65 protein-coding genes, 1 pseudogene and 1 other annotated feature are annotated in these 54525 nt (G+C 52.8%); of the genes and pseudogenes, 45 read left to right on the plus strand and 21 right to left on the minus strand.

The annotated features are described in order from the left end of the window. Positions 1-225: 225 nt before the first annotated feature. The 3 genes from clpB to rluD form a co-directional block, all read right to left on the minus strand. Positions 226-2799: an ATP-dependent chaperone ClpB gene (gene clpB / locus ACH1XZ_RS21920; RefSeq protein WP_395597158.1), complete on the minus strand. Its 2574-nt coding sequence runs from the start codon at positions 2797-2799 to the stop codon at positions 226-228. A 129-nt stretch (positions 2800-2928) separates the two neighbouring features. After that, complete coding sequence (yfiH, locus tag ACH1XZ_RS21925) at positions 2929-3660, minus strand: purine nucleoside phosphorylase YfiH (protein ID WP_395597159.1); 732 nt, start codon at positions 3658-3660, stop codon at positions 2929-2931. Beyond that, complete coding sequence (gene rluD / locus ACH1XZ_RS21930; RefSeq protein WP_035894959.1) at positions 3657-4637, minus strand: 23S rRNA pseudouridine(1911/1915/1917) synthase RluD; 981 nt, start codon at positions 4635-4637, stop codon at positions 3657-3659. The genes yfiH and rluD overlap by 4 nt, the downstream gene beginning before the upstream one ends. 132 nt (positions 4638-4769) lie before the next feature. Here rluD and bamD point away from each other — a divergent pair, with 132 nt between their 5' ends. The 4 genes from bamD to pheA all read left to right on the plus strand — a co-directional run bounded on the left by bamD (position 4770) and on the right by pheA (position 7554). Continuing rightward, positions 4770-5513 carry an outer membrane protein assembly factor BamD gene (gene bamD / locus ACH1XZ_RS21935; RefSeq protein ID WP_062779280.1) on the plus strand — a complete coding sequence of 248 codons (744 nt, stop codon included), beginning with the start codon at positions 4770-4772 and terminating at the stop codon, positions 5511-5513. Between the two features lie 274 nt (positions 5514-5787). Next, entirely contained in the window at positions 5788-6129 is a 342-nt protein-coding gene (gene raiA, locus ACH1XZ_RS21940) for a ribosome-associated translation inhibitor RaiA (protein WP_035894958.1), read from the plus strand. 116 nt (positions 6130-6245) lie between these two features. After that, positions 6246-6370, plus strand: a sequence feature (Phe leader region). Further along, on the plus strand, positions 6247-6294 hold the full coding sequence (pheL, locus tag ACH1XZ_RS21945) for a pheA operon leader peptide PheL (protein WP_369709598.1): 48 nt from the start codon (positions 6247-6249) through the stop codon (positions 6292-6294). (Overlaps the previous feature by 48 nt.) A gap of 23 nt (positions 6371-6393) precedes the next feature. Then, on the plus strand, positions 6394-7554 hold the full coding sequence (gene pheA, locus ACH1XZ_RS21950; protein ID WP_395597204.1) for a bifunctional chorismate mutase/prephenate dehydratase: 1161 nt from the start codon (positions 6394-6396) through the stop codon (positions 7552-7554). Here pheA and ACH1XZ_RS21955 read toward each other — a convergent pair. The 8 genes and pseudogenes from ACH1XZ_RS21955 to ACH1XZ_RS21990 form a co-directional block, all read right to left on the minus strand. Beyond that, the gene (locus ACH1XZ_RS21955; protein WP_395597160.1) at positions 7551-8423 is read right to left on the minus strand and encodes an SMP-30/gluconolactonase/LRE family protein; all 873 of its coding nucleotides are present in this window, start codon (positions 8421-8423) and stop codon (positions 7551-7553) included. The genes pheA and ACH1XZ_RS21955 overlap by 4 nt on opposite strands. A 62-nt stretch (positions 8424-8485) precedes the next feature. After that, positions 8486-9607, minus strand: coding sequence for a bifunctional chorismate mutase/prephenate dehydrogenase (tyrA, locus tag ACH1XZ_RS21960; protein WP_035894955.1), 1122 nt, complete (start codon positions 9605-9607; stop codon positions 8486-8488). Positions 9608-9616: 9 nt separating this feature from the next. Then, the gene (gene aroF, locus ACH1XZ_RS21965) at positions 9617-10687 is read right to left on the minus strand and encodes a 3-deoxy-7-phosphoheptulonate synthase AroF (RefSeq protein ID WP_395597161.1); all 1071 of its coding nucleotides are present in this window, start codon (positions 10685-10687) and stop codon (positions 9617-9619) included. A 226-nt stretch (positions 10688-10913) separates the two neighbouring features. Beyond that, the gene (locus tag ACH1XZ_RS21970; RefSeq protein ID WP_395597162.1) at positions 10914-12284 is read right to left on the minus strand and encodes a PepSY-associated TM helix domain-containing protein; all 1371 of its coding nucleotides are present in this window, start codon (positions 12282-12284) and stop codon (positions 10914-10916) included. 55 nt (positions 12285-12339) lie between these two features. Next, positions 12340-12690: a DUF2946 domain-containing protein gene (locus ACH1XZ_RS21975; RefSeq protein WP_395597205.1), complete on the minus strand. Its 351-nt coding sequence runs from the start codon at positions 12688-12690 to the stop codon at positions 12340-12342. A 316-nt stretch (positions 12691-13006) separates the two neighbouring features. Then, entirely contained in the window at positions 13007-14077 is a 1071-nt protein-coding gene (locus ACH1XZ_RS21980) for a site-specific integrase (protein WP_395597206.1), read from the minus strand. 2 nt (positions 14078-14079) lie between these two features. Further along, positions 14080-14676 carry a phage repressor protein CI gene (locus ACH1XZ_RS21985; protein WP_395597207.1) on the minus strand — a complete coding sequence of 199 codons (597 nt, stop codon included), beginning with the start codon at positions 14674-14676 and terminating at the stop codon, positions 14080-14082. A 78-nt stretch (positions 14677-14754) separates the two neighbouring features. Then, positions 14755-14952: pseudogene (locus ACH1XZ_RS21990) on the minus strand (helix-turn-helix domain-containing protein); the annotation flags it as partial. A 221-nt stretch (positions 14953-15173) separates the two neighbouring features. On the opposite strand from ACH1XZ_RS21990, the gene ACH1XZ_RS21995 reads away from it, so the two are divergent. The 11 genes from ACH1XZ_RS21995 to ACH1XZ_RS22045 all read left to right on the plus strand — a co-directional run bounded on the left by ACH1XZ_RS21995 (position 15174) and on the right by ACH1XZ_RS22045 (position 21950). Then, positions 15174-15305: a hypothetical protein gene (locus tag ACH1XZ_RS21995; protein ID WP_181396400.1), complete on the plus strand. Its 132-nt coding sequence runs from the start codon at positions 15174-15176 to the stop codon at positions 15303-15305. Positions 15306-15336: 31 nt separating this feature from the next. Further along, on the plus strand, positions 15337-15846 hold the full coding sequence (locus ACH1XZ_RS22000) for a phage regulatory CII family protein (protein ID WP_368894485.1): 510 nt from the start codon (positions 15337-15339) through the stop codon (positions 15844-15846). 7 nt (positions 15847-15853) lie between these two features. Further along, the gene (locus tag ACH1XZ_RS22005) at positions 15854-16054 is read left to right on the plus strand and encodes a phage filamentation protein Fil family protein (RefSeq protein WP_368894484.1); all 201 of its coding nucleotides are present in this window, start codon (positions 15854-15856) and stop codon (positions 16052-16054) included. Continuing rightward, positions 16018-16356, plus strand: coding sequence for a DUF5347 domain-containing protein (locus ACH1XZ_RS22010; RefSeq protein ID WP_185656656.1), 339 nt, complete (start codon positions 16018-16020; stop codon positions 16354-16356). The genes ACH1XZ_RS22005 and ACH1XZ_RS22010 overlap by 37 nt, the downstream gene beginning before the upstream one ends. Positions 16357-16420: 64 nt before the next feature. Then, the gene (locus ACH1XZ_RS22015; protein WP_395597163.1) at positions 16421-16654 is read left to right on the plus strand and encodes a DUF2732 family protein; all 234 of its coding nucleotides are present in this window, start codon (positions 16421-16423) and stop codon (positions 16652-16654) included. Next, positions 16654-16968: a hypothetical protein gene (locus ACH1XZ_RS22020; RefSeq protein WP_395597164.1), complete on the plus strand. Its 315-nt coding sequence runs from the start codon at positions 16654-16656 to the stop codon at positions 16966-16968. The genes ACH1XZ_RS22015 and ACH1XZ_RS22020 overlap by 1 nt, the downstream gene beginning before the upstream one ends. Further along, positions 16965-17243 (plus strand): DUF5405 family protein, encoded by a 279-nt coding sequence (locus ACH1XZ_RS22025; RefSeq protein WP_395597165.1) that lies wholly within the window; start codon positions 16965-16967, stop codon positions 17241-17243. The genes ACH1XZ_RS22020 and ACH1XZ_RS22025 overlap by 4 nt, the downstream gene beginning before the upstream one ends. A gap of 2 nt (positions 17244-17245) precedes the next feature. Beyond that, entirely contained in the window at positions 17246-18076 is an 831-nt protein-coding gene (locus ACH1XZ_RS22030; RefSeq protein WP_395597166.1) for a hypothetical protein, read from the plus strand. Further along, complete coding sequence (locus ACH1XZ_RS22035) at positions 18073-20319, plus strand: replication endonuclease (RefSeq protein WP_395597167.1); 2247 nt, start codon at positions 18073-18075, stop codon at positions 20317-20319. Before ACH1XZ_RS22030 ends, ACH1XZ_RS22035 begins: the two co-directional genes overlap by 4 nt. A 111-nt stretch (positions 20320-20430) precedes the next feature. Then, entirely contained in the window at positions 20431-20613 is a 183-nt protein-coding gene (locus ACH1XZ_RS22040) for a hypothetical protein (protein WP_395597168.1), read from the plus strand. 185 nt (positions 20614-20798) lie between these two features. Then, positions 20799-21950, plus strand: coding sequence for a DNA cytosine methyltransferase (locus ACH1XZ_RS22045; RefSeq protein WP_395597169.1), 1152 nt, complete (start codon positions 20799-20801; stop codon positions 21948-21950). Here the strand turns inward: ACH1XZ_RS22045 and ACH1XZ_RS22050 are convergent. The 4 genes from ACH1XZ_RS22050 to ACH1XZ_RS22065 form a co-directional block, all read right to left on the minus strand. Next, a complete protein-coding gene (locus tag ACH1XZ_RS22050; protein WP_395597170.1) occupies positions 21901-22893 on the minus strand; it encodes an O-methyltransferase in 993 nt (330 codons plus the stop codon). The genes ACH1XZ_RS22045 and ACH1XZ_RS22050 overlap by 50 nt on opposite strands. Continuing rightward, positions 22890-24314: an ATP-binding protein gene (locus ACH1XZ_RS22055; protein ID WP_395597171.1), complete on the minus strand. Its 1425-nt coding sequence runs from the start codon at positions 24312-24314 to the stop codon at positions 22890-22892. The genes ACH1XZ_RS22050 and ACH1XZ_RS22055 overlap by 4 nt, the downstream gene beginning before the upstream one ends. A 405-nt stretch (positions 24315-24719) precedes the next feature. Next, the gene (locus tag ACH1XZ_RS22060) at positions 24720-25757 is read right to left on the minus strand and encodes a phage portal protein (protein ID WP_395597172.1); all 1038 of its coding nucleotides are present in this window, start codon (positions 25755-25757) and stop codon (positions 24720-24722) included. Next, positions 25757-27526 carry a terminase ATPase subunit family protein gene (locus tag ACH1XZ_RS22065; RefSeq protein ID WP_395597173.1) on the minus strand — a complete coding sequence of 590 codons (1770 nt, stop codon included), beginning with the start codon at positions 27524-27526 and terminating at the stop codon, positions 25757-25759. The genes ACH1XZ_RS22060 and ACH1XZ_RS22065 overlap by 1 nt, the downstream gene beginning before the upstream one ends. A gap of 164 nt (positions 27527-27690) precedes the next feature. Between ACH1XZ_RS22065 and ACH1XZ_RS22070 the strand changes: the two genes are divergently transcribed. From ACH1XZ_RS22070 to ACH1XZ_RS22190, 25 genes are all read left to right on the plus strand, one after another. After that, positions 27691-28554 (plus strand): GPO family capsid scaffolding protein, encoded by an 864-nt coding sequence (locus ACH1XZ_RS22070; RefSeq protein ID WP_395597174.1) that lies wholly within the window; start codon positions 27691-27693, stop codon positions 28552-28554. Between the two features lie 31 nt (positions 28555-28585). Next, complete coding sequence (locus ACH1XZ_RS22075; RefSeq protein WP_395597175.1) at positions 28586-29785, plus strand: phage major capsid protein, P2 family; 1200 nt, start codon at positions 28586-28588, stop codon at positions 29783-29785. A 3-nt stretch (positions 29786-29788) separates the two neighbouring features. Further along, complete coding sequence (locus ACH1XZ_RS22080; protein WP_395597176.1) at positions 29789-30550, plus strand: phage terminase small subunit; 762 nt, start codon at positions 29789-29791, stop codon at positions 30548-30550. A gap of 97 nt (positions 30551-30647) precedes the next feature. Continuing rightward, positions 30648-31148, plus strand: a complete 501-nt coding sequence (locus tag ACH1XZ_RS22085) for a head completion/stabilization protein (protein WP_266027225.1) — start codon at positions 30648-30650, stop codon at positions 31146-31148. After that, positions 31148-31351, plus strand: coding sequence for a tail protein X (locus ACH1XZ_RS22090; protein WP_266027226.1), 204 nt, complete (start codon positions 31148-31150; stop codon positions 31349-31351). Before ACH1XZ_RS22085 ends, ACH1XZ_RS22090 begins: the two co-directional genes overlap by 1 nt. After that, positions 31342-31563, plus strand: coding sequence for a phage holin family protein (locus ACH1XZ_RS22095; RefSeq protein WP_266027227.1), 222 nt, complete (start codon positions 31342-31344; stop codon positions 31561-31563). The genes ACH1XZ_RS22090 and ACH1XZ_RS22095 overlap by 10 nt, the downstream gene beginning before the upstream one ends. Next, positions 31547-32056 carry a lysozyme gene (locus ACH1XZ_RS22100; protein WP_395597177.1) on the plus strand — a complete coding sequence of 170 codons (510 nt, stop codon included), beginning with the start codon at positions 31547-31549 and terminating at the stop codon, positions 32054-32056. The genes ACH1XZ_RS22095 and ACH1XZ_RS22100 overlap by 17 nt, the downstream gene beginning before the upstream one ends. Beyond that, positions 32053-32466 (plus strand): Rz-like lysis system protein LysB, encoded by a 414-nt coding sequence (gene lysB, locus ACH1XZ_RS22105; RefSeq protein ID WP_395597178.1) that lies wholly within the window; start codon positions 32053-32055, stop codon positions 32464-32466. The genes ACH1XZ_RS22100 and lysB overlap by 4 nt, the downstream gene beginning before the upstream one ends. Next, positions 32366-32611, plus strand: coding sequence for an Rz1-like lysis system protein LysC (gene lysC / locus ACH1XZ_RS22110; protein ID WP_395597179.1), 246 nt, complete (start codon positions 32366-32368; stop codon positions 32609-32611). The genes lysB and lysC overlap by 101 nt, the downstream gene beginning before the upstream one ends. Continuing rightward, positions 32574-32990 carry a phage tail protein gene (locus tag ACH1XZ_RS22115; protein ID WP_395597180.1) on the plus strand — a complete coding sequence of 139 codons (417 nt, stop codon included), beginning with the start codon at positions 32574-32576 and terminating at the stop codon, positions 32988-32990. Before lysC ends, ACH1XZ_RS22115 begins: the two co-directional genes overlap by 38 nt. Then, the gene (locus ACH1XZ_RS22120) at positions 32987-33436 is read left to right on the plus strand and encodes a phage virion morphogenesis protein (protein ID WP_395597181.1); all 450 of its coding nucleotides are present in this window, start codon (positions 32987-32989) and stop codon (positions 33434-33436) included. Before ACH1XZ_RS22115 ends, ACH1XZ_RS22120 begins: the two co-directional genes overlap by 4 nt. 68 nt (positions 33437-33504) lie before the next feature. Further along, the gene (locus tag ACH1XZ_RS22125) at positions 33505-34146 is read left to right on the plus strand and encodes a phage baseplate assembly protein V (RefSeq protein WP_395597182.1); all 642 of its coding nucleotides are present in this window, start codon (positions 33505-33507) and stop codon (positions 34144-34146) included. Then, positions 34143-34490 carry a GPW/gp25 family protein gene (locus ACH1XZ_RS22130; RefSeq protein ID WP_395597183.1) on the plus strand — a complete coding sequence of 116 codons (348 nt, stop codon included), beginning with the start codon at positions 34143-34145 and terminating at the stop codon, positions 34488-34490. The genes ACH1XZ_RS22125 and ACH1XZ_RS22130 overlap by 4 nt, the downstream gene beginning before the upstream one ends. Before the next feature lie 4 nt (positions 34491-34494). Further along, positions 34495-35403: a baseplate assembly protein gene (locus tag ACH1XZ_RS22135; protein ID WP_395597184.1), complete on the plus strand. Its 909-nt coding sequence runs from the start codon at positions 34495-34497 to the stop codon at positions 35401-35403. Continuing rightward, positions 35396-36007: a phage tail protein I gene (locus ACH1XZ_RS22140; protein ID WP_395597185.1), complete on the plus strand. Its 612-nt coding sequence runs from the start codon at positions 35396-35398 to the stop codon at positions 36005-36007. The genes ACH1XZ_RS22135 and ACH1XZ_RS22140 overlap by 8 nt, the downstream gene beginning before the upstream one ends. Beyond that, the gene (locus tag ACH1XZ_RS22145) at positions 36004-37119 is read left to right on the plus strand and encodes a phage tail protein (protein ID WP_395597186.1); all 1116 of its coding nucleotides are present in this window, start codon (positions 36004-36006) and stop codon (positions 37117-37119) included. The genes ACH1XZ_RS22140 and ACH1XZ_RS22145 overlap by 4 nt, the downstream gene beginning before the upstream one ends. Then, on the plus strand, positions 37116-37703 hold the full coding sequence (locus ACH1XZ_RS22150; protein WP_395597187.1) for a tail fiber assembly protein: 588 nt from the start codon (positions 37116-37118) through the stop codon (positions 37701-37703). The genes ACH1XZ_RS22145 and ACH1XZ_RS22150 overlap by 4 nt, the downstream gene beginning before the upstream one ends. A 143-nt stretch (positions 37704-37846) precedes the next feature. Then, positions 37847-39034, plus strand: coding sequence for a phage tail sheath protein (locus ACH1XZ_RS22155; protein ID WP_395597188.1), 1188 nt, complete (start codon positions 37847-37849; stop codon positions 39032-39034). A 12-nt stretch (positions 39035-39046) separates the two neighbouring features. Beyond that, positions 39047-39565, plus strand: a complete 519-nt coding sequence (locus tag ACH1XZ_RS22160; RefSeq protein WP_333498469.1) for a phage major tail tube protein — start codon at positions 39047-39049, stop codon at positions 39563-39565. 62 nt (positions 39566-39627) lie between these two features. Then, a complete protein-coding gene (locus tag ACH1XZ_RS22165) occupies positions 39628-39909 on the plus strand; it encodes a phage tail assembly protein (protein ID WP_395597189.1) in 282 nt (93 codons plus the stop codon). 32 nt (positions 39910-39941) lie between these two features. Next, positions 39942-40061 carry a GpE family phage tail protein gene (locus ACH1XZ_RS22170; RefSeq protein WP_000763326.1) on the plus strand — a complete coding sequence of 40 codons (120 nt, stop codon included), beginning with the start codon at positions 39942-39944 and terminating at the stop codon, positions 40059-40061. After that, positions 40054-42483 carry a phage tail tape measure protein gene (locus ACH1XZ_RS22175; protein WP_395597190.1) on the plus strand — a complete coding sequence of 810 codons (2430 nt, stop codon included), beginning with the start codon at positions 40054-40056 and terminating at the stop codon, positions 42481-42483. Before ACH1XZ_RS22170 ends, ACH1XZ_RS22175 begins: the two co-directional genes overlap by 8 nt. A gap of 11 nt (positions 42484-42494) precedes the next feature. Next, positions 42495-42959: a phage tail protein gene (locus ACH1XZ_RS22180; protein ID WP_395597191.1), complete on the plus strand. Its 465-nt coding sequence runs from the start codon at positions 42495-42497 to the stop codon at positions 42957-42959. 2 nt (positions 42960-42961) lie between these two features. After that, the gene (locus tag ACH1XZ_RS22185; protein WP_395597192.1) at positions 42962-44140 is read left to right on the plus strand and encodes a phage late control D family protein; all 1179 of its coding nucleotides are present in this window, start codon (positions 42962-42964) and stop codon (positions 44138-44140) included. A gap of 111 nt (positions 44141-44251) precedes the next feature. Further along, the gene (locus tag ACH1XZ_RS22190) at positions 44252-44470 is read left to right on the plus strand and encodes a DNA-binding transcriptional regulator (RefSeq protein WP_112933321.1); all 219 of its coding nucleotides are present in this window, start codon (positions 44252-44254) and stop codon (positions 44468-44470) included. A gap of 162 nt (positions 44471-44632) precedes the next feature. On the opposite strand, the gene rplS is transcribed toward ACH1XZ_RS22190, so the two are convergent. The 5 genes from rplS to ffh form a co-directional block, all read right to left on the minus strand. Further along, entirely contained in the window at positions 44633-44980 is a 348-nt protein-coding gene (rplS, locus tag ACH1XZ_RS22195; protein WP_006687325.1) for a 50S ribosomal protein L19, read from the minus strand. Positions 44981-45021: 41 nt separating this feature from the next. After that, entirely contained in the window at positions 45022-45789 is a 768-nt protein-coding gene (trmD, locus tag ACH1XZ_RS22200) for a tRNA (guanosine(37)-N1)-methyltransferase TrmD (RefSeq protein WP_035894947.1), read from the minus strand. A 30-nt stretch (positions 45790-45819) separates the two neighbouring features. Next, positions 45820-46368: a ribosome maturation factor RimM gene (gene rimM, locus ACH1XZ_RS22205; RefSeq protein WP_123652292.1), complete on the minus strand. Its 549-nt coding sequence runs from the start codon at positions 46366-46368 to the stop codon at positions 45820-45822. A gap of 18 nt (positions 46369-46386) precedes the next feature. Then, positions 46387-46635 (minus strand): 30S ribosomal protein S16, encoded by a 249-nt coding sequence (gene rpsP, locus ACH1XZ_RS22210; RefSeq protein WP_185064520.1) that lies wholly within the window; start codon positions 46633-46635, stop codon positions 46387-46389. 223 nt (positions 46636-46858) lie between these two features. Then, positions 46859-48223: a signal recognition particle protein gene (ffh, locus tag ACH1XZ_RS22215; protein ID WP_115073781.1), complete on the minus strand. Its 1365-nt coding sequence runs from the start codon at positions 48221-48223 to the stop codon at positions 46859-46861. 224 nt (positions 48224-48447) lie between these two features. Between ffh and ACH1XZ_RS22220 the strand changes: the two genes are divergently transcribed. Together ACH1XZ_RS22220 and ACH1XZ_RS22225 are read left to right on the plus strand one after the other, a co-directional pair. Continuing rightward, the gene (locus ACH1XZ_RS22220; protein WP_395597193.1) at positions 48448-49239 is read left to right on the plus strand and encodes a cytochrome C assembly family protein; all 792 of its coding nucleotides are present in this window, start codon (positions 48448-48450) and stop codon (positions 49237-49239) included. A 16-nt stretch (positions 49240-49255) separates the two neighbouring features. Next, positions 49256-50542 carry an HlyC/CorC family transporter gene (locus tag ACH1XZ_RS22225; protein ID WP_395597194.1) on the plus strand — a complete coding sequence of 429 codons (1287 nt, stop codon included), beginning with the start codon at positions 49256-49258 and terminating at the stop codon, positions 50540-50542. Positions 50543-50584: 42 nt separating this feature from the next. Here ACH1XZ_RS22225 and grpE read toward each other — a convergent pair whose 3' ends face one another. Beyond that, positions 50585-51178: a nucleotide exchange factor GrpE gene (gene grpE, locus ACH1XZ_RS22230; RefSeq protein WP_395597195.1), complete on the minus strand. Its 594-nt coding sequence runs from the start codon at positions 51176-51178 to the stop codon at positions 50585-50587. A gap of 121 nt (positions 51179-51299) precedes the next feature. Here grpE and nadK point away from each other — a divergent pair, with 121 nt between their 5' ends. From nadK to bamE, 3 genes are all read left to right on the plus strand, one after another. Continuing rightward, a complete protein-coding gene (gene nadK, locus ACH1XZ_RS22235) occupies positions 51300-52178 on the plus strand; it encodes an NAD(+) kinase (RefSeq protein ID WP_185668761.1) in 879 nt (292 codons plus the stop codon). An 84-nt stretch (positions 52179-52262) separates the two neighbouring features. After that, the gene (gene recN, locus ACH1XZ_RS22240; RefSeq protein ID WP_395597196.1) at positions 52263-53924 is read left to right on the plus strand and encodes a DNA repair protein RecN; all 1662 of its coding nucleotides are present in this window, start codon (positions 52263-52265) and stop codon (positions 53922-53924) included. A gap of 148 nt (positions 53925-54072) precedes the next feature. Continuing rightward, the gene (gene bamE, locus ACH1XZ_RS22245; protein ID WP_035894936.1) at positions 54073-54411 is read left to right on the plus strand and encodes an outer membrane protein assembly factor BamE; all 339 of its coding nucleotides are present in this window, start codon (positions 54073-54075) and stop codon (positions 54409-54411) included. Positions 54412-54525: the final 114 nt, after the last annotated feature.

Raw genomic sequence — 54525 nt, forward strand, 5'->3', positions numbered from 1 at the left:
TTTCGCTTTTCTCTGTTGAGATTCTCAGGAGAACCTCGCTGACCCGGCGGCTTGTTTGCCGTTGTTCCGTGTCAGTGGAGGCGCATTATAGGGAGATACTGAGAAGTCGCAAGCATAAATTCGAAAAAACTTATCGTTCGCTTACTTTTCATTCAACACTCTTATTCTTGCCTAGTTTTTAAACAAAAACGAGCCCAAAAGGGCTCGTTTTCTTCTTTTTGTGACTTACTGCACTGCCACAATCTGGTCGTCTTTGACTTCCAGGCGGATAACTTTGCCTGGAATCAGCTCGCCGGACAGAATCTGCTGGGCCAGCGGGTTTTCAATCTGCTGCTGGATTGCACGTTTCAACGGACGTGCACCATACACCGGATCGTAACCGTTCTGACTCAGCAACTGCAGCGCTTCATCAGACATCTGCGTTTCATAACCACGCTCTTCCAGACGCTGGTACAGACGCTGCAACTGAATCTGAGCAATCGAAGCGATATGTTTTTCACCCAACGGATGGAAGACCACCACTTCATCGATACGGTTAATGAATTCTGGACGGAAACTGTGGCTGACCACACCCAGTACCAGATCTTTCATATGCCCGTAGTCCAGTTCACCGAAGCGTTCCTGAATCAGGTCGGAACCGAGGTTAGAGGTCATGATGACCACCGTGTTACGGAAGTCGACCGTTCTCCCCTGCCCGTCGGTCAGACGCCCGTCGTCCAGAACCTGCAGCAGAATGTTAAACACATCCGGATGCGCTTTCTCGACTTCATCCAGCAGGATGACAGAATAAGGACGACGACGCACCGCTTCCGTCAGGTAACCGCCCTCTTCATAACCGACATATCCCGGAGGCGCACCGACCAGACGAGACACGGAGTGTTTCTCCATAAACTCAGACATGTCGATACGCACCATGGCGTCATCGCTGTCGAACATGAAGTTAGCCAGCGCTTTACACAGTTCGGTTTTACCTACCCCGGTTGGCCCCAGGAACAGGAATGAACCAATCGGACGGTTCGGGTCGGACAGCCCAGCACGGCTACGACGGATCGCGTTCGAAACCGCTTCAACCGCCTCGTTCTGACCAATCACGCGGCTGTGCAGATCCTGCTCCATACGCAGCAGTTTCTCACGCTCGCCTTCCAGCATGCGGGCAACCGGAATACCGGTCCAGCGCGCCAGCACTTCAGCAATCTCTGCATCCGTCACTTTATTACGTAACAGGCGCATGGTTTTGCCTTCAGACTGCGTGGCTGCTTCGAGCTGTTTTTCCAGCTCTGGAATTTTGCCGTACTGCAGTTCAGACATGCGAGCCAGGTCGCCGACGCGACGCGCCTGCTCAATGGCGATTTTCGCCTGCTCCAGTTCAGCTTTGATCGTCTGCGTGCCGGAGAGGGACGCTTTTTCTGCTTTCCACTCTTCTTCTAACTCAGAGTACTGACGCTCTTTATCGCTCAGCTCATCGTTCAACATGTCGAGACGTTTCTTGCTCGCCTCGTCAGACTCTTTCATTAACGCCTGCTGTTCCAGCTTCAGCTGAATGATACGACGGTCGAGTCGATCGAGTTCTTCCGGCTTCGAGTCAATCTGCATACGAATGCTGGACGCCGCTTCATCAATAAGGTCGATGGCTTTATCCGGCAACTGACGATCGGCAATGTAGCGGTGAGACAGCGTTGCTGCCGCCACGATTGCGGGGTCGGTAATCTGCACGTGGTGGTGCAGCTCATAACGTTCTTTCAAACCACGCAGAATCGCGATGGTGTCTTCCACCGAAGGTTCAGCCACGAACACTTTCTGGAATCGACGTTCCAGCGCCGCATCTTTTTCGATGTACTGGCGGTATTCATCCAGCGTTGTTGCCCCCACGCAGTGAAGTTCACCACGCGCCAGCGCCGGTTTCAGCATGTTACCGGCATCCATCGCACCGTCGGCTTTACCCGCGCCAACCATGGTATGCAACTCATCGATAAACAGGATGACGTTGCCTTCCTGTTTCGCCAGGTCGTTCAGCACGCCTTTCAGACGCTCTTCAAACTCACCGCGGTATTTCGCCCCGGCCACCAGCGCGCCCATATCCAGCGCCAGTACGCGGCGGCCTTTTAAGCCTTCCGGGACTTCACCGTTAATAATGCGCTGTGCCAGCCCTTCAACGATGGCGGTTTTACCGACACCAGGCTCACCAATCAATACCGGGTTGTTTTTGGTACGACGCTGCAGTACCTGAATGGTACGGCGAATCTCTTCATCACGGCCGATAACCGGGTCAAGCTTGCCCTGTTCGGCGCGCTCGGTCAGATCGACCGTATACTTCTTCAATGCCTGACGTTGGTCTTCGGCACCCTGGTCATTCACGCTTTCACCTCCGCGCATCTGTTCAATGGCTTGAGTGATATTGGCGGTAGTTGCGCCCGCTGTTTTCAGCAGGTCGGTCAAAGTGCCACGAGACTCAAGCGCCGCCAGAACGAACAGTTCTGACGAAATAAAATTGTCGTTGCGTTTTTGCGCCAGCTTGTCGCAAAGATTCAGTACGCGCATCAGATCCTGAGACGGCTGCACGTCACCACCGGTGCCTTCCACCTGAGGTAAACGGCTCAACGCCTGATCGATAGCAGTACGCAACTGGCCAGCATTAATGCCAGCGGATGTTAATAATGGACGTACCGAGCCCCCTTCCTGATTCAGCAAGGCGCTCATTAAATGAAGAGGTTCGATAAATTGGTTGTCGTGCCCGAGTGCGAGCGACTGGGCATCGGCAAGAGCAAGCTGGAATTTATTGGTAAGACGATCCAGACGCATGACTCCTCCCATACTAGGTCAAATTTGCTACAGGAGATTAAATGAGGTCATCCCTCAATTATTCAAGGTTAAATGACCTGGTCAATGAGAAAAAAATGTCTGCCTTCTGGATCGTCTTGATTCTATAGGTTATATCAGCCAGATGAAACTTGCCATACGACCTGTAGTACGGTCACGGCGATAAGAGAAAAAATCATCCTTTTCGCTGAAGGTACAGCGGTCACCGCCAAAGACAGCGGTCACACCGATATTTCCCAGACGCTGACGCGCCAGCTGGTAGATATCAGCATAGTATTTTTCGCCTGCTGGACGGAATGCGCTAACCGCGTTGGCGTCTTTCGCCATAAACGCATCGCGTACTTCAGGGCCGACTTCAAAGGCCTGCGGCCCAATCGCCGGGCCAAACCATGCCTGAATATTTTCAGGACTGTCTTTGAAGCAAGCCACGGTCTCTTCCAGCACGCCGTCGCACAAGCCACGCCAGCCAGCATGCGCTGCGGCCACTTCCGTTCCCGCTTTATTGCAAAAGAGAACAGGAAGACAATCGGCTGTCATCACCGCACACACGGTCCCGGGCGTATTGCTATAGGAGGCATCGGCACGCTTAGAAGCATACGGCTCACCGGTCAGATGCAAAACGGCGGTACCGTGCACCTGCTCAAGCCACACCGGTTTCGACGGCAGTTTACCTGCCGTGAACATGCGCTTACGGTTCTCTTCCACATGCTCAAGGTTATCGCCGCAATGAGCACCGAGATTCAAAGAATCCCAAGCCCCTTCGCTGACGCCACCCACGCGCGTTGAACTGCAGGCCGCTACGCTTTCTGGCAGCGGCCACTCCGGGACAATGATTTTGGTCATAGCCAGTCTACGTCATCCTTATGTTCTTCAAAGTCGTCGCGCATCACCGCAATCAGATCAACCATATCCTGCGGGATTGGCGCATGCCATTCCATTTCAATCCCCGAGATCGGGTGATAGAGACGCAGCATGGTCGCGTGAAGCGCCTGACGGTCAAACTTACGCAGTACGGAAATGAACTCATCCGATGCGCCTTTCGGCGGACGCGGACGGCCACCGTAGACCTGATCGCCCACCAGCGGATGAGTGATATGCGCCATGTGCACGCGGATCTGGTGCGTACGTCCGGTTTCCAGACGCAGTCGCAGACGCGTGTGCACACGGAAGTGCTCCATGATGCGATAGTGCGTGACCGCCGGTTTACCCATCGGGTGTACCGCCATGTGGGTACGCTTGGTTGGGTGACGGCTGATCGGTTCTTCAACGCTACCGCCTGCCGTCATATGACCAATCGCTACCGCTTCGTACTCACGGGTGATTTCACGCAGCTGCAGCGATTCCACCAGACGCGTTTGCGCCGGAACGGTCTTCGCCACCACCATCAGACCGGTCGTGTCTTTATCCAGACGGTGCACGATGCCCGCACGCGGCACATCAGCAATCGGTGGATAATAATGCAGCAGCGCGTTCAGCACCGTGCCGTCCGGGTTACCGGCGCCAGGGTGTACCACGAGGTCACGCGGTTTGTTGATGACCATGATGTCATCATCCTCATAAACGATATCGAGTGGGATATCCTGCGCTTCAAAGCGGATCTCTTCGTCGATTTCGGCGTCAATAGATACGGTCTCGCCGCCCATGACTTTCTCTTTTGGCTTGTCTGAAACTTTGCCATTTACCTGTACGCGTTGGTCGAGGATCCATTCTTTTATGCGCGAACGCGAATAATCAGGGAACATTTCGGCCAAAGCCTGATCTAAGCGTTGTCCAAGTTGTGACTCGGACACCGTTGCGGTGAGTTGTACTCGTTGTGCCATATACAGCTTCTTCGTTAACGTTGGGTTTTTACGGCTTCGCCGTTTAATATAGTGTGCTATTGTAGCTGGTCTTAATCGGGAACAGGAACTGTGAATATCCCGTATAAACATTTTGAGGAAAGTCAAAACGTCATGACGCGCATGAAATATCTGGTGGCAGCGGCCACGTTGAGCCTGGCTTTGGCGGGGTGCTCTGGTTCAAAGGACGAAGTTCCTGATAATCCGCCTAATGAAATCTACGCAACTGCTCAGCAAAAGCTGCAGGACGGTAACTGGAAACAGGCAATAACGCAACTGGAAGCGTTGGATAACCGCTATCCGTTCGGGCCATATTCTCAGCAGGTTCAGTTGGATCTGATCTACGCATACTATAAAAATGCCGATCTGCCGCTGGCCCAGGCCGCAATTGACCGTTTCATTCGTCTTAACCCGACTCATCCAAACATCGACTACGTGATGTACATGCGTGGCCTGACAAACATGGCGCTGGACGATAGCGCGCTGCAGGGCTTCTTCGGCGTAGACCGTTCCGACCGCGATCCGCAGCACGCGCGTGACGCATTCAATGACTTCTCGAAGCTGGTGCGCGGCTACCCGAACAGTCAATACGTCACCGATGCCAACAAGCGTCTGGTCTTCCTGAAAGACCGTCTGGCGAAGTATGAACTTTCCGTTGTTGATTACTACACTGCACGTGGTGCATGGGTAGCCGTGGTTAACCGCACCGAAAACATGATGCGTAACTATCCGGACACCCAGGCAACTCGCGACGCGCTTCCGAAGATGGAAAACGCCTATCGCGAAATGCAGATGACCGCGCAGGCTGACAAAGTCGCTAAAATCATCGCGGCCAACAGCAAAAACACCCAGTCCTGATTCGGACCATCCTATCAAGCAAAACGGCAGCCCTGTGGCTGCCGTTTTTTTATTCGTATCAGGTCATAGCTGAAGCGGTTTAGCTCCAAGTCATCCTATCAAATATGGCTGTATTTTCCCAAACCGACAAGTAAAAAATCACTTCTTCCTGTCCTGACTCACAAAATGAATGCACTGACAAAAAGTGACAAAATAATGTGATCTTTATCACACATTTTAGCCAAATCCGAGGTATGCTGGAATCACCAAGACGGAAAGACAAGAGGTAAAATTTATGACAATGAACATTACCAGTAAACAAATGGAAATTACTCCGGCTATTCGCCAGCATGTCGCAGACCGTCTCTCAAAATTGGAAAAATGGCAAACCCACTTAATCAACCCGCATATCATCCTGTCCAAAGAGCCACAGGGATTTGTAGCGGACGCCACGATGAATACCCCGAACGGGCATCTGGTCGCCAGCGCTAAACACGAAGATATGTACACCGCCATTAACGAATTGATCAACAAGCTGGAACGGCAGCTCAATAAGGTGCAACACAAAGGGGAAGCCCGTCGCGCCGCAACGTCGGTGAAAGACGCAAGCTTCGTAGAAGAAGTTGAAGAAGAGTAAACTGAACTTTGTACTTTAATGTGTATCACCAACGCGCCTTCGGGCGCGTTTTTTATTGACAGAACGAAAACAGAGCAGGTACTGTAAAACCTCACCACACTAAGGATTTAACCTGTTGTGATACGACTACCGTTTTTCTTCGCATTCTTTTTTACCTTCCCCTGATTGGGAGGCGTTTCGTCGTGTGATAAAGAATGCGAAGACGAACAATAAGGCCTCCCACCTGGGAGGCCTTTTTTATTGATAACAAGAAAGGCAAACATGATGACTTCGGAAAACCCGTTACTGGCAATACGCGATAAGATAAGTGCCCTCGATGAGAAGCTGGTCAGCCTGCTGGCAGAACGCCGCGGCCTTGCCGTAGAAGTGGGTAAGGCAAAGTTGGCCTCTCATCGCCCGGTGCGCGATATCGACCGTGAGCGTGACCTGCTGGAGCGTCTTATCACCATCGGCAAAACCCATCAGCTCGATGCCCACTACATCACGCGTCTGTTCCAGCTTATCATTGAAGATTCCGTCCTCACCCAGCAGACGCTATTGCAGCAGCACCTGAACAAGATTAACCCGCACTCCGCACGCGTTGCGTTTCTGGGGCCAAAAGGGTCGTACTCGCATCTGGCCGCGCGCCAGTATGCCGCCCGTCACTTTGAGCAGTTTATCGAAAGCGGCTGCGTGAAGTTCGCCGATATCTTTAATCAGGTCGAGACCGGCCAGGCCGACTATGCCGTCGTGCCTATCGAAAACACCAGCTCCGGTGGGATTAACGATGTCTACGACCTGCTGCAGCACACCAGCCTGTCGATTGTCGGTGAGATGACGGTGCCTATTGACCACTGCGTGCTGGTGAACGGCAGCACAACGCTTGAAACCATCCAGACGGTCTACAGCCATCCGCAACCGTTCCAGCAGTGCAGCCAGTTCCTGAGCCATTATCCGCAGTGGAAAATTGAGTACACCGAGAGCACCTCGGCGGCGATGGAAAAAGTCGCGCAGGCTAACTCCCCTACCGTCGCCGCATTAGGCAGCGAAGCTGGCGGGAAGCTGTATGGCCTGCAGGTACTGGAGCATTGCCAGGCCAACCAGACGCAGAACATCACCCGCTTCCTGGTGCTGGCACGTAAATCGGTGAACGTCTCCGATCAGGTTCCGGCAAAAACGACTCTGCTTATCGCTACCGGGCAACAGGCCGGTGCACTGGTTGAAGCGCTGCTGGTACTGCGCAACCATAACCTGATTATGACCAAGCTCGAATCGCGCCCTATTCACGGCAACCCATGGGAAGAGATGTTTTATCTCGACATCCAGGCCAACCTGGAATCTCTGCCGATGCAAAAGGCGCTAAAAGAGCTCTCTGGTATTACCCGTTCCATGAAAGTGCTGGGCTGTTACCCAAGCGAGAACGTAGTACCGGTCGACCCGGTTTAACGTTCGATAAACGGCAGCTTCTTCATCCCTGCTACCTCTACCGGCAGGGTGAAGACGGCACCGGAAAGCGGATACTGCGCCACCTCCTCCGCTGACATGTTCTCGCGGGTGGTGGTGATAAAGAGCGTGCGCATATCCGCACCACCAAAGCACACCATCGTCGGGCAACGCACCGGCAAACGATACTCGGCAAGCTGTTCACCCGTCGGCGAGAAGCGTGCCACCCGCCAGCCATCAAACATCGCACTCCAGTAGCATCCTTCTTCGTCGACAGCCGCCCCGTCGGGAATACCTTCCCCCGCGTTAAACCGGCGGAACACCTCACGCCTTTGCGGCTCACCGTACTCATCCAGCGGCGTACGGTAAATCACACCATTTGGCGTATCTGAGGTAAACATCCAGTTTTTATCTTCGCTAAACGCCAGCCCGTTAGCGCCCTGAATATCGCACTGCACCACTTTCGGTCTCAGTTGATTGTCAATCCGCACCAGCAGCGCGCCGTTATAGTCACCCGGTCCCCAGAAGGTTCCGGCATAAAAACGTCCGTCGCGGTCAGTGCCGCCATCGTTAAAGCGCGCCAGCTGCGGGTTACTCGGGTTATCGCACACTTTATGCTGGAGCAGGCCACGGCTGTCGGCAAGCCAGATAGCGCTGCGTAAGGCGACGATAAAGCCGCCGTTTTCCCGCAGCGCAAAGCAGCCCACCTCTTCCGGGAACTGTAAAACCCGGTGCTCTCCGGTCGCTAACTCATAGCGGTGAATTTCACACTCCATGATATCCGCCCAGTAGAGCGCCTGTTCCGCCTCGCTCCAGGTCGGGCATTCCGGCAGGTGCCCGGTATAATCAAACAGCAGGTTTGCGTCAGCCATTCTGTTCATCCCATAAAAAAAGCCAGAGGATTTCCCCTGGCTTTCAAGTATATACAGTTTCGTTATTGCCGACTGTCGTTCGCCTGTCGTAACAGGACGCGGCTCTCACTCTGGAAGCGCTGCGCGTAGTCACCGAACCAGTGTTCAACTTTGCGGAAGCTGTCGATAAACGCCTGCTTGTTCCCTTGCTCCAGCAGGCCAATAGCCTCGCCAAAGCGCTGGTAGTAGCGTTTAATCAGCGCCAGGTTATTGCCAGACGACATAATGATGTCTGCATAAAGCTGCGGGTCCTGTGCGAACAATCGCCCGACCATCGCCAGCTCCAGACGGTAAATCGGCGACGAGAGCGCCAGTAACTGCTCCAGCTGGACGTTCTCTTCCGCCAGGTGCAGACCATAAGCGAAGGTCGCAAAGTGACGCAGCGCCTGGATAAAGGCCATGTTCTGGTCGTGCTCCACCGCGCTGATGCGATGCAGACGCGCCCCCCAGACCTGAATCTGCTCAAGGAACCACTGGTACGCTTCCGGCTGACGGCCATCGCAGTACACCACAACCTGTTTCGCCAGGCTGCCGCTGTCCGGGCCGAACATCGGGTGCAGCCCTAAAACGGGCCCCTGGTGCGCGGAAAGCATGGCCTGTAACGGACCCGCTTTCACCGACGCCAAATCGACAAGAATACAATCCGCGGGCAGCGGCGGCAGCTTCTCGATAATTTGCTCGGTCACGTGGATAGGTACGCTGACAATCACCATGCCAGCATCAGCAACCAGCTCAGGCGCACGCGCCCAGTCATCTTTCTCCAGCGTCCGCACCTGGTAGCCAGAGAGTGTCAGCATTTTTTCAAATAGCCGCCCCATCTGGCCGCCGCCGCCCACAATCACTACCGGGCGCAGCGACGGACACAGCGTTTTAAAGCCTTTATCGTTTTCGCTGGAGTAAGACTCCCGCATGACACGGCGCAGCACATCTTCAATCAAATCGGGCGGCACACCCAGCGCGGCCGCTTCTTTTCGGCGTGAAGCCAACATCGACGCTTCACGCTCCGGGACATAAATCGGCAAGCCATATTTACTTTTGACTTCCCCGACTTCCGCCACCAGTTCCAGACGCTTAGCCAGCAGGCTCAGCAGCGCTTTATCCACTTCATCAATTTGATCGCGCAGTGCGGTCAGTTCAGCAACCATACAATCCTCTTACGCCAGACGAGCCGCCAGATGGCCGCGTAAATCCTTGTCGAGCTCACGCAACAGCGCATCCGTCGCTTCCCAACTGATGCAGGCATCCGTGACCGATACGCCGTATTTCATCTCACAGCGCGGCTGCTCGGAAGACTGGTTACCTTCGTGAATGTTGCTCTCAATCATCAGACCAATAATGGAACGGTTACCGTCCTTGATCTGTGCGACAACGGATTCCGCCACCGCAGGCTGACGGCGGTAGTCTTTATTAGAATTACCATGACTGCAATCTACCATCAGCGATGCGCGCAGTCCTGCTTGTTCCATCTCTTTTTCACACTGCGCCACATCTTCCGGACCGTAGTTCGGCTTTTTACCACCGCGCAGGATCACATGACCATCCGGGTTACCCTGGGTGCGCAGCAGGCAGACTTGACCGGCCTGGTTGATACCGACAAAGCGGTGTGGCATGGCCGCTGCACGCATGGCGTTGATAGCGGTGGCCAGTGAACCATCGGTGCCGTTTTTGAAACCAACCGGCATCGACAGACCAGACGCCATTTCACGGTGGGTTTGAGATTCGGTAGTACGCGCACCAATCGCAGACCAGCTAAACAGGTCGCCCAGGTACTGCGGGCTGTTCGGATCCAGCGCTTCGGTCGCCAGCGGCAGCCCCATGCTGACCAACTCAACCAGCAGACGACGCGCAATTTTCAGACCACCTTCAACATCAAACGAGCCATCCATGTGCGGATCGTTGATAAGCCCTTTCCAGCCAACGGTAGTACGAGGCTTTTCAAAATAGACGCGCATAACCAGGTAGAGGCTATCGCTGACCTCTTCCGCAAGGGTTTTAAATCGACGCGCGTATTCGATGGCAGCTTCAGGATCGTGAATAGAGCAAGGCCCACACACTACCAGCAGGCGCGGATCGCGACCGGCGATAATGTCAGAAATCGTTTTACGTGATTGGGCGATTTGCGCTTCCTGCTCAACGGTGAGCGGGAATTCAGCTTTCAGCTGATCCGGGGTGATCAGAATCTGTTCATCGGCGATATTTACGTTATTCAGCGCGTCTTTTTGCATGATGGCATTACCTGTTATGGCTCGTTTGCGATAGTGGTTTCCTCAATGAGGTGAAGCCACAATATCATAACGAGTAAAGATTTCAATCCAAAATACGTAAATCATTATTTACACCAGCCTGTTTTTAGCAAATAAATTGCCTAATTAATGTAAATATAAAATTACACATACAAAAAAGGCGAACACCTCCGTGTTCGCCCTAAGATAAAATTCACGCCGTAAGACGCTATTCCACCGCTTGTGGTACCCGTTGCGCTAACGCATTTCGCCAGCGCAACCAGTCAATCATGATGAACATCAGCAAACTGGCTCCCATTACCGGTAGCGCCAGGGCGAGCGCAACCGCCAGCAACAGCATGAACGCTCTGGCTGGAAGGGTCAGCGCCAGCCAACTTTGCACTAACGTCTGGACTGGGCTCGCCTGCGATTGTGCTGGACGCTTGATCCACCAAAGGCGATACCCCATAACGATAGCGACGCAAAGCGCGAGGCCAAAGGCGATCAACAGCAGTTGATTAGGTAAGCCGAACAGAATACCCATATGAAAATCCACGCCCCAGCGGGTGAGCTTCGCCATCAACGGAAAATCCGCAAATTGCGTGTAGTCAACGATCGCAAGCGAAGTAGGATCGATAGCCACCGCATCAACCTGCGTCGGCCAACGCCTATCGATCTCCGTTACCGTCCAGGCACGATCGGCGCTGCGCGGCGGTCTGATCTCCAGATGTGTGGCAGCAATCCCCCCTCGCTGCGCCGCCTGCAGGATCGCATCAATCCTGTCTACGGCGATCGGCGGCTCGTTCATGATCATGCCTTGATGGTGACCATGATGCTCAGCATGCGGGTCCATCGCCATGACTTCGCCGCCGTGCAGTTGTGTATTCACCTGCGGCGTTAGCCAACCAAACTCAGCGCGCAGCTTATCCACATTACCGCCAGCCCATTGCGACCAGGTAAGGCCAGTTGCAGAAAACAGCAGCATACCTGCCAGCAGACACCAGCCTAGCGTGACGTGCACTCGCCGGGTATTCTGCAATCGGTTCTTAATACGCCGTTTTGGCCGGGTAACGGCCCACAATAAAATCCCGCCCAGTGCCGCGACCCACATCCACGATGCGGCAAGCTCGCTATAAAGTCGCCCTGTATCCCCTAAAAGCAAAGAGCGATGTGCGTAATCAATCCACTGACGCAGCGGTAAAATGCCGCTGGTTCCATAGACCGTCATATCACCTTTCACCGCGAGTGTGACAGGATCAATAAAAACGGCACGATTTTCTGAGGGCTGTAGTGAAGGGTCAGCAAACATGACTCTTGTTGTCTCCCCTCTTTCCAGAGCCGGACGCACCGCGCTCAGTCGCAGTGGCGCTTCAAGCGAACGTTCCGCAACGGCAATCTGTTCGGCGAGAGAATGTCGCTCGCCGCTCATCTCACTATGAAGTGCCTGACGGTAAATCAGATTCTCCAGTTGAGGCGTGGCGACATACAGCGTGCCGGTAAAGGCCGCAACGAAAATAAAGGGTCCAACGAACAGACCGATAAAAAAGTGCAAACGGCGCAGCAGGTGCACCCATGCCGCCCGCGAGGTGCAGGTTGTCATACTCTTCCTTTATGCAAATAAGAGCGATGTAACGCTAAAGCGCGAGTTATCGTTATTAAGCAGGTAAAGCAGACGGTTCCGGCGGCGCGCGGGTTTCGGGGAATAGCCAGAGGGAGTCACACCGGTGGAAAACCAGCGGCGGGAAAGACGCGGTCGCCACGCGAAGCATCAGTGCGCTTAGCAAAACGCACAGGGCCAGAATCAAGCCAGGAACATGGGTGAGAAGCACGCAGTAGCCGCAGGCCTCGCCGTGATCGATGGGCATACTGTCCGGCGCGGAGTGATGTTCAGACATCGGCGTAGGCATGCTCATTTCATGATGCATACCCGGCATGGCGCTCATCGGCGATTGCTGCAACGAAACTGAGATGAGCGGAGCCACAATAATCAGCGCCATAGCAAACATCGCAAGCCAGGCGGCTCGCTGTTTTAGGGCTGAAATGTTGAAGGCTTTTGTGCTCACTCGACTCTCCTGATACGAGCGGGCATTGTAAATGATTTAGCTAATAACTGTTAACGAGAGGTGCCATTTTTTATGGGGGATTTTTAAATCCGTTAGCGTTACACCGTGCCATAACTGACCACATATATAAAAAAAGGGCCAGCCTTTCGGCCAGCCCTTTTTAACAGGATGTCGCTTGCGCGAATCTTAGTTAAGACGCTTCTAAAGAACGCCTTTAAAAAACAATGATTTATAAAAATAACAATAAGTTACGCACATCCTAGGTATGTTCTGACCCATCCTCGCACATGCTCGGTGGACATTCGGTGGACATAACCAAGCTCAGAGGATTTAGCTCAACTGCTTGTTCAAGATGGTCAGGGGCAAAGTGTGCATACTTCATTGTTTCGCGAATATTTGCATGCCCGAGTATCTTCTGTAGTACCAAAATATTCCCGCCGTTCATCATAAAATGCGCACCGAAGGTGTGGCGAAGTACATGTGTCTTCTGCCCTTCTGTCAGCTCAATATCGGTAAGCAACAGCATTTTTTTGAACTCTTGATAGCAAGGCTTAAACATACGCCCCTGACGTTTGGATAATTTCTCATAAAGCCATAACGGGATCGGAACTGTGCGGTTTTTTTTGCCTTTGGTTTTTGTGAATGTCAGCTTGTGTGGTGAAAGCTGTGGCCGGGTTAACCGTTGAGCCTCACCCCACCGCGCACCGGTTGCCAGGCATATTTCGGCTATCTGGGTCAGGTCATCATGTCCATATTGGTGGCATGCATTTAAAAGCTGTGGGATTTGCTCGAGTGTCAACCATGACATCTCTTTCTCAGCTTCTTTAAAGACGCGAATACCATCAAGAGGATTTGGTAAGCTCCATTCCCCTAACCGCTTCAACTCATTGAAAACCGCTTCGAGATATTGTTGCTCACGATTGACGGTGATTGGTTTTGCTACCCATTTCGCGGGGTCTTTGTGATAGCCGTTATCAATTTTCCCGCTGAGCCGTTGGTCGCGATAATGTGCCCAATCTTTAGCAGTCAGTTGTGAGGCGACCGGGTCACCTAAGCCGTTACAAACAATCTGTAGTTTTGCAAAACGGGATTTGCTCGCGACTAATGCCTGACCGTGAAGATTGTGCCAAAGCTGAATAATTTCACTGAGCTTGCGGCGGTCTTCTTTCTCTGACATCCACGGCTTATTTTTTGCCTCGTCACGATAATATTGCTCGTAAGATACCGCCTCACCTTTAGTGGGAAAGCGTTTACGAACACGGCGGCTCTCGCGCCCATCAACGCGAAAATCACATAGCCACTCGCCTGACGAAAGCTTTTTAACAGTCATGATTAAATACTTTTGCTCAATGTCAGAAAGACCATGCCGACGCATTTGATTTCATCGACAAGACACTCAAACTGAGAGGCTCCATTTTTGACAGTCAGACGATTACCGGGGAGTCGAGCCACATCGTACACATCACAGGTGCCATCAACATCAATAAGCCATCGTCCATTAGCAATATTTTTAGCGTCCAGATCCACAAGCCAGCGCTGGCCTGTTTTTTCGACCAGAACAGGATTATTCACCCCTGCTTCAATCAACGTCTCATCGCAAAACCAAGCGCCGCTCTCCGAAAGCTGCCCCGTCTGGATACTGTATTTCGTAATTTGTTTGAGACCCGCGGGTAAAGAAGTAATTGGCTCTCGTTGTGATTGAGCCTGTTGCTCATTCATGGAACCAACACCAGTCGCCAACCAGTACAGAGATACGCCAGTATCGAGAGCACAGACTATAACCACATCGCCGGGGAAATGGTCACGCCTTACCCATGCGCTCATAGTGCCTGACGGTATATCAAGATGGTCGCCCAGCTCCTTTTGCATGGTAAATCCGTAAGCTTGCATGATGCGCTGCAAAATCTCTTTCCCGCCTGAATTTTGCATAGCCGCCATCAGTCTGATTCCCTTCATGGGGTAGTTGCCCGGCTCAAATCTTACATTTGTAAGTTCAACCCCTTCCATAAGCCACTTAATGTCTGCACCTGTATCTAAAACGCATTGCACGACGTAATCACCAGGTACATTACCGCGCGCAACCCAATTACTGATAGTTGATAGAGGAACTTTAGTTATTTCTGAGTACGCTTGACGAGTCCTAACACCATATGAAATTAGAATTCTTTCAATAACTTGCTTAACATCGCCAACATCATTACCCATATGAGACACCTTTAAATACTCGTTGGGGTATTTACATAAAACCCAAACGGGATTAACCTTTGCCTCAACACACCGCAAATGTGCGAGAACATACCAAAAACAAACATAACCGGAGATATTCACCTATGAATATTCAAATTGCAATCCCTCAAGGCCCGGACTTCATGTCATATGAAGAATTTGCTGAGCAATACGGGTGCAGTCTGAACACCGTAAAAGACATGATTAAGCGCGGTGAGCTGCTGCTTGTACCCCGTACTCGCGAAGGCTGTGCCGGTCGTATCAACATGATCGCATTCCGTACGCGTTTGCTCGCTCAGGCTCTAAATTCTCGTTACGCCGTGTTCCAGTAACTTAATTTTGCAAGTTAGAGGGAGTTTCAGCATGTTAGATTTTCGCGTTTCCTCACATGAACACTTCGAAGATGCGTGTCGAAAATTCGCGGCTACGCACAACGTGAAAGAGCTGGCAATTAAAGCCGGTATAAAGCCGCATACGCTTTACAACAAACTCAACCCGGAACAACCGCACCAGCTCACTCCTCGTGAAATCTGGACACTGACAGACCTGACCGAAGACTCGACTTTAGTCGATGGTTTTCTGGCTCAGATCCATTGTCTGCCTTGCGTACCGGTTAATGAGCTTGCGAAAGATAAATTACAGTCATACGTCATGCACGCTATGAGCGAACTCGGGCAACTAGCAAGCGGTGCAGTAACGACAGAACGCCTGACCCCTGCTCGTAAACAAAACATGATTGCGAGTGTTAATTCAGGGATCCGCATGTTGTCGCTTTCAGCTCTGGCGTTACAAGCTCGCTTACAGGCCAACCCGGCCATGTCGAGCGTTGTCGATACCATGACCGGAATCGGCGCAACATTCGGTTTGGTGTGAGGTGGTTATGCTGACTAAAGAGCCCTCTTTCGCATCACTACTCGTTAAGCAAAGCCCATCGATGCATTACGGCCACGGCTGGATTGCAGGTGATAACGGTAAGCGCTGGCATCCGAGCCGGTCGCAAGCTGATTTACTGGCTGGATTGTCGACCAATAAGCAGGGGGAATCATGGCTCTCGAAGCTGTTGAACTGTCTGCGCCACTGACCGCCGGTGAACGACTGGCAGGTTTGAATCATATCGCTGAGTTACGCGCCCGGTTTTGGGGTGATGGCTGGAAAGAGGTCGAGCAGTTTATCCGCGACATGCGCAATAAACGTGATCCACTGTTTGAAGAGAATAGCCGCGCACTAGCCGCAATATTCTTTCTGGCAAAAATACCGACAGCTCGTCATGAGCTCGAATTAAGTGAGCTGACGACTGACGAGAAAAAAGCGCTTATTACAGCGATGAATCATTTTCGTGCAGTGGTGAGCTTATTTCCAAAACGGCTAACCATGCCGAATTAACCCACAACAGAAATTCATGGCGTAAACCCGCCGGGCATTCTTTTACCTAAATTCAGGAGTTTTTATGAGTCGAACTATTTTCTTATCAACGCCGAGCGGTACTGGCGATGACGTATTGGCGACCCTGTTTAAAGAAGCCAAAAAAGAAGAGCGCAAAGACCGCGCTTTAGCCGTTTCAATCCGTCTAGAGGCTCTGGCCGTTCACATTACCAATACAGATATGAGCGGCAAAGAAGCGGCTGAACTTCTGCGCCGCGAAGCTACTCGCTACGAAAACGAATCTCAGGAGCTGCACTGATGGTTGATGAAACCCAACAGCTCACAGCAAGTGAGCTGACTCGGCTGATTTGGGGGCTAAAAGCGGAAGGTTTTCACGTTCGTCTACTGGCCGGATTGATAGAACTGCAACAACGCCGGGAGGCTGACGAACAGGAGCATCTCAAGGCTCAGAAGTTGGGTGCAGTAGAGGCACTGGTGAAGGTCAGGGCTGTCGGGTTAGCAATGGGCACTCTGGCCGGAATTAATGACCCTGCTGCCGGGAAAGCTTTGTATGAAATGGTGAGCAACATTGTTGACCAGGTATCAATCGGTTATCAGGAGATAAATAAGTGAGTATTCATATCGAGATTGGCGACAAATGGGTAATTACCAGCGACCAGTATCAATTTATTCTCAATGAAAAGAAGGTTGCAAAATCCGGTAAAAAAGCTGGCGAAGAATGGCTCGACACAATCGGCTATTATCCAAAGATTAATCAGCTTATTAATGGATTGCTCCACCATCACATTCAAACCGCTGAGTTAGTTGCTCTCGAAGAGATTGCGGCTGAAATAGAGCTTATAGGGCAAATGTGTGCGGCAGCCTTTCAATATGGGCCTGAGAAATAAATATGGTCGATAACGTGGCTGGGATTATTCATTACCACGGTACGCCTGTATGGGGTGACGCCGGTAACGTTCATCGCATTGCGGTAAATGGTGCCGGTGCGTTTGTATCGTTTGCACGTCCAGACCAATTAGCTGCATCAATTAAATACGCCCTGTCTGTCGCAATTGATAACGGGGCTTTTTCTGCGTGGAAGCGCGGCCTAGTGATTGACTGGCAGCAATTCTATCAATGGCTGATTCCTCATTATCATCACCCCAAGCTTTCATTCTTTGTTATCCCTGATGTGGTTGAGGGCGGCGAGGCTGATAACGATGCGCTCATCGCTAAGTTACCGCGCTGTTTCAAAGATAAGGCCGCGCCAGTTTGGCATCTGCATGAGTCGCTGCATCGTCTGGTTGAGCTTTGCCGTGAGTGGCCGCGAGTGTGTTTCGGCTCGTCGGGTGACTATGCAACCATTAGAACACAGCTCTGGCATCGCAGGATGACGGAAGCGTTTGAGATGATTTACTGCAAGCATAATTTCTCAACCCGAATACACGGACTTCGCATGCTCGATAGCCGGGTTTTGGGTAACTATCCTCTGGCGACTGCCGACAGCACTAACCTCGCATGTAATGTGCCGAAATTCGAGGTCAAATATCCGGAACTCACAAAAGCAATTCGTGAGGCCGATTATGCGAAAAATCTTTCAGAGGATGAGCTGAAAGCCGTCATTCTCAAACGACGTTGCGCCATTCTCAAAAATACTATTGAGGCTGTATCCCCTCCATCGATTGCAAACTGGCAATCAAAAGGGCTGACCCCACTTCAACTGGAGTTAGCTATCGCATGACGAAATACACGTTTGCTTACCCATGGAATGCGCCACGGTCGGCAATAGCCAGCCCTTATCTCACCTATGACCAGCAACAACGCCGCGATCGTATGTTCGCGGCATTGCTGCATGCCCGAAAGGCGCTCGCTCTTCAGCCAGAGTGTGTGCGCTTTGACGTTTACCGTACTGCTGCGGTTCTGGAGCAGAATCAGGGCAGTCAGCGAGCCAATGCTTTTTTAATCAGCTTCTGTAAAAAGGCATTGCCGCGCCTAGAACTGGTCGCAAAAAAATATGAGTGTGCTGGCATTAACCAGAATGTATCTGATGATGTTTTTGGTGGTCAGTTTGATACGCAGTTAATTCAGTATCTGGCATCACGCATGGTCAATATGGTGGCGCGATACAACCGCCTCCCAGATATGGCGCGCGCCGACATTGATTTACTCGCCGCGGATATAGCGAACTTCATTCGTGGTGAGCTTGCCAATATTGATGACAGTGATTTCGGCGAGCTCAAAACGCTTTATACCTGGTATATGCGCGCCGGATTTATCTCACGCCAGTTCAACGTTACCCCTCCCCATTGGGAACGGGTGACAAGCAAAGTTTTCAATCAGGACGACATCGCCCCCGCCGTTATTCGCATGTTTACTGAGTCATGGTGGCGCGGCCGTCTGCGTCGCGTTGCGGCTGCATGGCGCGAACATCTGCAAATTGCCATCGGCAATGTCAGCAAGAAAAAACGCCCGTATGCGAGTAAAAACTGCGTCACCGACTGGCGCGAGCAGAAGCGCCGCACCCGTGAATTTCTCAAAGGGCTGGAGCTCGAAGACGAAGACGGCAACCGCATCAGCTTGATTGAAAAATATGATGGCTCCGTTGCTAACCCTGCTATTCGCCGATGTGAACTCATGACCCGCATTCGCGGGTTTGAAAATATCTGTAATGAGCTCGGTTACGTCGGGGAGTTTTACACCCTGACTGCACCGTCTAAATATCACGCCACGATTAAAGCGGGTTACCGTAACAGTAAATGGAACGGTGCTAGCCCGTCAGACACGCAAAGTTATCTTACTGGCTTGTGGGCGCGAATCCGGGCAAAGCTACACCGCGAAGATATCCGCATTTTCGGGATCCGTGTAGCTGAGCCGCATCATGATGCAACCCCTCACTGGCATATGCTGATGTTTATGTTGCCTGAAGATGTCGAGCGTGTTCGCTTCATCATTCGTCATTATGCGTGGGAAGGAGACCGCCACGAGCTGAAGAGTGATAAAGCCAAAAAGGCGCGCTTTCACGCTGAAGCTATCGACCCGGAAAAAGGAAGCGCGACCGGCTATGTCGCAAAATACATTTCGAAAAATATCGATGGTTATGCACTCGATGGTGAAACCGATGATGAAAGCGGCGAGCTGTTAAAAGAGACAGCACCGGCGGTTTCCGCATGGGCTGCACGGTGGCACATTCGTCAATTTCAGTTTATCGGTGGTGCACCAGTGACCGTCTACCGCGAGTTGCGCCGCCTTGCTGATACCGAGACTGCTCACGGCCTCAGCGTTGAGTTTGCTGCTGTTCATGATGCGGCTGACGCTGGTGATTGGGCTGGTTATGTCAATGCTCAGGGTGGGCCATTCGTGCGCCGTGATGACTTGCAGGTGCGTACATTGTACGAGCCACGCGCCGAGTTTAATCAGTACGGCGAGGAAACTGTCGCCATCCGTGGTGTTTACGATTCTCTTATCGGTGCCGGCACCCCAATTTTGACCCGACTCACGCAATGGAAGATTGTTCCGAAGCACGCAGTTGATTTGGCCGTTGACCTTCAGGACGGCTTCGCCGTCCCTCGGAGTTCTGTCAATAACTGTACGGGGAGCGAAAGCGAGCCACCGGTACTTGATTTATCGAAACCACTAAGTCGACATGAAAAGCGTGAACTAACGAAGCGGCTAAGGAAGCCAAAACCAGCGAAAAGGCCGCCGTACATCCACGGTTCTGAAGAGAAAAACACGGCCATAGAGAAGACTGTCGATGAGATTCGCCTGACCACCGGAATAACCATAAGCCGGGGTGAAGCTCTGCATTTAATGTCTGGCGGCACGAGCTGCATTAATGGCAAATGGCGAAAAGGTTCGGCCAGTGGTGAGATCTTCCCTTCTGCGCCATCCCGGCAGGTAAAGGTCAGCATTCAGAGAGAAAAGACAGAGAAAATACTTAAACGTGTTGAGGAATTGTCTGCAACCACAAGGCGTGTGGATTGCTAAATTACATCTATATCATGCACATACCTAAAACGAATGAGAGATATTTTGCTTTCAATTATTTCTCATAACGTGATACTGTATAAATATACAGTGTATATTTCGGAGGGTTTCATGGTTGGGGAACATATCACCCGGACGCAGCAAAAGTGGGCATGTGTACAATTCATCGCCGAGGTGTCTTTGATTGCGAACTGCAAACCAGCGGATCTAAAGCTCGCCCTGTCTCTCATTGCAGACCTTGCAAACAGTGAAAATAAAGAACCAGAAGAAGATGTTTTCTATAAGGCTGAATAGTCAGAAAGGTGAGAACTGGCTAAGGTGTAAGCAAACTAGCATCCTACTTAGTCATACTTATGAGCAAGGTGCCTGCCAGTTACATCAAGAAAGATAGTAAGAGGAAATGAGTTCTATAGTAAAAAGCAGAATTGATGGTAGAATACAGGATCATTAATTGAATTGTTGGGCATGGTTATCTAAATATGAATGTAGTTGATTTATACTCAGGGGTAGGCGGTTTAAGCTTGGGGGCAACGCGTGCGGGCTTTAATTTAGCCGGAGCCGTTGAAATAGATAAGCATGCTATTTTTTCTCACAAATTGAATTTCCCCAATTCTGCACATCTCCATAGGGATGTTAGTAAACTGACTGCTCAAGATATTTTATCTGAATGTAATGTAAATGAAATAGATTGCATTGTTGGTGGCCCACCATGCCAAGGGTTTAGTTCTATAGGTAAAGGAAATGCTGATGATACAAGGAATGAATTGTATGTACATTTCTTTCGACTTGTGAATGAATTATCTCCAATTTGTTTTTTAGCTGAAAATGTTCCGGGAATTATGAATGAAAAATATAACTCTGTCAGAGAAAAGGCATTTTCATTAGTTAGTGATCGCTACACATTATTGCATCCAATTAAAGTTAACGCTTCAAATTATGGAGCCCCAACAACGCGAACTCGTATATTCTTTATTGGTTTCAGAAAGGATTATCCAATCCAATTAAAGGAATCTGACTTCTTTCCAAAAAATGCAATTGAGCAAACCTTTATTAAAGATGCCTTATATGGCATGCCGCGAATAATAAAAAAAGAATGGCAAGAGGAATCACAAGGTTGGCGTAAAGTAAAAATGGATAGAAAAGGTGGATTCTATGATAGGCTCTGGGGACATATCCCTAACAGAGTTGGAGATCCCGAATCATTAAAAAAACTAGAGGATGGTCTGGTATCAGGATTCTTGGGTACAGTACATTCCGATGAAGTAATGAAGAGATATGACAGCCTTTCTTTTGGTGAAACAGATAAGATTTCAAGATCCCAGCGGCTCGATCCTAATGGTTTTTGTCCTACATTAAGAGCCGGTACAGGTAGTGATAAAGGAAGCTATCAAGCTGTTAGACCGATTCACCCAACGCAAGCACGTGTCATTACTCCTCGGGAAGCAGCCAGATTGCAAGGTTTTCCCGATTGGTTTCGATTCCACCCTACTAAATGGCATAGCTTTAGACAAATAGGTAATAGCGTTAGTCCATTAGTTGCGGAGGCTATGCTATTACCTATATATAATTATTGCTTAAGTATTAAAAAAGAACTTTCGAATACCATGGTACTACCTTGTAGTATTCGATGAAGTTACTAAGGTCTATATTGGCTCCAGCAACACTGGAGCCAATATAGAAACCTAATTCCCTATGAATGTTCTCAACTGTAGCTTCAGGTAATAACGATTCAATATGAATCCTTTCTTTTAAGGACATTGCAGGAACGTTAATATCTTTTGGTTTTCGCCATTCCCCTGCATAAAATGGCCAATTTCTTATTCTCGATGAATCAATAAACTTGGCTTCCTCTTCATCTGAATTTTCTAATACAATGGCTGTTAATGTAACCATTTGCTGACCATCCTTATATACGAAAGATGTTAAAGGATGAATTCTTATATCGTTACGTCCTTTTAAACCATTCCCGACAGCTCGTTTCAATGCATTAATAAGTAAAGTAGGATACTTTTTAAATCCCACATCTTCTTCAGTAGTATCTACTGGCATAAAACTTTCAGTTAATATTTCATTTATCCTTCTGTATCTATAGGGTCTTGGGTCCCGTTCACCCGGATCTTTCCCTAATGTTTCAGGATGTGCATTCAAAGTGATTTTAAAGATATCTTTAGGTTTTAACTTTGTAATTAAATTCACAACTTCATTCAACTGGGCATTGAGTTCAGAAGGCATTGCGTAATCTAACCAAATTATGGTCTTTTCATCAAAGTTATAGCGATTGATGAAATCACCACTCATTTCAGGTCCTTGACCTAATTCTATGCATGATAGTGGTTTATTGAACTGTTGACGGCGATGAACATTTTCATCACCTTCAATAGATATCATCTGATTCACTTTTAAAAGATTATGAACCTGTTTAAAGTCTTCGAGAAATGGTCCGCCAAACCCAATATATACATATTCGGATATGTTTGTATAATTGTTCAATCTTCTCAAGGACTCAATAAACAGATTTCGTTCAATGGCCTTATTTTGCCTTAAATGATATGGGATGCTTCCACCGGTGCTCATTGTTTAGCCTTTTTTAAGTATTCATCAAAACAATATTGACCAATCTCAGTTGGTGGTTGCGTTGCATCTTCAAAAATAAATTCTGAAACTAATTTTATTTCACTAAGCCGGCGACTAAACTTTATCTGACGTAAAGGATCGGTATCCCGTGGCATCGGAAGTTTTGGTTTAAAAACTTGCCCGCCGATAGAACGACGTACTGTAGACCATTTTTCCTGTGGAATTGATTTTGTGAAATCAGTTTCTGTTGTTGATACCATATTTGAAGCAGTGCTTATAATCTGCTTTCTTTCTTCGTTATTAGCTTTCCATTTATAGGTAAAATCAGTAAAGAACTTGAGTCCCTCTCTCATAAAGTCTTTTGTGGAAAGATATAGTTCTGAATTACCATCAACGCCACGTTTAGTTGTCGTAATAGGTAATAACTCGGCTTTTGATGAGGTAAATATCACGACACCAGAAATACCAATGAACTGGGTGTGATATTGAGGAACTCCCGCCTCTCCCCATCCAGTCAGTTTTGATTTATCGGCATGAAGAACAACTCGGTCATTACAAATGATAGTCCAGCCTGCTTTTTCTGTGGTCGAACGGCCTGACAATAAATGTTCTTCTTCCTCATCACTCGGCAAATTACGATAGAAACCAACAGCAACCTTTATTGACACACCGTTGGATTCATTTGTATATATATACGGCGCGATCCCATCAGTATTATCCTTGATAGAATTTTCATCAAAAATAAGAGTTGTGCTGTTTGGTTTTACAAGCTTCCCATTAATTTTAACCTCAAAGCCTTTTTTTATTATTAAACTATAGTGATTAGAGATAATATTTATTAAATCGCTTTCAAAATCGCGATCTTTTGACAATGAAGCTTTGATGTCATTTCTTAAATTATTTATTGTAATACTAACACCAGCTTCACTTAAATCTACATTATCCCTCTCAAGATCTAATGACCAATTATTATCATCAGTCATCCATTCAGGTGATATATTGACTGAAAATTGTTCCACATCTGTCTTGCTTATAATTTGAGCTGACGTTCCCATCTTAAATATGGCACGTTTCATACCTATACCATAAACACCAATGGTAGGTAGTTCCTCCGCTTCCCTTTCTGAAGGTCTACCTAATCTAAAAGCATAGTTCTCCGCAAGCTCTCCTGGAATGCCACCACAGTTATCAACTATTTTGAAGTAGTTTTCGTCAAACTCAATGTGCGCATGGTAACCTTTGTATACATCTGATTTACCAAAGGTCTGCTCGGGTGTAAAGTTATTCTTGCGTAAAACCCCGTCCAAACAGTTATCTAATAAATCCAATATAGAGTCAGATAACTCAATGTCGCGCGTAAGCATTTCCACAAAAAATCTTTTGGCTGGAAAAGCTGTGATTCTAACGTTTGACGAAACCATAATTTATCCCTTTTCCCACTATTGCCCACATGTTGGGCTCTGTGACTGTGTGTAGCTCTAGAAAATTATTAAAATCTAATTCGGCATCGGTAATTCTGCATCAAAATGCATGCAAAAAAAAGTTGTCTGTTCACAACCCAAGATGAGTAGCCAGTAAGCACAGCAGGCTAAATGCAACTGCATTAAAACCGCCCCATAAAGCGGGCAGGCGTGGCGGGGTAAGCATTGCGCACTGAGCGTGGTATTTATTTTATTTTTCCAGCGCCTGAGCGCGGCGCTATGCCGTTTAAATGGCTGAGTCCGGGTCGTAAGGTGTTGAGGTGTGGCGACGGCGTGTCGTGGCGCTGAGGGCGTTGTGTGCGGTGGGGGTAAAGCCGCCACGATGGGCGGCTGTGGTGGGGGTTATTAATCGTCGCCGAGCGAGTATTTTTCGAAGCGGATAATCTCTTCACCCGCCCACTCGTTAAGCTCCATGAATCGCGCCTGTAGCGGCGTGAGCTCGTTACGCACAAAGACCTTTGCCACCTTCTCAACGTCGCCCACTGAGCCGACATTCTCAGGCTTGCCGCCCATCAACTGGAACGGGATGCGATGCGCGTCGAGCAGGTCAGCGGCGCTGACTTTCTTGATATTAAAAAAATCATCCTTCGTCGCGACTTCACTCAGGGGAACAATTTTAATCCCGTCCGGTTTGCCGTGCGGCGCGTAGAAAAACAGATTCTTAAAATTGCCGAGTCCTTTCGAATCACGCATCGCCTTTCGTAGCGCCTCGACGTCGGTGCTGTTCTGCGCCGCATCGGTCACATACATGATGTAACCCGCATGCGCGCCGTTCTGGTAATACTTGCGACGAAACAGGGTCGCCGACTCATTCAGCCAGGCTGAATTGAGCGCGCTCAGATATTCCGGCATCCCGTAAAGCTCCTGATTAATATCAGGCTCGAGCAGGTGGAAGACAGAACCGGCCTTGAACTGGTGCGGCTGCGTATAGCTCTGAATGTACCAATACACGTCATCCTCGATACCACGGCGGGTATATTTCGCCGGTGACGTTTCCAGCTTTAACGGTTTGCCGGTCAGGCCGCGACGCTCTTCGATAAACGCATTACCAAACACCAGATAATCGAGCGCGAACCGGGTGAAGTCCTGACGAGATAACAGCGGGTGCGGGATGTAGGTCGACACCAGAATGTTACGCTTCACGTAAATCGGTGAGCTGTGGTGAACGGCGGCGCGCATGCTCTTCGCCAGCCCGGAGAAACTCACCGGCGGCTCGTACCACTGGCCGTTGTCGATACACTCCACATAATCGAGAATGTCGCGGCGATCGAGTACCGGCGTCGGCTCACCAAAGGTGAATGCTTCCATGCTCTGTGCCGGTGCGGCGGTGAGATTTTCGGTGCGCGGCGGATGCTGGCGCTTGTTGTTGCGTTTCTTACTCATTAGTTCCACTCCATAATGCTGGAAGACTGTTCGCCGGTGGCGGCGGTCAGCGGCTCATTGATTAATACGTGCATGGTCGCCCATGCGAGGTCAGCGTGACTGGCTTCCTCGGTGCGGCTGGCCTCATAGGTTGAGCTGCGGCCACTGCTGGTCATGGTTTTACGAATCGACATAAACGACTGCGTGAGATCGGTTGCGCTGACGTCGTACTCGAGGCAACCGCGGCGAATGGTGTCTTTGGCTTTGAGCACCATTGCGGTTTTCATTTCCGGCGTGTAGCGGATTTCACGCGCGGCCGGGTAGAACGAGCGCACCAACTGGAAGACGCCCTGACCGAGCCCGGTCGCATCGATGCCGATATATTCCACGGTATATTTCTGCGTGAGCTCGCGAATGGATTCGGCCTGTTGGGCAAAATCCATCCCTTTCCACTGGTGACGCTCGAGGATGCGGAACCGGCCACCGGCGACAACCGGCGGCGCGATGACCACGCACCCGGCACTGTCGCCCCGTAATGACGGGTCGTAACCAATCCACACAGGACGGTGACCGAATGGCCGGTCGGCGAAGGGCTGGTAGTCCTCCCATTTTTCGAGACTGTCGACCATACAGCGCTGGAGCTCTTCGAACGGGAATACCGACGCTTTGTCGTCGACGAACTCGCACATAAACAGGTTGCGGAACTCTTCGACGCTGTTTTCGCGCTTCAGCGTATCGATGTTAAACAGGGTGCATCCTTTGGCGAGCGCGTCCTCGATGGTGACAATCTGTCGCCACTGGCCGTCCGGGCAAGCGACGCCCTTCGCGAGTGCGGCGTGACTGATATCGATATCGACGCGCTCGCTCTTGTCATTTCGCCCCTTGTTGAACTGTTCGCCCGACCAGAACGGATAGGCACCGTGTGCCAGCGATGATGGGGTCGAAAAATAGGTCGTGCGCAAGTGCTCCTGTGATGACATGCCACCGGCGACGCGCTTCAGTTTCTGGAAGTTGGGGATCCAGAAGATTTCGTCGACATACAGGTCGCCGTTGTGGCTCTGCGCCGTGTTGGCATTGGTGCCGAGAAACATCAGCTCAGCGCCATTGTTGCCGAGCACAATCGGATCGCCGGTGAGCTCGACGCCAGCCTGTCGGGCAAAGGCGATGATGTATTTTCTGAACACATAGGCCTGTGTCTTACTGGCTGATAAGAAAATCTGGTTGTGGCCGGTCTTCAGCGCCTGTAGTAGCGCTTCACGCGCAAAGTAGAACGTCGCGCCAATCTGGCGGGATTTCAGAATGTGCCGTATGCGGTGCGCCAGCCCCGCGCGCCACCACTCGAGCTGATACTCGAATGACTGGTCGCGGAAAATCTCCTCGAGTTTCTCGATGGCCTCTTCGCTGAAAAAATTCTTTTTCGGCTTCTTCTTTTCCCCTTTGTTGCGGTTTGCCACGTTCGGGTTTAAATCCGCTTCATTGCCGGTCTGGCCGTAGCGGTTAACCCTTGCGAGTCGCTCCATCTGGCGCGCCAGAAAATCCGCGACTTTGAAGTCATGCGGCGTCAGGTCAGGCTTTGCGTAAAGCTGAATCAGCCGCGCCTCGAGCGTGAACTCGACCCGGTTTAGCGGGGCAGTCTCTTCCCATTTATCGCGCTGTTTCCAGCTCTGCACCGTGGGGCGCTTAACCTGCAACTGCTCCGCGATTTGCGGCACGGAATAACCCTGCCAGAACAAAAGCGCGGCCTGTCGTCGCGGGTCGTTGAGTAGTGATGTGTCGGTTGTAGTGGTCATAAAACCTCGCCGTGATGAGTACACGGCAAGGCTAAAGATTCAGGGTGGGTTAATCGCTAACCCCCTGTTGTGTCAGGGGTTGCACTTCCGCAACAGGTGGCTGGTGAGAGGCTGAGTCGGGAAACTACATCCGACCCGATAACCCAACTCAGGACACCTGACTCATGGCTAAAAAAGTTTCGAAATGGTTTCGCATCGGCGTCGAGGGTGACACCTGCGACGGTCGCGTAATCGGTGCGACCGATATTCAGGAAATGGCTGATTCGTATGACCCGCGCGTCTACGGTTGCCGCATTAACCTCGAGCACCTGCGCGGCCTGTTGCCTGACAGCGTATTTAAACGTTATGGCGATGTGGTCGAGCTGAAAGCCGAATTGATTGACGATGATTCAGCGCTTAGCGGCAAGCTGGCATTGCTCGCCAGAATCACGCCGACCGATGACCTCATCGCGATGAATAAGGCCGGACAAAAAGTTTATACCTCAATGGAAATTCAACCGAACTTTGCCAACAGCGGCAAATGCTATCTGGTTGGTCTGGCCGTCACTGACGACCCGGCAAGCCTCGGTACTGAATATCTTGAGTTTTGCCGCACCGCGAAACACAACCCACTCAACCGCTTTAAAGCCAGCCCTGAGAATTTCTTCTCTGTGGCCACGCTCGCCGAGCTGGAATTCGAAGACCAGCCCGAGACCATCATCACCCGTCTGAGCGACACCGTGAAAAGCATGTTTAGCCGTAAACAGGCGAGTGACGATGCGCGATTCGGTGACGTGCACGAAGCCGTAACCGCTATTGCCGAGCGGGTGCAGACCGACGGCGAAAGCGCTGAGGTACGTTTCAGCCAGCTTGAAACCGAGCTCGCTGACGTCAAAAAGGCGCTGACCGAACAGGCCACCACCACCTCGCAGCAATTCAGCACCATCAAAACCACGCTGGAGCACACCGAAGACAAAACGCAGCCGCGCCGCAAGTTAAGCGCCGGTGGCGACGGTGATGCGTCCGGCTCCACGCTGACCGACTGCTAACCCCTGACAAACCCGAAGGAATACAAAACCCATGCGTAAAGAGACCCGTTTTAAATTCAATCAGTACCTGAGCCGTATCGCCGAGCTGAACGGCATCGCGACCAGCGACCTCGACAAAAAATTCACCGTCGAGCCGTCAGTCACTCAGACCCTGTTTGACAAAATCCAGCAGTCGTCCAGCTTCCTGAAGCTCATCAACATGGTGACCGTTGGTGAGCTGACCGAAGAGAAAGTCGGCATCGATGTGACCGGCTCCATTGCCAGCACCGCTGACACCGACGGCGGCGTCGAGCGTAAAACCGCTGATTTTGGCAAGCTGGATGCGTACCGCTATTTCTGCCACCCGGTCAACTTCGACTATCACCTGAAGTACAACAAGCTCGACCTGTGGGCGCGTTTTCAGGATTTCCAGATTCGCATTCGTAACGCCATCATCAAGCGTCAGGCGCTGGATTACATCACCATCGGCTTTAACGGCGTAAGCCGTGCGGCGACCTCCGACCGTGCTCAGAATCCACTGCTTCAGGATGTGGCGATCGGCTGGTTGCAGAAATACCGCAACGATGCGCCTGAGCGTGTTATGTCCAGCGTCACCGATGATGACGGCACCGTGATTTCAAACACCATCAAGGTGGGTAAAGGTGGACATTACGCCAACCTCGACGCGCTGGTGATGGATGGCTTTGAATCGCTGGTCGCGGAAATTCACCGTGAAAACCCGGAAATGGTCGTTATCTGCGGTCGCCGTATCCTGACCGACAAATACTTCCCGATGATTAACAAATTCCAGGCGAACAGCGAACAGCTCGCCGGTGAGCTGATTATCAGTCAGAAAACCATCGGTCAGCTTCAGGCCGTACGCGCGCCGTTCTTCCCGGCAAACAGCATCCTGATCACCACGCTGGATAACCTGTCGATTTATCTGTACGAAGACGGCCACCGCCGCCACATCGTCGAAAACCCGAAACTCGACCAGGTGGAAAACTACGAACAGGTCAAAGTCGATTTCGTGGTCGAAGACTACGAGGCCGGTTGCCTGATTGAGAATATCGAAATTCTCGAGCAGGACGAGACCGCCACGCCGGAAGCGACCAGCGCGGATGTTTTCGCGGCGGCAATAGTCAAAGCTGTGCAGTCGATGACCCCAGCCGCCGCACCGGCCAGCGCGCCTGTCGCTGACGGTGAAGCGTCCCCGGATGAAACCGGCACCACTGACGGCGCGGAGGCGTAACCGATGGCAACCCCCGCACAGCGTCACGCGATGCGGGTCTCGGCTATCAAGGCATCGCAGCGGGAAAACGCCCCGCTGCGTCATGCCTCAGCTTACGAGCAAATGCTCGTCAAGCTGGCCGCAGACCGCCGGACGCTTTCAGACATTCGCTCGAAAGAACGTAAAGCGGATAAAAAACGCGAATTACTCCCGCTGTACCTGCCGTGGGTCGCTGGCGTACTGGCGAGCGGTACCGGCGCACAGGATGACATTCTGATGACGGTGATGCTCTGGCGTCTGGATGCGGGGGATATCACCGGTGCGATCGAGATTGCGCGCTATGCGCTGCGTTTCGGTCTGTCGATGCCGGAAAACCATTCCCGCCCCGCGCCTTACATGCTGGCTGAAGAGGTTGCGCTCGCGGCACTCCGCGCCCGTATGGCCGGTGAGCCTGTCGATGCCGCACAGCTGCTTGAGGTCATCGGCCTGACCGATGCCGCCGATATGCCTGACGAAGTGCGCGCCCGACTGCATAAAGTCACCGGCCTGACCCTACGTGATGCCGGTCAGCTTCCTGAAGCGCTAGGGCATCTGAAACGCGCCTTACAGCTCGACGCTAGCGCCGGTGTTCGCAAGGACATTGAGACGCTCACCCGCGAGGTATTCCCGAAGCCGGTCGCCGCTAAAAAAGCGGAGAAGAAAACCGCCGCGAAAAAGGCACCCGCTAAAAAACCAGATTCACCGGTGAAACGAGGGCGAGGACGCCCGAGGAAAGTCACCGGTTAACCGAACGCGCCCCGCGCCGGGCGGCTCGCTGGTCAATGTCGGTAACTTACCGCAACTGCGACCGGCGACCACCGCCCACCTAATTTTTGAGGTAGTCATGACCCCGATTGTGATGAATAACCCGGCGCAACAGCGCGACCCGATGGTCATCCCGCCGGTGCCGGTTGAGGAGCCGGTAATTAAAAATACCGCCTTTTTCCCGGACGTTGACCCGAAGCGCATGCGCGAAGAAATGCGCCTCGAGCAGACCGTGACGCCGGTGCGTCTGCGTCGTGCGATTAAAACCGCGATGGCCGAGACCAACGCCGAGCTGGCCGAATGGCGTGACCTTCAGCTCGCCGCCGGTTACCCGCGCCTCGAGGATGTGCCGACGGATGAGCTCGACGGCGAAAGCGTCCGGGTCTTCCACTACTTCAACGCCGTTTGCTCAATGACGACTGCGACGCTGTACGAGCGTTATCGCGGCGTCGATGCCAGCGCCAAAGGCGATAAAAAGGCCGACAGCATCGAGGACACCATCGATGAAATGTGGCGTGACATGCGCTGGTCGGTCGCCCGTATCCAGGACAAAGCGCGCTGCATCGTGGGGCAAATCTGATGAACGTCATCGCGCATCAGGGCGACACGCTCGACACGTTATGTCAGCGCCATTACGGGCGCACAGAGGGCGTGGTCGAGGCGGTGCTGTTGGCTAATCCGGGTCTCTCTGAGCTGGGCGTCGTCCTGCCTCACGGCACGGCGGTCAGCTTGCCTGAAGTCGACGCCGCACCGGTATCGGAGACCGTAAATCTATGGGACTGACTGTGGAAAAAATCACGACCTTCCTGACCTACTGGCTGTCAGTGGCGCTGGCGTATTTCGGTACGCAGACGCCGGAACGGCTCGCGCTTTATGTCGGGGGTGGCTGCGCCATTTTTACCGCGCTGGTTAACTTCTGGTACCAGCGCAAGAAATACCGCTATCTCGTCTCGATGGGGATTGATAAGGGGGTTATTCGTGGGCTCATTCGTTAAACGTTGCAGTGTGGCCGTCGTGCTGGCGCTGGCGGCACTGGTGCCTGATTTTCGTTTGCTTCACACCTCGCCGGAGGGGCTCGCGCTGATTGCCGACCTCGAGGGTTGCCGGTTGCGCCCTTACCAGTGCAGCGCGGGCGTGTGGACGTCAGGCATCGGCCACACTGCCGGGGTGGTACCGAAACGGGATATCACCGAAAAAGAAGCCGCCGCGAATCTGGTCGCCGACGTGCTGAACGTCGAAAAACGTCTTGCGGTCTGTGTGCCGGTGGAAATGCCACAGGCGGTCTATGACACGCTGGTCAGCTTCGCCTTTAACGTTGGGACCGGCGCGGCCTGTCGTTCAACGCTGGTTTATCACCTGAATCACCGGCAATGGTGGCAAGCCTGTGACCAGCTCACCCGCTGGGTGTTTGTGAATGGTGTCCGTAATACCGGGCTCGAAAATCGGCGCTTTCGCGAGCGCACATACTGCCTGAAGGGGGCGCAATGAAAACGCTGATTGTGTTGTTAGTGCTGGCCGTGGCCGGGCTCCTGTGGTTGCGTCACGAAAACAGCAACCTGAGCCGCTCTTTTGAACGGGCGAATAAAGTCGCCGGTGACCAGAAAACGGTTATCAGCATGCTGAAAAGCCAGCTAAAAACCGCCCACCGTATCAGTGGTGAAAACGAGACCGCTCAGGTCTTACTGCGCGGCGAACTCATGGAAGCCGGAGCTCGGGCGCAACGTCGGGAACAGACCATCACGAGGTTACTCAATGAAAACGAACAGCTACGCCGCTGGTATAGCGCTGATTTGCCTGATGCTGTGCGCCGGTTGCACCAGCGCGCCGCCTGTGCCGACGCCGGTGATTGTTTACAACGCCTGCCCGAAAGTCAGCCTTTGCCCGATGCCGGGAAGTGACCCGGCCACCAATGGCGATCTAAGCGCGGATATACGCCAGCTCGAAAGCGCCCTCGAGCGCTGTGCGCTTCAGGTCAGAACCGTGAAAAACTGTCAGGATAAAATCGATGTACAAGCCGAAGAGTCTGCGAAAAGCCTTAACTGACGCCGTGCCTGATTTGGCTCGTAACCCGGAAATGATGCGCATCTTTATCGATAACGGGAAATTAGCCTCCACGCTGGCGACGTCGCTGTCGTTTGAAAATCAGTACACGCTCAATGTGGTGGTGACTGACTTCACCGGCGATATCGAGCTGCTGCTCGTGCCGATTCAGGCATGGCTGCGAATTCATCAGGCCGATATCATGACAACCGATGAGGGACGCAAAAAGGGCTTCACCTATTTTGCTGATATCAATAGCAATGACAGCGCCGATATCAGTATCAGCCTGATGCTGACCGAGCGCACCCTCGTCAGGGAGGAAGGGGATAAACTGCATATCGAGACGGTGCCGGAACCTCAGCCACCTGAGCCGCTGGTATGAATGATTTTAAACCGTTCGACGATAAGCTCGCGGCACTGATTGCGGCGCTGTCACCGACCGCCCGGCGCAAGATGGCCGCAGATATCGCGAAGACCCTGAGAACCCGACAACAGCGCCGGATTAAAACGCAGAAAGCGCCCGACGGCACCCCATACGCCGCCCGAAAACGCCAGCCGGTGAAAGCGAAAAAAGGCCGGGTTAAGCGGGAAATGTTCGCGAAGCTCCGTACCAGTCGCTTTATGAAAGCCACGGCGGGAAATGACGCGGCGGTCGTGGAGTTCGCCGGCAAGGTGCAAAGAATGGTGAATGTGCATCAGTACGGCCTCAAAGATAAGCCAGGGCGAAACAGTGCACCGGTGCAGTACGACGCCCGACCGCTCATCGGGTTTAGTGCTGAAGACCGTCAGACCGTGGAAGAAATTATCATCGCTAAATTGTCCGTTTAACGTTGTGCCATCGACAGTAAAACCCGCATCAATTGCCGCTCAGAGCACCGGGCGGCATCCTTCCTTGTATGAATACTCGCGCAAATCTTCAGGATGCTTTACGCCTCCTTCGCAACCTGATTCGCACCGGCGTCATCGTCGAAGTCGACCTCGATGACGGGCGCTGTCGTGTCCAGACTGGCGGCATTACGACTGACTGGCTTCAGTGGCTGACTGCTCGCGCCGGTCGCTCTCGCACGTGGTGGGCTCCCTCTGTGGGCGAACAGGTTTTACTGCTGGCCGTGGGTGGTGAGCTCGATACCGCCTTTGTGTTGCCCGGTATTTTCTCTGATGACCATCCCGCGCCGTCGGCGTCGGCTGATGCATTTCACATCACCTTCCCTGACGGGGCGGTTATCGAATACGAACCGGAGACCGGCGCGCTGACCGTCAGTGGTATCAAAACCGCAGACGTTACGGCGTCGGATTCCATCGCCGTGACGGTACCGATGGTGACCGTGAAAGCCGAGACCCGCATCACCCTCGATACCCCGGAAGTGGTCTGCACCAACAAACTGACGGCCGCAACGCTCGAGGTTACCAAAGGCGGGAAGATGAGCGGCGATATCGAGCACACCGGCGGCACGTTCAAATCAAATGGCGTACAGGTGGATGACCACGGCCACGGGAAAATTCAGCGCGGCGGCGACTGGACTGAGGGCACAAAATGACGACCCGTTACATCGGCATGAATCGCGCAACCGGGCGCGCTATCACTGACGCTGAGCACATCAGTCAGAGCTGTGGCGATATATTGCGAACGCCGCTCGGCTCTCGCGTGATGCGCCGCGATTATGGCTCGCTGCTGTTCTCCCTGATTGATATGCCGCAGACCGACGCGCTGAAGCTGCAAATTATGTGCGCCTGTTATATGGCGCTGCTGAAGTGGGAGCCGCGCATCAGCATCAGCTCGCTGACGGTCGAACGCCAGTTTAACGGCCAGATGATTGTCGACCTGACCGGCGAGACCAAAGACACCGGCAAAACCATTTCTCTAACCATCCCTGTGAGTTGAATTTATGGCAACCATCGACCTGAGCCAGCTCCCCGCGCCTGACGTCGTGGAAACGCTGGATTTTGAGACCATTCTCGCGGAACGCAAAGCGACGCTGGTCTCGCTTTACCCTGAAGAGCAACAGGAAGCTGTCGCGCGTACTCTCGCCCTCGAGTCTGAACCACTGGTGAAATATCTCGAGGAAAACGCCTACCGTGAGGTCATCTGGCGTCAGCGTGTGAACGATGCAGCTCAGGCCTGTACGCTGGCCTATGCGAATAATAACGACCTCGACGTGATGGCTGGTAACAACAACACCGCGCGTCAGGTTGTGACCCCTGCCGACGACAGCACCATCCCGCCGACACCGGCGGTCATGGAATCTGACGCTGATTTACGGTTACGCGCGCAACAGGCGTACGAGGGGCTCAGTGTGGCTGGTCCGGTCGGCGCGTATGAATACCACGGCCGCAGCGCCGACGGGCGTGTCGCTGATGTCTCGGTCGTTAGTCCGTCACCGGCCTGTGTGACCATTACCGTACTGTCGCGTGAGGATGACGGCACGGCACCTGACGACCTGCTCGCCGCTGTAGAGAAAGCGCTGAATGCTGAAGACGTGCGCCCCGTCGGCGACCGGGTGACGGTGCAAAGTGCTGAGATTGTGCCGTACCAGATTGACGCGATTCTTTATTTTTATCCTGGTCCCGAATCCGAGCCCATCCGTCTGGCCGCTGAGGAAAAACTCAAAGCGTATATCAGCGCACAACAGCGCTTAGGCCGCGACATTCGCCGGTCAGCCATCTATGCCGCCCTACACGTTGAAGGTGTGCAGCGCGTCGAGCTGGCCGCGCCACTGGCTGACATTGTGCTCACACAATACCAGGCATCTTATTGCACCGAATACAGCATCGCTGACGGGGGTGCCGATGAGTGATAACCGGCTGTTGCCCGTTGGCTCGTCGGTGCTGGAGGTTGCCGCCGCTCGTGCGGCCGCCGATATCGAGCGTGTGCCGGTACCGCTTCGCACGTTGTGGAACTGGCGCACCTGCCCGGTGCGGCTGCTGCCCTATCTGGCGTGGGCGTTTTCCGTCGACCGGTGGGATGAAAAGTGGCCGGAGGCGACAAAACGCAGCGTCATCGCCTCAGCGTTTTATATCCATCAACACAAAGGCACCATCGCCGCATTACGGCGCGTGGTGGAGCCGCTCGGCTATCTGATTCAGGTTAAGGAGTGGTGGGAGCTTAACGAGGAGCCGGGAACGTTTCGGCTGGTTGTTGGCGTCCTCGAGACCGGCATCACCGACGAAATGTTTCAGGAGCTCGAGCGCCTGATTGCCGGTGCCAAACCGGCGAGCCGCCACCTGACCGGGCTCGCTATCAGCCTGAGTACGACCGGCGTCGCGTATGTGGGGGCGACCTGTTACGACGGCGACATTTTATCGGTTTACCCCTTCACCGCTGAAGAGATTGTCGTCGGTGGTGATTTTTATCCGGCTTCGGCCGTTCATCTGATTGATAACCTGCGAGTAAGCGCATGACGACGAAATACTTTGCCACCCTGACAAATCAGGGCGCGGCGCGACTGGCGAACGCGACCGCACTCGGTCTTAAACTGAATATCACACAAATGGGTGTCGGTGACGCTAACGGCAAACTGCCGACCCCATCACCGACGCAGACCACGCTGATTAACCAGCTCCGAATCGCGGCGATTAACTCACTGAGCGTCGATGACAACGACGCCGGTCAGATTATTGCCGAGCAGGTCATCCCCGAGAATGAGGGCGGTTTCTGGATCCGTGAGATTGGCCTTTATGACGATACCGGCGTACTGATTGCGGTCGCCAACTGCCCGGAGACCTACAAGCCATTACTCACCGAGGGGAGCGGTCGAACGCAGACGATTCGAATGATTCTGGTTGTCTCGAGCTCGGCATCTATCACCCTGAAGGTAGACCCGTCAGTCGTACTGGCAACCCGAAAATATGTCGATGACGGCGTTATCGAGGTAAAGAGCTATGTCGACAAGCAGGTCAAAGCGCATGAGGCGAAAGCGAATCCGCACTCACAATATCTGTTGATTAAAAACGCGTTGAAAGAAATCGCTGAGGCTGGTCTCGCTGATGAGGTTCTCGAAAACCTTGGTTTGAAAAAAAACGGGATCGGCGAGGCACCAATCGGCATTCCGTTTTACTGGTCAGCCGAGGAAATGCCTAATGAGTTAATCCCTGAATGGTCTGAACATGTTTATCTGAAATGGAACGGCGCGACATTTGACCCGGAAGTTTTTCCGATTATGGCGCTGATTAATCCGAGCTGTGTACTGGCTGACGTGCGCGGTGAGTTTATCCGTGTCCGGGACGATGGGCGTGGTATTGATGTCGATCGCGAAATTCTGTCGAGCCAACTGGATGCCGCACCAAATATCACCGGTCTATTCAGAACAGCAATGGATAGCCGATACGCTGGCGGCTCAGGAGCGTTTGCATACTCAACTCAGGGCGCTGCTAACTACCAGGATGCTCAGGCTATCAACAGCAGAGGGTTTAGTTTTGATGCCTCTCGTTCCAGTGAATCATATGGCCGTGACGATTCAACGGAAGTACGTCCACGAAATATTGCATTTAACTTTCTGGTGAGGGCTGCATGATGGGGATTCAGTTTAATGAAAAAGGTTATGTGACGGCCGCCGGGAATGTGCGCGTATATTATTACGATGCAAAATCAAAAGAATATCGTGGCTGGTCTGATGAATATATTCATGTTGGCGTCAGTTTGCCCGGTAATTCGACCATGATTGCGCCCGGTGAGCCCGTCGCTGGTCAGGCGTGGATTTTTGACGATGGTCAGTGGCAGGCATCAGAAGACCATCGAGGCGAAACGGTTTATTCAATTGCTGACCGAAGCGCGGTACGTGTGAACTATCTAGGGGGGCTGAAAGAGGGGTTTGTTTCTGCCTCACCGGCGACCGATTTTGATATATGGAACGGTAGCGAATGGGTAACTGATACCGTCGCACGGCATGCCGCAGCGGTTGAAGATGCTGAACGATATCGAACTGAGCTGATTAATGCCGCGCTGGCGTCTATCGCCGTGATTCAGCTCAAATTACAGGCCGGTCGCACACTGACGGATGACGAACAAAGTCAGCTCAACAGGACTCTGGATTATATCGATGCCGTCAACGCGACGAAAACCGACATTCTCCCGGTCGACTGGCCGACCCTCGATTAATTATCATCAGGCGCTTTTAGTCTCTAATAGCGCCTTTTTTTTCTGCTTTCCCGTTGTGCCATTCCCTTCACATCCCTGACAAATAGCCGCATACAGGCGTAAACCAGACAATATCACTCACCCCAACTAACGGAGTTAAACGGATGAGTGATTTCCATCACGGCGTCGAAGTCGTCGAAATTAACGACGGTACACGCACAATCTCGACCGTATCAACGGCGGTTGTCGGCATGGTCTGCACGGCCAGTGATGCTGACGCCGATATGTTCCCGCTCAATGAACCGGTACTGATTACCAGCCCACAAAGCGCCATTGCGAAAGCCGGTACCAAAGGTACCCTGGCAAAATCCTTACAGGCCATTGCCGACCAGTCAAAGCCGGTTGTTATTGTCGTGCGCGTCGAGGAGGGTACCGGCGACGACGAAGAGGCTCAGGCGCAAACCATTTCAAACATCATCGGAACCACGGATGAGAACGGCAAATACACCGGGCTGAAAGCGCTGTTAACGGCGAAAGCGGTCACCGGCGTGAAGCCCCGCATTCTCGGTGTGCCGGGTCTCGATACTCAGGAGGTCGCGACCGCACTTGCGTCTGTGGCTCAGAAGCTGCGCGCCTTTGCCTACGTCAGCGCATGGGGCTGTAAAACCATTTCCGACGTTATCACCTATCGCGAAAACTTCAGCGCCCGTGAGCTCATGATTATCTGGCCTGATTTCCTCGGGTGGGACACGATGGCCAACGCGACGACAACCACCTACGCGACCGCCATCGCGCTGGGGTTGCGCGCCAAAATTGACAATGACACCGGGTGGCATAAAACCCTGTCAAACGTCGGCGTCAACGGTGTCACTGGTATCAGCGCATCAGTCTTCTGGGATTTGCAGGAATCCGGCACCGATGCCGACCTGCTCAACGAAGCCGGTATCACGACGCTGATTCGTGCCGATGGTTTCCGCTTCTGGGGTAACCGTAATTGCTCCGATGACCCGCTGTTTCAGTTTGAAAACTACACCCGCACCGCGCAAATCATCGCCGATACGATGGCCGAGGGTCATATGTGGGCGGTCGATAAGCCGATTACCGCGACCCTGATTCGCGACATTATCGACGGTATCAACGCGAAATTCCGCGAGCTGAAAACCGGCGGTTACATCATCGATGCGACGTGCTGGTTTGATGCTGAGGCCAACAGCAAAGAAACGCTGAAAGCCGGTCAGTTGCTTATCGATTACGACTATACGCCGGTGCCGCCACTGGAAAACCTGAAGCTGCGCCAGCGCATCACCGACAAATATCTGGCGAATCTTATCTCGTCAGTGAACAGCAAATAAGGAGCCTGACCAATGGCATTACCGCGCAAGCTCAAACTCATGAATCTGTTTATCGACGGGGTGAGTTATCTCGGCGTCGTGCAGTCCGTCACGCTGCCAAAACTGACCCGTAAGCTCGAGAATTATCGCGGCGGCGGGATGAACGGCTCGGCACCGGTCGACCTCGGCCTCGATGACGATGCGCTGTCGGCTGAAATCTCGCTCGGTGGTTTCCCTGATGACGCTATCTGGTCGCTATACGCTGCCACCGGCACGGCCTCTGTCCCGCTGCGCTTCGCCGGGTCTTATCAGCGTGACGACACCGGCGAGACCGTGCCGGTTGAGGTTGTTCTCCGTGGACGTCAGAAAGAAATCGACCTCGGCGAAGCCAAACAAGGCGAAGACACCGAGTCGAAAATCTCGCTTATGTGTACTTACTTCAAGCTGACGATGAATGGCTCGGAACTGGTGGAAATCGACACGGTGAACCTCATCGAAAAAGTGAGCGGCACCGACATGCTCGAGGCGCACCGACAAAACATCGGCCTGTAATTTCTGCCCCGGTCAGCATGGCTGGCCGGGCATCCTGAAACCTGAGTTTAAAGAGAAATATCATGGGAAAAACTAACGAAAATATCGTCACTCTGATTAAACCTATCAAGCGCGGTGAGCAGGTGATTACCGATGTCACGCTGTTAAAACCGACCGCCGGAACCCTGCGCGGTGTTAGCCTGGCATCTGTCGCAAACTCCGACGTCGATGCGCTGATTAAAGTGCTGCCACGCATGACCATGCCGTCACTGACCGAACAGGAAGCCGCCGCGCTGGAGCTGCCAGACCTGCTGTCGTTTGCCGGTAAGGTGGTGGGTTTTTTGTCACCGAGTTCGGCGGCTTAACCTTCCCCAAAAAACTCTCGGTCGATGACCTGATGGCTGACATAGCGGTAATTTTCCACTGGTCGCCATCAGACCTTTATCCCATGAGCCTGACCGAGCTCGTCAACTGGCGCGAAAAAGCGCTACAGCGAAGCGGAAACACGAATGAGTAATAACCTCAAACTCGAAGTGCTCCTGAAAGCTGTCGACCAGGCGACCCGACCCTTTAAAGCGATCCAGACGGCGAGCAAATCGCTGTCTGGTGATATCCGCACGACTCAACAATCCCTGCGTGATTTAAACGGTCAGGCATCGAAAATCGACGGTTTTCGCAAAACCAGCGCGCAACTGGCCGTAACCGGTCAGTCACTGAAACAGGCAAAGCAGGAAGCCGCCGCGCTGGCCGTCCAGTTTAAAAATACTGAAAGCCCGACCCGTGCACAGGCTCGAGCGATGGAGCTCGCGAAAAAAAATGCGGCTGACCTTCAGCTCAAATATAACGGTCTCCGGTTATCTGTGCAGCGTCAGCGTCAGGAGCTCAGTCAGGCCGGGATTAATACCCGCAAACTGTCGACCGATGAGCAGCGACTGAAAACCACCATCAGTGAAACGACGTCACAGCTCAATCGTCAGCGTGAGGCACTAGCGCGCGTCAGTACGCAACAGGCAAAACTGAGCGCCGTTAAATCCCGTTATGAATCCGGGCAGAAGCTCGCCTCTGGTGCGCGTAATGTTGGGGTGGCTGGTGTCGGGATGGCAACCACTGGTGTTGTTGCTGGCGGCGCTGTGCTCAAACCCGGTTTTGATTTTTCTCTGAAGAACTCAGAGCTTCAGGCGGTACTTGGCCTCGATAAAGAATCGGCTGACATGAAGGCGCTGAAAGGGCAAGCCAGAACACTGGGTGATAATACAGCCGCATCTGCGGACGACGCCGCAGCGGCACAAATTATCGTGGCGAAATCCGGCGCGGATAAAGACGGCATTCTCGCGCAGACACCCGCCATCCTGAATATGTCGCTCGCAAATAAAGAATCCATGGAGGATAACGCAAAACTTCTTATCGGGACGAAATCCGCATTCGGTCTCGCAGATGATAAGGCGACACATATTGCCGATGTAATCTCGATGGCCATGAATAAAACACAGGCCACCTTTGCCGGGTTAAGTGACTCACTGACTTATGTCGCGCCAGTGGCGAAAAATGCAGGTGTAAGCCTGGAAGAAACCGCCGCGATGATTGGTGCGCTTCATGACAACAATATCACTGGCTCAATGGCCGGTACCGGTAGCCGTGCCGTATTGAGTCGACTACAGGCACCATCCGGTAAGGCATATGACGCAATTAAGGAGCTGGGCGTCAAAACAATGGATAGCAAGGGCAACACCCGGCCAATCTTCTCCATCCTGAAAGAAATGCAAGCCAGCTTTGAGAAAAACAATCTCGGTACCGGCCAGCGTTCGGAATACATGAAAGCAATTTTCGGTGAAGAAGCCAGCTCGTCGGCCAGCGTCCTGATGGCCGCAGCGGCCAGCGGAAAACTGGACAATCTGACCCGCCTGATTAAAGACTCTGACGGAAAAACCGCCGAGCTTGTCGAGGTCATGCAGAATAATCTCGGCGGCGACTTTAAAGAATTTCAGTCTGCTTACGAGGCGGTCGGGACTGACCTTTACGACCAGCAAGAGGAGTCGCTCCGCAATCTGACCCAAACGGCCACAAAATACGTTTTACGACTCGATGGCTGGATACAAAAAAATAAAGATCTGGCTCAGACCATTGGTCTTATTGCCGGTGGCGCGCTTGCTTTGATTGGTGTTATTGGTGGCATCGGTCTGATTGCCTGGCCTGTTATTGCCGGGATTAATGCCATCATCGCGGCCGCTGGCGCACTCGGTGCAGTAATTACGACAATCAGCGGCGGGGTCATTGCGGCTATTGGTGCTATTACGTGGCCTGTCGTGGCGGTAGCGGCGGCTGTTGTCGCTGGCGCGCTGCTTATCCGTAAATACTGGGAGCCTATCAGCGCATTCTTTGCCGGTGTGGTCGAGGGGCTCATGAGTGCCTTTGCGCCGGTCGGGGAAATGTTCGCACCGCTAGCGCCCATCTTTGTCGGTCTCGGCGAAAAACTTCGCGGCGTCTGGCAGTGGTTTAAAGACCTGATTGCGCCGGTGAAAGCGACTCAGGACACGCTCAACAGTTGTCGTGATGTCGGGGTTATGTTCGGTCAGACGCTGGCCGATGCGCTGCTGATGCCGCTTAACGCCTTTAATAAGCTGCGAAGCGGGATTGATTGGGTGCTCGAAAAGCTCGGCATTATTAACAAAGAATCCAGCTCGCTTGACCAGACGGCGGCGAAAGCCAATGCGGCGACGCAGAACGGCTACAGCCCCGCTATCAGCTCATACAACAGCTATCAGCCGGTCACGGCACCCGCCGGTAAAACCTACATCGACCAGAGTAGGCCAACCTATCAAATCACCGTGCCGGGCAATGGTATGCCGGGAGGTCGGTTGGGTAATGATTTGCAGGATGCATTAGAGAAGTATGAACGTGATAAGCGCGCCAAAGCCCGCGCAAGCATGATGCATGACTAAGGAGACTGATTATGATGCTGGCATTAGGTATGTTTGTTTTTATGCGTCAGACGCTGCCCTACCAGAGCATGCAGCGCAGCGCAGATTATAGCTGGGCGTCAAACTCTCGCATCGGGAAGCGTGACGCTTTTCAGTATCTCGGCGAGGGGGAAGATAAAATCACCCTGAGCGGTGACCTGTATCCTGAGCTGACCGGCGGTAAGCTCACGATGCTGGCGCTGTATGCGATGGCTGAACAGGGGCGCGCATGGCCGCTTATCTCTGGCTCAGGCTGGATTTACGGGATGTTTGTTGTCAGCAATGTCTCGGAGACCGGCACGGTATTTTTTGAGGATGGGTCGCCCCGAAAAATCAGTTTTACCCTGTCATTGACTCGTGTCGATGAGTCGCTCGCGGCGGTATATGGTGATATCGGAAAACAAGCCGAGAGTCTGGTCGGGAAAGCTGGCGATCTGCTGTCGATGGCGGGGGCGTAATCATGCTGGATATTATCACCGGCGCGGGCGCCACACTGACGCCCGACTTTATGCTGACACTGGAAAGCAAAGATATCACAGGCAATATCAGCGACCGGCTGATTAACCTCTCGATGACGGACAATCGGGGATTTGAGGCCGACCAGCTCGACATCGAGCTCGATGATACTGACGGTCTGGTCGCGTTGCCGATTCGCGGTGCGGTATTGTCGCTGTATCTGGGGTGGAAAGGTTTCTCTCTGGTCAGCAAGGGGCGATTTACCGTCGATGAGGTAGAGCACCGGGGTGCGCCGGATACGGTAACCATTCTCGCCCGTAGCGCTGATTTTCGCGGAACGCTCAATTCCCGCCGTGAAGAGTCATGGCACGATACCACGCTCGGCGCTATCGTCAGCTCGATAGCTGAGCGGAACAAATTAACGGCCAGCGTCGCCAATTCTCTTGCGGGGATCCAGATTCCGCATATCGACCAGTCTCAGGAATCCGACGCCGTTTTCCTGACTCGCCTCGCAGAGCGCAACGGCGGCGCGGTATCGGTGAAAGCCGGTAAACTGCTGATGCTCAGGGCGGGAAGTGGCACCACGGCCAGCGGAAAAGCTATCCCTCAGATAACAATCCAGCGTAGCGACGGCGACCGTCATCAGTTTGCCATTGCTGACCGTGGCGCTTACACCGGCGTAACCGCTAAATGGTTACACACCAAAGACCCGAAACCGGCGAAACAAAAGCAGACGGTGAAGCTGAAACGTAAGCCCAAAGAGCAACACCTCCGGGCGCTACAGCACCCGAAAGCAAAACCAGTGAGCAGTAAAGCCACGGCCAAAAAGCAAAAAGAGCAGGAAGCCCGCGAGGGTGAATACATGGCCGGTGAATCTGACAACGTTTTCGCGCTGACGACCATTTACGCGACAAAGGCGCAAGCGATGCGCGCAGCTCAGGCGAAGTGGGATAAATTGCAGCGCGGGGTTGCGGAGTTCTCCATTATGTTAGCGACCGGCCGCGAAGATATTTATCCAGAAATGCCGGTCAGGGTCTCAGGCTTTAAGAGCGTCATAGACGAGCAAGCATGGATAATCAGCAAGGTGACTCATAATCTCGGCGGGAATGGCTTCACGACGGCTGTAGAGCTTGAGGTGATGCTTTCTGATGTGGAGTATGAGGACGAAGGGGGTGACGATTAAACCATGGCATATTGTGAGCTTCAAACGCTCACAGGCAAAAATGCACGCTGTGACTTGCAAATGTAAGTTTTAAGATTATCATTCTCTCAAGCCAGTAGAGGGGGAAAGATTATGATGCACTGCCCATTATGTCAGGATGCAGCTCACGCAAGGTCCAGCCGGTACCTGAGTATGGAAACGAAAGAACGTTACCACCAATGTCAGAATATCAACTGTGGATGCACCTTTGTGACCCACGAGACTCTCGCTCGATTCATTGTGAAGCCGGGCGAAATTGAACCAGCCCCGCCCCACCCGACCCGACATCAACAACATCAGCTTTGGCTTTAGAACCTGCTTCGGCAGGTTTTTTATTATCTGCTATCAGTGGACACCTGTGGACACAAAGCGATTCTGCGTGGTCATTCCGTGGACACAAAAACAAAAAAAGGGGTTAGCCTATCGCTAACCCCTTGTTTTCTAACACGCTTTGGATGCAGCGTGAAAGCGCTATTAGTTAAGACGCTCTTTGATACGAGCAGACTTACCAGTGCGCTCACGCAGGTAGTACAGTTTAGCTTTACGTACAGCACCACGACGTTTAACAGCAATGCTGTCAACAACTGGAGAGTGAGTCTGGAAGACACGCTCAACGCCTTCGCCGTTGGAAATTTTACGAACAGTGAATGCAGAGTGCAGACCGCGGCTACGAATAGCGATAACCACGCCCTCAAATGCCTGCAGACGTTTTTTGGAACCTTCAACAACCCATACTTTCACTTCCACGGTATCACCCGGACGGAAGGAAGGTACGTCCTGCTTCATCTGTTCTTGTTCAAGTTGCTTAATAATGTTGCTCATAATTTAATCTCTTATCCTGGGTAAACTGATATTTGGGGGTCTCAGACCAGCCCATCATGTTTATGTTGCTGTTGTGCGTGTTCCTGTTTGAACTCCGCCAGCAACCTTGCTTGCTCTTCAGTCAGAGCCAGGTTTTCCAGAAGTTCAGGTCTTCTAAGCCAGGAGCGGCCCAGCGACTGCTTCAAACGCCAGCGACGTATCTCAGCATGGTTTCCCGACAGCAGAACCGGCGGTACCTCCATCCCTTCCAACACTTCAGGGCGAGTATAGTGTGGGCAGTCCAGCAATCCATCAGCAAACGAATCTTCGAATGCTGAAGCCTCATGACCCAGTACACCCGGTATAAACCGGGAAACGGAGTCGATCAGCGTCATTGCCGGTAACTCACCACCGCTGAGAACGTAATCGCCGATAGACCATTCTTCGTCAATCTCGGTCTGAATCACGCGCTCATCTATGCCTTCGTAGCGACCACATACCAGAATCAGCTTTTGATTCGTGGCCAGTTCGCTGACGCCCGCTTGATCAAGCTTGCGTCCCTGAGGTGACAGATAAATCACCTTCGCGCCTTCACCTGCCGCGGCTTTTGCTGCATGAATGGCGTCCCGTAAAGGTTGCACCATCATTAACATCCCCGGTCCGCCGCCGTAAGGACGATCGTCCACGGTACGGTGCCGGTCATGCGTGAAGTCACGAGGACTCCAGCTCTGGATGTTCAGCAGGCCATTTTTAACTGCCCGGCCAGTTACCCCGTAATCGGTAATTGCGCGGAACATTTCAGGAAACAGGCTAATTATGCCAATCCACATAGCGCCGTCTTTTACCGTTTATCCGGTGGTTTAAAAACCAGGATCCCAATCTACTTCGATAGTACGAGTAGTGAGATCGACTTTCTTGATAACCTGCCCATCGAGGAACGGAACCAACCGCTCCTTGATACCAAATGCATCCTTCAGGTTTGCCTTAATGACGAGAACGTCATTTGACCCGGTTTCCATCATATCGATGACTTTACCGAGACCGTAGCCTTCGGTGGTTACTACCTGGCAGCCCATCAGGTCTTTCCAGTAATAGCTTCCATCTTCCAGCGCCGGCAGCTGCGAAGAATCCACGATAATTTCGCAGTTCGTCAGCAGATTCGCGGCATCGCGATCGTCAACGCCTTTCAGCTTAATGACGATATCCTGATTGTGGTAGCGCCAGCTTTCCAGCTCAACGGTCTGCCACTGACCCGCCTTCTGGATTAACCAGGGCTGATAGTCAAAAATGCTTTCGGCGTCTTCGGTGGAGGAAAACACTCTGAGCCAACCACGGATACCGTAGGAAGAACCCATTTTCCCCAATACGATCGGATCAACAGGTGCTTGTGCGGTGTGTTGCTTGCTCATCATGACCACCGTGACAGATTAAGCTGCTTTCTTAGCTTCTTTGATCAGCGCAGATACGCGATCAGAGATAGTTGCGCCCTGGCCAACCCAGTGTGCGATACGATCCAGGTCCAGACGGGTGCCTTCTTCAGTCGCAGAAGCGATTGGGTTGAAGAAGCCAACGCGCTCGATGAAGCGACCGTTGCGTGCGTTACGGCTGTCAGTAACAACAACCTGGTAGAACGGACGCTTTTTAGCGCCGTGACGAGCTAAACGAATAGTTACCATAACATCCTCTTGTGTGAATAGAACAACCGGGCCCCATCGAGGGAAGGGGCCCGGTGTCATATTAAAAGCCCGAAAATTTTACTCATTTCTGGGGGAATTGCAATCAACATCTGTCTTTTACCGCACGATAACCAGGGCGTTATCGTAATAGACAGTGCGAAGTCGACGTGTTCGTCATTGCAGCAGTGCGCGACCCGTCGGTCAGCGCACTGCTCAGGAGAGATTAACGGCCAGGGAATCCTGGTGGCATCATCCCTTTCATGCCGCGCATCATTTTCATCATGCCGCCTTTCGACTTCATCTTCTTCATCATGCGCTGCATGTCGTCGAACTGCTTCAGCAGACGGTTAACGTCCTGCACCTGCAGGCCGCAGCCCTGGGCGATACGACGTTTGCGGGAACCTTTGATGATTTCCGGCTTCGCGCGTTCTTTCAGCGTCATCGAGTTGATGATGGCCTCCATACGCACCAGCACTTTGTCATCCATCTGCGATTTGACGTTATCAGGGATCTGACCCATGCCCGGCAGCTTGCCCATCAGGCTTGCCATACCGCCCATGTTTTTCATCTGCTTCAGCTGTTCTAAGAAGTCGTTCAGGTCGAAACCATCGCCCTTCTTCAGCTTAGTCGCCAGCTTCTCAGCCTGCGCGCGGTCAACCTTGCTTTCGATATCTTCGATAAGCGACAGCACGTCGCCCATGCCGAGGATACGGGAAGCGATACGATCCGGGTGGAACGGCTCCAGCGCTTCGGTTTTCTCGCCGACGCCGAGGAACTTGATAGGTTTACCGGTAATGTGACGAATAGAAAGCGCCGCACCGCCGCGCGCATCACCGTCGACCTTGGTCAGCACCACGCCGGTCAGCGGCAGCGCTTCATTGAAGGCTTTCGCGGTATTCGCGGCATCCTGACCGGTCATCGCGTCGACGACAAACAGCGTTTCAACCGGCTTAATCGCCGCGTGAACCTGTTTGATTTCGTCCATCATCGCTTCGTCAACGTGCAGACGACCGGCGGTATCCACCAGCAGCACGTCGTAGAATTTCAGCTTCGCTTCTTTCAGCGCGGCGTTAACGATGTCGATAGGCTTCTGGCCCACGTCGGACGGGAAGAAGTCCACACCAACCTGTTCAGCCAGGGTTTCCAGCTGTTTGATCGCCGCAGGGCGATAAACATCGGCAGAGACGACCAGCACTTTTTTCTTGTGCTTCTCACGCAGGAACTTACCGAGCTTACCGACGCTCGTGGTTTTACCCGCCCCCTGCAGGCCCGCCATCAGCACCACGGCCGGTGGCTGCGCCGCCAGGTTGAGCGTCTCGTTCTCTTCGCCCATCGCCGAAACCAGTTCGCTACGAACGATTTTGACGAACTCCTGACCCGGGGTCAGGCTCTTGTTAACTTCATGACCAACCGCTTTTTCTTTTACGCGATTGATAAAATCACGCACTACCGGCAGCGCAACGTCAGCCTCCAGCAGCGCCATGCGCACTTCGCGCAGCGTCTCTTTTACGTTGTCTTCAGTAAGGCGTCCACGGCCACTGATATTGCGCAGCGTGCGCGACAAACGATCGGTTAAATTATCAAACATTGTCTCTCGCCTGGGGTGGAAACGTGAGTCGCTAGCGCGACAAAAAAACGAAAATTTGCCGGAGTATAACACGACACCGGGGGAGTTGTGATGCTGCGGTTAGCGCTGCATCACGTTACGCCATTCACATCATCCTTCACGCAGGATCTGCGCCTTGATACAACTCGAATGATTTTGCGTATATACTGCATCTCTTTCTTCTATTTGACGACTGCCGACACTTTATGCCTGTTTTTGCCCTGCTCGCGCTTGTTGCCTACTCCATCAGCCTGGCGCTGATCATTCCCGGCCTGCTGCAAAAAAACAGCGGCTGGCGGCGTATGGCGATTCTTTCTGCCACCGTTGCGCTGGTGTGCCACGCGTTTGCGCTGGAAGCCCGTATTCTGCCGGGCGGTGAAAGCGGGCAGAACCTCAGCCTGTTGAACGTCGGCTCGCTGGTGAGCTTGATGATCTGTACGGTGATGACCATCGTCGCCTCGCGAAACCGCGGCTGGCTGCTGTTGCCTATCGTCTACGCTTTCGCGCTGATAAACCTCGCCTTTGCCACCTTTATGCCCAACGAGTTTATTACTCACCTGGAAACCACGCCGGGAATGATGGTGCATATCGGTCTGTCGCTGTTCTCCTACGCCACGCTGATTATTGCCGCGCTGTATGCGCTGCAGCTGGCGTGGATTGACTATCAGCTGAAAAATAAGAAGCTGGCATTCAGCCATGAAATGCCGCCGCTGATGGTCATTGAACGTAAAATGTTTCACATCACCCAGGTTGGCGTCGTGCTGCTCACGCTGACGCTCTGTACCGGCCTGTTTTACATGCATAACCTCTTCAGCATGGAAAATATCGACAAGGCCGTCCTTTCCATCATCGCCTGGTTCGTCTATATCGTCTTGTTATGGGGCCACTATCATGAAGGGTGGCGCGGTCGTCGAGTCGTCTGGTTTAACGTGGCCGGCGCTGGCATCCTGACGCTCGCCTACTTCGGTAGCCGTGTCATTCAACAATTCGTGGGCTAAGTACTAAGGAATCCACTTGGAACATATCTCAACCACCACGCTGATCGTTACGCTGATCATCATGGTGGTCATCTCTGCCTATTTCTCAGGTTCTGAAACCGGCATGATGACGCTGAACCGCTATCGGCTCCGTCATCTGGCAAAACAGGGCAACAAACCGGCGCGTCGCGTCGAAAAGCTACTGCAAAAGCCTGACCGCCTCATCAGCCTGGTGCTGATTGGTAACAACCTCGTCAACATTCTGGCCTCTGCGCTTGGCACCATCGTCGGTATGCGCCTGTACGGCGACCTGGGCGTCGCCATCGCCACCGGGGTTCTCACCTTCGTAGTGCTGGTATTCGCGGAAGTGCTACCAAAAACCATTGCCGCGCTCTACCCGGAAAAAGTGGCCTACCCAAGCAGCTTCCTGCTCGCGCCTCTGCAAATCCTGATGATGCCGCTGGTCTGGTTCCTGAACCTGATTACCCGCATTCTGATGCGCATGATGGGCATCAAAACCGATATCACCATCAGCAGCGCGTTGAGCAAAGACGAACTGCGCACCATCGTGAACGAATCCCGCTCGCAGATCTCACGGCGCAACCAGGACATGTTGCTGTCGGTGCTGGACCTCGAAAAAGTGAGCGTCGATGACATCATGGTGCCGCGCAATGAAATCGTCGGCATCAACATTAACGACGACTGGAAGTCGATTGTTCGCCAGCTCACCCACTCGCCGCACGGCCGCATCGTGCTGTACCGTGACTCGCTGGATGATGCCATCAGCATGCTGCGCCTTCGCGAAGCCTATCGTCTGATGACCGAGAAAAAAGAGTTCACCAAAGAGCTGATGCTGCGCGCCGCCGACGAGATTTACTTCGTTCCGGAAGGTACCCCGCTCAGCACACAGCTGGTGAAGTTTCAGCGCAACAAGAAGAAAGTGGGTCTGGTAGTCGACGAGTACGGCGATATTCAGGGGCTGGTAACGGTTGAAGATATTCTCGAAGAGATCGTCGGCGACTTTACCACCTCGATGTCGCCATCGCTGGCCGAAGAGGTCAACCCGCAGAACGACGGCTCGGTGATTATCGACGGCGGCGCGAACGTGCGCGAGCTGAACAAAGCTTTCAACTGGCACCTGCCGGAAGACGAAGCGCGCACCATTAACGGCATGATTGTGGAAGCGTTAGAAGAGATCCCGGCTGCGGGCACGCGTGTACGTATCGCCCAGTACGATATTGATATTCTCGACGTACAGGAAAACGTGATTAAGCAAGTACAGGTAATTCCGGTGAAGCCGCTTAGGGAAAGCGTGAAGGACTAAAGCATAGCCCCTCTCCCCGCCGGGGAGAGGGTTAAGCGAAGATTATGCCTTCGCTTTTGCGACGGAAACCATCGCCGCGCGAATGGTACGACCGTTCAGGGTATAGCCCTTCTGCATCACCATCAGCACGTTGCCAGCCGCGACGTCTTCGGACTCAACCATCGCAATGGCCTGGTGTACGTTCGGGTCCATTGGGACGTTGATGTCCGCCACAACCTGCACGCCAAACTTCGCCACCACGTCCAGCATCGACTTACGGGTCAGTTCGATACCTTCGATCATCGGTGCCATCTCTTCGTTGTCTTTGTTCGCCACTTCCAGTGCGCGGTCCAGGCTATCCAGCACCGGCAGCAGTTCGTTGACGAATTTTTCCAGCGCGAACTTGTGCGCCTTCTCAACGTCGATTTCGGTACGGCGACGCAGGTTTTCCATTTCAGCCTTCACGCGCAGGACGCTTTCGCGTTCGCGGGTTTCAGCTTCCGCTAACTGCGATTCGAGGTTCGCAATTTTTTCGTCGCGCGGATCCACCTGTTCAGCAGAAGCGTTTGGTTCAACCGCCTCAACTTCTTCGTGCTGATCCATGATAATTTCTTCCGGGGATTGCCCCTCAGGCGTTTTCTGTTCTTTACTACTCATGAATTTCTCCGCGTTTTTTCGCAATCATCTCGCTAACTTGGCTTATTATGGGGATCAGATTCCGGGTTTCAAGGGAAGCTGTCACATTGTCACCCAACTTCGGCACAAGGACATTCAGAAAATGAACAATCATTTCAAGTGTATCGGTATTGTAGGACATCCCCGTCACCCGACGGCCCTGACGACACATGAAATGCTCTATCGTTGGCTGTGCACCAAAGGCTACGAGGTGATTGTTGAGCGCCAGATAGCCAAAGAACTCAAGCTGGATAACGTCCAGACCGGCACGCTGGCGGAAATTGGCCAGAAGGCAGACCTGGCGGTAGTGGTCGGCGGCGACGGCAATATGCTCGGCGCGGCGCGTACCCTTGCCCGCTACGACATCAGCGTTATCGGCATTAACCGCGGCAACCTCGGTTTTCTCACCGACCTTGATCCGGACAACGCGCATCAGCAATTAGCCGATGTGCTGGATGGCAACTTTATTGCTGAAAAACGTTTCCTGCTGGAAGCGCAGGTCTGTCAACAAAACTGCCAGAAGCGCATCAGCACCGCCATCAACGAAGTGGTGCTGCATCCGGGTAAAGTCGCGCATATGATTGAGTTTGAAGTCTATATCGACGAGACCTTTGCTTTCTCTCAGCGCTCAGACGGGCTGATTATTTCTACCCCAACCGGCTCGACGGCCTACTCGCTCTCGGCGGGAGGCCCCATTCTGACGCCGTCGCTGGACGCCATCACCCTGGTGCCCATGTTCCCGCACACGCTGTCGGCACGCCCGCTGGTGATTAACAGCAACAGCACCATTCGCCTACGCTTCTCGCACCGCCGTAGCGACCTTGAAATCAGCTGCGACAGCCAGATAGCCCTGCCTATTCAGGAAGGGGAAGACGTACTCATTCGCCGCAGTGATTACCATCTCAACCTGATCCACCCTAAAGATTACAGCTATTTCAACACATTAAGCACCAAGCTCGGCTGGTCAAAAAAATTGTTCTAATTTTGTCGCCGCCTCTTTACTGGATAAAAATCCAGTTTATACTGTATGAAAACACAGTTATGGGTTTTCATACAGGAAGCGGCTATGTTAGCACAACTGACCATCAGCAATTTTGCCATCGTTCGTGAACTTGAAATCGACTTCAACAGCGGCATGACGGCCATCACCGGTGAAACCGGTGCCGGTAAATCAATTGCAATCGATGCCCTCGGCTTATGCCTGGGTGGCCGCGCCGAAGCCGATATGGTTCGTGCTGGCGCCAGCCGCGCCGACCTCTGCGCCCGCTTCGCGCTCAAAGACACCCCTGCGGCCCTGCGCTGGCTCGAAGAGAACCAGTTGGAAGACGGCCGCGAGTGCCTGCTGCGCCGCGTTATCAGCAGCGACGGCCGCTCTCGCGGCTTTATCAACGGCACCGCGGTGCCGCTGTCGCAGCTGCGTGAACTGGGCCAACTGCTTATCCAAATCCACGGCCAGCACGCGCACCAGCAGTTGGTGAAGCCTGAACACCAGAAAACCTTGCTTGATGCCTATGTCGGTGAGTCAGCGCTCGCACAACAAATGGCCGAACATTACCGTCTGTGGAACCAAAGCTGCCGCGATCTAGCGACTCATCAGCAGCAAAGCCAGGAACGCGCCGCTCGCGCGGAGCTGCTGCAATATCAGTTGAAAGAGCTTATCGAATTCCACCCGCAGCCGGGTGAATACGAACAAATCGACGAAGAGTACAAGCGCCTTGCCAACAGCGGGCAGCTTATCTCCACCAGCCAGCATGCGCTGACCATCCTTGCCGACGGTGAGGACGTGAACCTGCAAAGCCAGCTCTACACCGCCCGTCAACTGGCTGGTGAACTGGCAAGCATGGACGGCAAACTCGCTGGCGTGCTGGATATGCTGGAAGAAGCGGCCATTCAGCTAAGCGAAGCCAGCGACGAGCTGCGCCACTACTGCGACCGTCTGGATCTCGACCCTAACCGCCTGTACGAACTGGAACAGCGCCTGTCAAAACAGATCTCGCTGGCGCGTAAACATCAGATCTCGCCTGAAGCGCTGCCGGAGTACTATCAATCCCTGCTGGACGAACAGCAGTTGCTCGACGACCAGAGCGACTCACTAGAGACGCTGAAACACGCGGTATCGCGCCATCATCAGATGGCAATGGAAACGGCACGCCAGCTGCATGCGCAGCGCCAGGCAAGCGCTCAGGAACTTTCACAGCTGATTACCGACAGCATGCACATGCTCTCCATGCCGCACGGCCTGTTCGATATCGACGTTCGTTTTGAAGAGCAGCACCTGACCGCCGAAGGCGCAGACCGTATTGAGTTCCGCGTCACCACCAACCCCGGTCAGCCGCTGCAGGCGATTGCCAAAGTAGCATCCGGCGGTGAGCTGTCGCGTATTGCGTTAGCCATTCAGGTGATTACCGCGCGTAAAATGGAAACCCCGGCGCTAATTTTCGATGAAGTCGACGTAGGTATCAGCGGCCCAACGGCGGCGGTGGTCGGTAAGCTGCTGCGCCAGTTGGGTGAATCCACTCAGGTGATGTGCGTAACACACCTGCCGCAGGTAGCTGGCTGTGGTCACCACCACTTCTACGTTAGCAAAGAGACCGACGGCGCAATGACCGAAACGCACATGCAGCCGCTGGATAAACGTGCCCGTCTGCAGGAACTGGCGCGCCTTCTCGGCGGTAGCGAAGTCACGCGGAACACGCTGGCAAACGCGAAAGAGTTGCTGGCTGCATAAACTTTTTTGATTTCTCAGAGTCTGAGTTCACAATAAAAACGCCGTAAGACCTGATATCAAAGGTTTCCAACTTACCTCAGGTCTATTATCATCGGCACATTACATATGAGCCGCGTACTGCTCGGGCCCGAAAAGGAATCAAATCACTATGCGCTGTAAAACGCTGACTGCTGCCGCAGCGGTTCTTCTGATGATGACTGCAGGCTGTTCCACTCTGGAGCGAGTGGTTTACCGTCCTGATATTAGTCAGGGGAACTACCTGGTACCTAACGACGTTGCCAAAATCCGTGTTGGCATGACGCAACAACAGGTTGCCTATACCTTAGGTACCCCGATGATGACCGACCCGTTCGGCACCAACACCTGGTTCTACGTTTTCCGTCAGCAGCCGGGGCATGAGTCCGTCACTCAGCAGACGCTGACCCTGACCTTCAACAGCAGCGGCGTACTGACGAACATCGACAACAAACCAGCGCTGACCAAATAAATCAGCGGCGGTGTGTAACAAATGCAAAAAAAGCGCTCAATGAGCGCTTTTTTTATGTCTGCGATCTGCGCAGATTGCCGGATGGCGGCGTTGCCAAATCCTGCCTACAACGTG

Origin of the sequence: Kluyvera chengduensis, assembly GCF_044197065.1 — a bacterium.
Taxonomy (GTDB): Bacteria; Pseudomonadota; Gammaproteobacteria; order Enterobacterales; family Enterobacteriaceae; genus Kluyvera; species Kluyvera ascorbata_C.

Coding starts and splice junctions, on each gene's coding strand:
- clpB (WP_395597158.1), bottom strand. CDS start 2,799: ATGCGTCTGGATCGTCTTACCAATAAATTCCAGCTTGCTCTTGCCGAT.
- yfiH (WP_395597159.1), bottom strand. CDS start 3,660: ATGACCAAAATCATTGTCCCGGAGTGGCCGCTGCCAGAAAGCGTAGCG.
- rluD (WP_035894959.1), bottom strand. CDS start 4,637: ATGGCACAACGAGTACAACTCACCGCAACGGTGTCCGAGTCACAACTT.
- bamD (WP_062779280.1), top strand. CDS start 4,770: ATGACGCGCATGAAATATCTGGTGGCAGCGGCCACGTTGAGCCTGGCT.
- raiA (WP_035894958.1), top strand. CDS start 5,788: ATGACAATGAACATTACCAGTAAACAAATGGAAATTACTCCGGCTATT.
- pheA (WP_395597204.1), top strand. CDS start 6,394: ATGACTTCGGAAAACCCGTTACTGGCAATACGCGATAAGATAAGTGCC.
- ACH1XZ_RS21955 (WP_395597160.1), bottom strand. CDS start 8,423: ATGGCTGACGCAAACCTGCTGTTTGATTATACCGGGCACCTGCCGGAA.
- tyrA (WP_035894955.1), bottom strand. CDS start 9,607: ATGGTTGCTGAACTGACCGCACTGCGCGATCAAATTGATGAAGTGGAT.
- aroF (WP_395597161.1), bottom strand. CDS start 10,687: ATGCAAAAAGACGCGCTGAATAACGTAAATATCGCCGATGAACAGATT.
- ACH1XZ_RS21970 (WP_395597162.1), bottom strand. CDS start 12,284: ATGACAACCTGCACCTCGCGGGCGGCATGGGTGCACCTGCTGCGCCGT.
- ACH1XZ_RS21975 (WP_395597205.1), bottom strand. CDS start 12,690: ATGTTTGCTATGGCGCTGATTATTGTGGCTCCGCTCATCTCAGTTTCG.
- ACH1XZ_RS21980 (WP_395597206.1), bottom strand. CDS start 14,077: ATGACTGTTAAAAAGCTTTCGTCAGGCGAGTGGCTATGTGATTTTCGC.
- ACH1XZ_RS21985 (WP_395597207.1), bottom strand. CDS start 14,676: ATGCAAAATTCAGGCGGGAAAGAGATTTTGCAGCGCATCATGCAAGCT.
- ACH1XZ_RS21995 (WP_181396400.1), top strand. CDS start 15,174: ATGATTAAGCGCGGTGAGCTGCTGCTTGTACCCCGTACTCGCGAAGGC.
- ACH1XZ_RS22000 (WP_368894485.1), top strand. CDS start 15,337: ATGTTAGATTTTCGCGTTTCCTCACATGAACACTTCGAAGATGCGTGT.
- ACH1XZ_RS22005 (WP_368894484.1), top strand. CDS start 15,854: ATGCTGACTAAAGAGCCCTCTTTCGCATCACTACTCGTTAAGCAAAGC.
- ACH1XZ_RS22010 (WP_185656656.1), top strand. CDS start 16,018: ATGGCTCTCGAAGCTGTTGAACTGTCTGCGCCACTGACCGCCGGTGAA.
- ACH1XZ_RS22015 (WP_395597163.1), top strand. CDS start 16,421: ATGAGTCGAACTATTTTCTTATCAACGCCGAGCGGTACTGGCGATGAC.
- ACH1XZ_RS22020 (WP_395597164.1), top strand. CDS start 16,654: ATGGTTGATGAAACCCAACAGCTCACAGCAAGTGAGCTGACTCGGCTG.
- ACH1XZ_RS22030 (WP_395597166.1), top strand. CDS start 17,246: ATGGTCGATAACGTGGCTGGGATTATTCATTACCACGGTACGCCTGTA.
- ACH1XZ_RS22035 (WP_395597167.1), top strand. CDS start 18,073: ATGACGAAATACACGTTTGCTTACCCATGGAATGCGCCACGGTCGGCA.
- ACH1XZ_RS22040 (WP_395597168.1), top strand. CDS start 20,431: ATGGTTGGGGAACATATCACCCGGACGCAGCAAAAGTGGGCATGTGTA.
- ACH1XZ_RS22045 (WP_395597169.1), top strand. CDS start 20,799: ATGAATGTAGTTGATTTATACTCAGGGGTAGGCGGTTTAAGCTTGGGG.
- ACH1XZ_RS22050 (WP_395597170.1), bottom strand. CDS start 22,893: ATGAGCACCGGTGGAAGCATCCCATATCATTTAAGGCAAAATAAGGCC.
- ACH1XZ_RS22055 (WP_395597171.1), bottom strand. CDS start 24,314: ATGGTTTCGTCAAACGTTAGAATCACAGCTTTTCCAGCCAAAAGATTT.
- ACH1XZ_RS22060 (WP_395597172.1), bottom strand. CDS start 25,757: ATGAGTAAGAAACGCAACAACAAGCGCCAGCATCCGCCGCGCACCGAA.
- ACH1XZ_RS22065 (WP_395597173.1), bottom strand. CDS start 27,526: ATGACCACTACAACCGACACATCACTACTCAACGACCCGCGACGACAG.
- ACH1XZ_RS22070 (WP_395597174.1), top strand. CDS start 27,691: ATGGCTAAAAAAGTTTCGAAATGGTTTCGCATCGGCGTCGAGGGTGAC.
- ACH1XZ_RS22075 (WP_395597175.1), top strand. CDS start 28,586: ATGCGTAAAGAGACCCGTTTTAAATTCAATCAGTACCTGAGCCGTATC.
- ACH1XZ_RS22080 (WP_395597176.1), top strand. CDS start 29,789: ATGGCAACCCCCGCACAGCGTCACGCGATGCGGGTCTCGGCTATCAAG.
- ACH1XZ_RS22085 (WP_266027225.1), top strand. CDS start 30,648: ATGACCCCGATTGTGATGAATAACCCGGCGCAACAGCGCGACCCGATG.
- ACH1XZ_RS22090 (WP_266027226.1), top strand. CDS start 31,148: ATGAACGTCATCGCGCATCAGGGCGACACGCTCGACACGTTATGTCAG.
- ACH1XZ_RS22095 (WP_266027227.1), top strand. CDS start 31,342: ATGGGACTGACTGTGGAAAAAATCACGACCTTCCTGACCTACTGGCTG.
- lysB (WP_395597178.1), top strand. CDS start 32,053: ATGAAAACGCTGATTGTGTTGTTAGTGCTGGCCGTGGCCGGGCTCCTG.
- lysC (WP_395597179.1), top strand. CDS start 32,366: ATGCTGTGCGCCGGTTGCACCAGCGCGCCGCCTGTGCCGACGCCGGTG.
- ACH1XZ_RS22115 (WP_395597180.1), top strand. CDS start 32,574: ATGTACAAGCCGAAGAGTCTGCGAAAAGCCTTAACTGACGCCGTGCCT.
- ACH1XZ_RS22120 (WP_395597181.1), top strand. CDS start 32,987: ATGAATGATTTTAAACCGTTCGACGATAAGCTCGCGGCACTGATTGCG.
- ACH1XZ_RS22125 (WP_395597182.1), top strand. CDS start 33,505: ATGAATACTCGCGCAAATCTTCAGGATGCTTTACGCCTCCTTCGCAAC.
- ACH1XZ_RS22130 (WP_395597183.1), top strand. CDS start 34,143: ATGACGACCCGTTACATCGGCATGAATCGCGCAACCGGGCGCGCTATC.
- ACH1XZ_RS22135 (WP_395597184.1), top strand. CDS start 34,495: ATGGCAACCATCGACCTGAGCCAGCTCCCCGCGCCTGACGTCGTGGAA.
- ACH1XZ_RS22140 (WP_395597185.1), top strand. CDS start 35,396: ATGAGTGATAACCGGCTGTTGCCCGTTGGCTCGTCGGTGCTGGAGGTT.
- ACH1XZ_RS22145 (WP_395597186.1), top strand. CDS start 36,004: ATGACGACGAAATACTTTGCCACCCTGACAAATCAGGGCGCGGCGCGA.
- ACH1XZ_RS22150 (WP_395597187.1), top strand. CDS start 37,116: ATGATGGGGATTCAGTTTAATGAAAAAGGTTATGTGACGGCCGCCGGG.
- ACH1XZ_RS22155 (WP_395597188.1), top strand. CDS start 37,847: ATGAGTGATTTCCATCACGGCGTCGAAGTCGTCGAAATTAACGACGGT.
- ACH1XZ_RS22160 (WP_333498469.1), top strand. CDS start 39,047: ATGGCATTACCGCGCAAGCTCAAACTCATGAATCTGTTTATCGACGGG.
- ACH1XZ_RS22165 (WP_395597189.1), top strand. CDS start 39,628: ATGGGAAAAACTAACGAAAATATCGTCACTCTGATTAAACCTATCAAG.
- ACH1XZ_RS22170 (WP_000763326.1), top strand. CDS start 39,942: ATGGCTGACATAGCGGTAATTTTCCACTGGTCGCCATCAGACCTTTAT.
- ACH1XZ_RS22175 (WP_395597190.1), top strand. CDS start 40,054: ATGAGTAATAACCTCAAACTCGAAGTGCTCCTGAAAGCTGTCGACCAG.
- ACH1XZ_RS22180 (WP_395597191.1), top strand. CDS start 42,495: ATGATGCTGGCATTAGGTATGTTTGTTTTTATGCGTCAGACGCTGCCC.
- ACH1XZ_RS22185 (WP_395597192.1), top strand. CDS start 42,962: ATGCTGGATATTATCACCGGCGCGGGCGCCACACTGACGCCCGACTTT.
- ACH1XZ_RS22190 (WP_112933321.1), top strand. CDS start 44,252: ATGATGCACTGCCCATTATGTCAGGATGCAGCTCACGCAAGGTCCAGC.
- rplS (WP_006687325.1), bottom strand. CDS start 44,980: ATGAGCAACATTATTAAGCAACTTGAACAAGAACAGATGAAGCAGGAC.
- trmD (WP_035894947.1), bottom strand. CDS start 45,789: ATGTGGATTGGCATAATTAGCCTGTTTCCTGAAATGTTCCGCGCAATT.
- rimM (WP_123652292.1), bottom strand. CDS start 46,368: ATGAGCAAGCAACACACCGCACAAGCACCTGTTGATCCGATCGTATTG.
- rpsP (WP_185064520.1), bottom strand. CDS start 46,635: ATGGTAACTATTCGTTTAGCTCGTCACGGCGCTAAAAAGCGTCCGTTC.
- ffh (WP_115073781.1), bottom strand. CDS start 48,223: ATGTTTGATAATTTAACCGATCGTTTGTCGCGCACGCTGCGCAATATC.
- ACH1XZ_RS22220 (WP_395597193.1), top strand. CDS start 48,448: ATGCCTGTTTTTGCCCTGCTCGCGCTTGTTGCCTACTCCATCAGCCTG.
- grpE (WP_395597195.1), bottom strand. CDS start 51,178: ATGAGTAGTAAAGAACAGAAAACGCCTGAGGGGCAATCCCCGGAAGAA.
- nadK (WP_185668761.1), top strand. CDS start 51,300: ATGAACAATCATTTCAAGTGTATCGGTATTGTAGGACATCCCCGTCAC.
- recN (WP_395597196.1), top strand. CDS start 52,263: ATGTTAGCACAACTGACCATCAGCAATTTTGCCATCGTTCGTGAACTT.
- bamE (WP_035894936.1), top strand. CDS start 54,073: ATGCGCTGTAAAACGCTGACTGCTGCCGCAGCGGTTCTTCTGATGATG.